The 56032-nt window shown below is 60.8% G+C and carries 57 protein-coding genes and 1 pseudogene (1 of these 58 running past the window's edge); 39 read left to right on the top strand and 19 right to left on the bottom strand.

What is annotated here, in order from left to right; translation table 11 throughout:
• Both mtr and HMPREF2935_RS11710 read right to left on the bottom strand, forming a co-directional pair.
• Positions 1–507, bottom strand: the beginning of a protein-coding gene (gene mtr / locus HMPREF2935_RS11715; protein ID WP_070733335.1) for a mycothione reductase. It extends 885 nt beyond the left edge of the window; 507 of the gene's 1392 nt are visible here — the first part of the coding sequence; it begins with the start codon at positions 505–507; its stop codon lies beyond the left edge, outside the window.
• Between the two features lie 55 nt (positions 508–562).
• Positions 563–1597 (bottom strand): alpha/beta hydrolase, encoded by a 1035-nt coding sequence (locus HMPREF2935_RS11710; protein WP_061923164.1) that lies wholly within the window; start codon positions 1595–1597, stop codon positions 563–565.
• A gap of 317 nt (positions 1598–1914) precedes the next feature.
• Between HMPREF2935_RS11710 and mqo the strand changes: the two genes are divergently transcribed.
• On the top strand, positions 1915–3417 hold the full coding sequence (gene mqo, locus HMPREF2935_RS11705) for a malate dehydrogenase (quinone) (protein ID WP_070733333.1): 1503 nt from the start codon (positions 1915–1917) through the stop codon (positions 3415–3417).
• Positions 3418–3426: 9 nt separating this feature from the next.
• On the opposite strand, the gene HMPREF2935_RS11700 is transcribed toward mqo, so the two are convergent.
• Complete coding sequence (locus tag HMPREF2935_RS11700; RefSeq protein ID WP_070733331.1) at positions 3427–4761, bottom strand: protein adenylyltransferase SelO family protein; 1335 nt, start codon at positions 4759–4761, stop codon at positions 3427–3429.
• 2 nt (positions 4762–4763) lie between these two features.
• Complete coding sequence (locus HMPREF2935_RS11695) at positions 4764–5579, bottom strand: PhzF family phenazine biosynthesis protein (RefSeq protein WP_070433308.1); 816 nt, start codon at positions 5577–5579, stop codon at positions 4764–4766.
• A gap of 56 nt (positions 5580–5635) precedes the next feature.
• Between HMPREF2935_RS11695 and HMPREF2935_RS11690 the strand changes: the two genes are divergently transcribed.
• Entirely contained in the window at positions 5636–6943 is a 1308-nt protein-coding gene (locus tag HMPREF2935_RS11690; protein ID WP_179294359.1) for a DUF4921 family protein, read from the top strand.
• A gap of 17 nt (positions 6944–6960) precedes the next feature.
• Here the strand turns inward: HMPREF2935_RS11690 and yaaA are convergent, their stop codons facing one another.
• Positions 6961–7701, bottom strand: coding sequence for a peroxide stress protein YaaA (gene yaaA / locus HMPREF2935_RS11685; protein ID WP_070733328.1), 741 nt, complete (start codon positions 7699–7701; stop codon positions 6961–6963).
• A 31-nt stretch (positions 7702–7732) separates the two neighbouring features.
• Here yaaA and HMPREF2935_RS11680 point away from each other — a divergent pair, with 31 nt between their 5' ends.
• Positions 7733–9502 (top strand): proline--tRNA ligase, encoded by a 1770-nt coding sequence (locus HMPREF2935_RS11680; protein ID WP_070733325.1) that lies wholly within the window; start codon positions 7733–7735, stop codon positions 9500–9502.
• A gap of 450 nt (positions 9503–9952) precedes the next feature.
• Here HMPREF2935_RS11680 and HMPREF2935_RS11675 read toward each other — a convergent pair whose 3' ends face one another.
• Positions 9953–10288 (bottom strand): transglycosylase family protein, encoded by a 336-nt coding sequence (locus HMPREF2935_RS11675; RefSeq protein ID WP_061923146.1) that lies wholly within the window; start codon positions 10286–10288, stop codon positions 9953–9955.
• A 208-nt stretch (positions 10289–10496) separates the two neighbouring features.
• Here HMPREF2935_RS11675 and HMPREF2935_RS11670 point away from each other — a divergent pair, with 208 nt between their 5' ends.
• Positions 10497–10874 (top strand): DoxX family protein, encoded by a 378-nt coding sequence (locus tag HMPREF2935_RS11670; RefSeq protein WP_062044078.1) that lies wholly within the window; start codon positions 10497–10499, stop codon positions 10872–10874.
• Here the strand turns inward: HMPREF2935_RS11670 and HMPREF2935_RS13730 are convergent.
• Together HMPREF2935_RS13730 and HMPREF2935_RS11665 are read right to left on the bottom strand one after the other, a co-directional pair.
• On the bottom strand, positions 10843–11037 hold the full coding sequence (locus tag HMPREF2935_RS13730; RefSeq protein WP_201054749.1) for an MMPL family transporter: 195 nt from the start codon (positions 11035–11037) through the stop codon (positions 10843–10845). The two genes, HMPREF2935_RS11670 and HMPREF2935_RS13730, sit on opposite strands and share 32 nt — an antisense overlap.
• Positions 11038–11319: 282 nt before the next feature.
• Positions 11320–12207 (bottom strand): hypothetical protein, encoded by an 888-nt coding sequence (locus HMPREF2935_RS11665; RefSeq protein WP_070733323.1) that lies wholly within the window; start codon positions 12205–12207, stop codon positions 11320–11322.
• A gap of 37 nt (positions 12208–12244) precedes the next feature.
• Between HMPREF2935_RS11665 and rimP the strand changes: the two genes are divergently transcribed.
• The 9 genes from rimP to HMPREF2935_RS11625 all read left to right on the top strand — a co-directional run bounded on the left by rimP (position 12245) and on the right by HMPREF2935_RS11625 (position 21762).
• Positions 12245–12811, top strand: a complete 567-nt coding sequence (rimP, locus tag HMPREF2935_RS11660; RefSeq protein ID WP_061923141.1) for a ribosome maturation factor RimP — start codon at positions 12245–12247, stop codon at positions 12809–12811.
• Positions 12808–13824 (top strand): transcription termination factor NusA, encoded by a 1017-nt coding sequence (gene nusA, locus HMPREF2935_RS11655; protein WP_061923138.1) that lies wholly within the window; start codon positions 12808–12810, stop codon positions 13822–13824. Before rimP ends, nusA begins: the two co-directional genes overlap by 4 nt.
• Positions 13825–13953: 129 nt before the next feature.
• The gene (locus tag HMPREF2935_RS12885; RefSeq protein ID WP_082778614.1) at positions 13954–14265 is read left to right on the top strand and encodes a YlxR family protein; all 312 of its coding nucleotides are present in this window, start codon (positions 13954–13956) and stop codon (positions 14263–14265) included.
• Between the two features lie 164 nt (positions 14266–14429).
• A complete protein-coding gene (infB, locus tag HMPREF2935_RS11650; RefSeq protein ID WP_070733321.1) occupies positions 14430–17279 on the top strand; it encodes a translation initiation factor IF-2 in 2850 nt (949 codons plus the stop codon).
• 168 nt (positions 17280–17447) lie between these two features.
• Positions 17448–17891 carry a 30S ribosome-binding factor RbfA gene (rbfA, locus tag HMPREF2935_RS11645; RefSeq protein WP_070733318.1) on the top strand — a complete coding sequence of 148 codons (444 nt, stop codon included), beginning with the start codon at positions 17448–17450 and terminating at the stop codon, positions 17889–17891.
• 1 nt (position 17892) lies between these two features.
• Positions 17893–18885 (top strand): DHH family phosphoesterase, encoded by a 993-nt coding sequence (locus tag HMPREF2935_RS11640; RefSeq protein ID WP_070733315.1) that lies wholly within the window; start codon positions 17893–17895, stop codon positions 18883–18885.
• Between the two features lie 5 nt (positions 18886–18890).
• The gene (locus HMPREF2935_RS11635) at positions 18891–20237 is read left to right on the top strand and encodes an MATE family efflux transporter (RefSeq protein ID WP_179294358.1); all 1347 of its coding nucleotides are present in this window, start codon (positions 18891–18893) and stop codon (positions 20235–20237) included.
• Positions 20238–20266: 29 nt separating this feature from the next.
• The gene (locus HMPREF2935_RS11630) at positions 20267–21094 is read left to right on the top strand and encodes a metallophosphoesterase family protein (protein ID WP_070733313.1); all 828 of its coding nucleotides are present in this window, start codon (positions 20267–20269) and stop codon (positions 21092–21094) included.
• Positions 21094–21762, top strand: a complete 669-nt coding sequence (locus HMPREF2935_RS11625) for a 4'-phosphopantetheinyl transferase family protein (RefSeq protein WP_070733310.1) — start codon at positions 21094–21096, stop codon at positions 21760–21762. The genes HMPREF2935_RS11630 and HMPREF2935_RS11625 overlap by 1 nt, the downstream gene beginning before the upstream one ends.
• A gap of 29 nt (positions 21763–21791) precedes the next feature.
• On the opposite strand, the gene truB is transcribed toward HMPREF2935_RS11625, so the two are convergent.
• Positions 21792–22685 (bottom strand): tRNA pseudouridine(55) synthase TruB, encoded by an 894-nt coding sequence (truB, locus tag HMPREF2935_RS11620; RefSeq protein ID WP_061923122.1) that lies wholly within the window; start codon positions 22683–22685, stop codon positions 21792–21794.
• 37 nt (positions 22686–22722) lie between these two features.
• On the opposite strand from truB, the gene HMPREF2935_RS11615 reads away from it, so the two are divergent.
• The 4 genes and pseudogenes from HMPREF2935_RS11615 to HMPREF2935_RS11600 all read left to right on the top strand — a co-directional run bounded on the left by HMPREF2935_RS11615 (position 22723) and on the right by HMPREF2935_RS11600 (position 25540).
• Positions 22723–23748, top strand: a complete 1026-nt coding sequence (locus HMPREF2935_RS11615; RefSeq protein ID WP_070733308.1) for a bifunctional riboflavin kinase/FAD synthetase — start codon at positions 22723–22725, stop codon at positions 23746–23748.
• Complete coding sequence (locus HMPREF2935_RS11610) at positions 23749–24681, top strand: nucleoside hydrolase (protein ID WP_070733306.1); 933 nt, start codon at positions 23749–23751, stop codon at positions 24679–24681.
• A 167-nt stretch (positions 24682–24848) separates the two neighbouring features.
• Positions 24849–25118, top strand: a complete 270-nt coding sequence (rpsO, locus tag HMPREF2935_RS11605) for a 30S ribosomal protein S15 (protein ID WP_070733304.1) — start codon at positions 24849–24851, stop codon at positions 25116–25118.
• A 108-nt stretch (positions 25119–25226) separates the two neighbouring features.
• Positions 25227–25540 (top strand): annotated as a pseudogene (locus tag HMPREF2935_RS11600) (DUF4288 domain-containing protein).
• 13 nt (positions 25541–25553) lie between these two features.
• Here HMPREF2935_RS11600 and HMPREF2935_RS11595 read toward each other — a convergent pair.
• Positions 25554–26066: a CPBP family intramembrane glutamic endopeptidase gene (locus HMPREF2935_RS11595; protein WP_061923112.1), complete on the bottom strand. Its 513-nt coding sequence runs from the start codon at positions 26064–26066 to the stop codon at positions 25554–25556.
• A 156-nt stretch (positions 26067–26222) separates the two neighbouring features.
• On the opposite strand from HMPREF2935_RS11595, the gene HMPREF2935_RS11590 reads away from it, so the two are divergent.
• Entirely contained in the window at positions 26223–28463 is a 2241-nt protein-coding gene (locus HMPREF2935_RS11590; RefSeq protein WP_070733302.1) for a polyribonucleotide nucleotidyltransferase, read from the top strand.
• A 157-nt stretch (positions 28464–28620) separates the two neighbouring features.
• Here HMPREF2935_RS11590 and HMPREF2935_RS11585 read toward each other — a convergent pair whose 3' ends face one another.
• Positions 28621–29019, bottom strand: coding sequence for a VOC family protein (locus HMPREF2935_RS11585; protein ID WP_061923103.1), 399 nt, complete (start codon positions 29017–29019; stop codon positions 28621–28623).
• A 149-nt stretch (positions 29020–29168) separates the two neighbouring features.
• Here HMPREF2935_RS11585 and dapB point away from each other — a divergent pair, with 149 nt between their 5' ends.
• From dapB to HMPREF2935_RS11550, 8 genes are all read left to right on the top strand, one after another.
• Positions 29169–29915 carry a 4-hydroxy-tetrahydrodipicolinate reductase gene (dapB, locus tag HMPREF2935_RS11580; protein WP_070733300.1) on the top strand — a complete coding sequence of 249 codons (747 nt, stop codon included), beginning with the start codon at positions 29169–29171 and terminating at the stop codon, positions 29913–29915.
• A gap of 33 nt (positions 29916–29948) precedes the next feature.
• Positions 29949–30698: an FAD-dependent thymidylate synthase gene (gene thyX / locus HMPREF2935_RS11575; protein ID WP_062044100.1), complete on the top strand. Its 750-nt coding sequence runs from the start codon at positions 29949–29951 to the stop codon at positions 30696–30698.
• Positions 30699–30788: 90 nt separating this feature from the next.
• A complete protein-coding gene (dapA, locus tag HMPREF2935_RS11570) occupies positions 30789–31697 on the top strand; it encodes a 4-hydroxy-tetrahydrodipicolinate synthase (protein WP_070456459.1) in 909 nt (302 codons plus the stop codon).
• 2 nt (positions 31698–31699) lie between these two features.
• Positions 31700–33805 carry a ribonuclease J gene (locus HMPREF2935_RS11565; RefSeq protein WP_083313238.1) on the top strand — a complete coding sequence of 702 codons (2106 nt, stop codon included), beginning with the start codon at positions 31700–31702 and terminating at the stop codon, positions 33803–33805.
• A gap of 80 nt (positions 33806–33885) precedes the next feature.
• Positions 33886–34227 carry a maleylpyruvate isomerase family mycothiol-dependent enzyme gene (locus HMPREF2935_RS13875; protein ID WP_371326246.1) on the top strand — a complete coding sequence of 114 codons (342 nt, stop codon included), beginning with the start codon at positions 33886–33888 and terminating at the stop codon, positions 34225–34227.
• The gene (locus HMPREF2935_RS13870; protein ID WP_371326245.1) at positions 34206–34511 is read left to right on the top strand and encodes a maleylpyruvate isomerase mycothiol-dependent enzyme family protein; all 306 of its coding nucleotides are present in this window, start codon (positions 34206–34208) and stop codon (positions 34509–34511) included. Before HMPREF2935_RS13875 ends, HMPREF2935_RS13870 begins: the two co-directional genes overlap by 22 nt.
• Before the next feature lie 133 nt (positions 34512–34644).
• The gene (locus HMPREF2935_RS11555; protein WP_083313237.1) at positions 34645–38064 is read left to right on the top strand and encodes an FtsK/SpoIIIE family DNA translocase; all 3420 of its coding nucleotides are present in this window, start codon (positions 34645–34647) and stop codon (positions 38062–38064) included.
• Positions 38065–38283: 219 nt separating this feature from the next.
• Entirely contained in the window at positions 38284–39402 is a 1119-nt protein-coding gene (locus tag HMPREF2935_RS11550; RefSeq protein WP_070733298.1) for a TerC family protein, read from the top strand.
• A gap of 3 nt (positions 39403–39405) precedes the next feature.
• On the opposite strand, the gene HMPREF2935_RS11545 is transcribed toward HMPREF2935_RS11550, so the two are convergent.
• Positions 39406–39699, bottom strand: coding sequence for a YciI family protein (locus HMPREF2935_RS11545; RefSeq protein WP_062038595.1), 294 nt, complete (start codon positions 39697–39699; stop codon positions 39406–39408).
• Between the two features lie 67 nt (positions 39700–39766).
• Here HMPREF2935_RS11545 and pgsA point away from each other — a divergent pair, with 67 nt between their 5' ends.
• From pgsA to HMPREF2935_RS11525, 4 genes are all read left to right on the top strand, one after another.
• On the top strand, positions 39767–40348 hold the full coding sequence (pgsA, locus tag HMPREF2935_RS11540) for a CDP-diacylglycerol--glycerol-3-phosphate 3-phosphatidyltransferase (protein WP_070733296.1): 582 nt from the start codon (positions 39767–39769) through the stop codon (positions 40346–40348).
• The gene (locus tag HMPREF2935_RS11535) at positions 40348–40821 is read left to right on the top strand and encodes a CinA family protein (RefSeq protein WP_070733293.1); all 474 of its coding nucleotides are present in this window, start codon (positions 40348–40350) and stop codon (positions 40819–40821) included. The genes pgsA and HMPREF2935_RS11535 overlap by 1 nt, the downstream gene beginning before the upstream one ends.
• 44 nt (positions 40822–40865) lie before the next feature.
• Entirely contained in the window at positions 40866–41225 is a 360-nt protein-coding gene (locus tag HMPREF2935_RS11530) for a helix-turn-helix domain-containing protein (RefSeq protein ID WP_061923073.1), read from the top strand.
• Between the two features lie 134 nt (positions 41226–41359).
• Positions 41360–42223, top strand: a complete 864-nt coding sequence (locus tag HMPREF2935_RS11525) for a PspA/IM30 family protein (protein ID WP_061923070.1) — start codon at positions 41360–41362, stop codon at positions 42221–42223.
• Between the two features lie 74 nt (positions 42224–42297).
• Here the strand turns inward: HMPREF2935_RS11525 and HMPREF2935_RS11520 are convergent, their stop codons facing one another.
• From HMPREF2935_RS11520 to HMPREF2935_RS11510, 3 genes are read right to left on the bottom strand one after another with little or no spacing between them, the layout of a single operon-like run.
• A complete protein-coding gene (locus tag HMPREF2935_RS11520; protein WP_070733291.1) occupies positions 42298–42912 on the bottom strand; it encodes an energy-coupling factor transporter transmembrane component T family protein in 615 nt (204 codons plus the stop codon).
• Positions 42913–42927: 15 nt separating this feature from the next.
• Positions 42928–43620 (bottom strand): energy-coupling factor ABC transporter ATP-binding protein, encoded by a 693-nt coding sequence (locus tag HMPREF2935_RS11515; protein ID WP_062038604.1) that lies wholly within the window; start codon positions 43618–43620, stop codon positions 42928–42930.
• Entirely contained in the window at positions 43621–44193 is a 573-nt protein-coding gene (locus HMPREF2935_RS11510) for a biotin transporter BioY (protein ID WP_070733289.1), read from the bottom strand.
• 117 nt (positions 44194–44310) lie between these two features.
• Here HMPREF2935_RS11510 and HMPREF2935_RS11505 point away from each other — a divergent pair, with 117 nt between their 5' ends.
• The 5 genes from HMPREF2935_RS11505 to HMPREF2935_RS11485 all read left to right on the top strand — a co-directional run bounded on the left by HMPREF2935_RS11505 (position 44311) and on the right by HMPREF2935_RS11485 (position 48634).
• Positions 44311–44526, top strand: a complete 216-nt coding sequence (locus HMPREF2935_RS11505; protein ID WP_070456476.1) for a DUF3046 domain-containing protein — start codon at positions 44311–44313, stop codon at positions 44524–44526.
• A 210-nt stretch (positions 44527–44736) separates the two neighbouring features.
• Positions 44737–45870: a recombinase RecA gene (recA, locus tag HMPREF2935_RS11500; RefSeq protein WP_061923051.1), complete on the top strand. Its 1134-nt coding sequence runs from the start codon at positions 44737–44739 to the stop codon at positions 45868–45870.
• Positions 45871–46467: a recombination regulator RecX gene (recX, locus tag HMPREF2935_RS11495; RefSeq protein ID WP_061923048.1), complete on the top strand. Its 597-nt coding sequence runs from the start codon at positions 45871–45873 to the stop codon at positions 46465–46467.
• A 41-nt stretch (positions 46468–46508) separates the two neighbouring features.
• Positions 46509–48029 (top strand): tRNA (N6-isopentenyl adenosine(37)-C2)-methylthiotransferase MiaB, encoded by a 1521-nt coding sequence (miaB, locus tag HMPREF2935_RS11490; RefSeq protein WP_082785861.1) that lies wholly within the window; start codon positions 46509–46511, stop codon positions 48027–48029.
• A gap of 11 nt (positions 48030–48040) precedes the next feature.
• Entirely contained in the window at positions 48041–48634 is a 594-nt protein-coding gene (locus HMPREF2935_RS11485) for an Rv2732c family membrane protein (RefSeq protein WP_070733287.1), read from the top strand.
• Between the two features lie 9 nt (positions 48635–48643).
• Here HMPREF2935_RS11485 and HMPREF2935_RS11480 read toward each other — a convergent pair whose 3' ends face one another.
• Positions 48644–49744: a GNAT family N-acetyltransferase gene (locus tag HMPREF2935_RS11480; RefSeq protein ID WP_246815632.1), complete on the bottom strand. Its 1101-nt coding sequence runs from the start codon at positions 49742–49744 to the stop codon at positions 48644–48646.
• On the bottom strand, positions 49734–51041 hold the full coding sequence (locus HMPREF2935_RS11475; RefSeq protein WP_061923043.1) for a DUF349 domain-containing protein: 1308 nt from the start codon (positions 51039–51041) through the stop codon (positions 49734–49736). Before HMPREF2935_RS11475 ends, HMPREF2935_RS11480 begins: the two co-directional genes overlap by 11 nt.
• 96 nt (positions 51042–51137) lie before the next feature.
• On the opposite strand from HMPREF2935_RS11475, the gene HMPREF2935_RS11470 reads away from it, so the two are divergent.
• Genes HMPREF2935_RS11470 through dapF form a run of 3 tightly spaced genes read left to right on the top strand, consistent with a single transcriptional unit; the run spans position 51138 to position 53466 of the window.
• On the top strand, positions 51138–51743 hold the full coding sequence (locus HMPREF2935_RS11470) for a hypothetical protein (RefSeq protein ID WP_062044145.1): 606 nt from the start codon (positions 51138–51140) through the stop codon (positions 51741–51743).
• Positions 51737–52639 (top strand): tRNA (adenosine(37)-N6)-dimethylallyltransferase MiaA, encoded by a 903-nt coding sequence (gene miaA / locus HMPREF2935_RS11465; protein ID WP_062044147.1) that lies wholly within the window; start codon positions 51737–51739, stop codon positions 52637–52639. The genes HMPREF2935_RS11470 and miaA overlap by 7 nt, the downstream gene beginning before the upstream one ends.
• Positions 52636–53466, top strand: coding sequence for a diaminopimelate epimerase (gene dapF / locus HMPREF2935_RS11460; protein ID WP_070733284.1), 831 nt, complete (start codon positions 52636–52638; stop codon positions 53464–53466). Before miaA ends, dapF begins: the two co-directional genes overlap by 4 nt.
• On the opposite strand, the gene HMPREF2935_RS11455 is transcribed toward dapF, so the two are convergent.
• Complete coding sequence (locus tag HMPREF2935_RS11455) at positions 53463–53978, bottom strand: hypothetical protein (RefSeq protein WP_070733282.1); 516 nt, start codon at positions 53976–53978, stop codon at positions 53463–53465. The genes dapF and HMPREF2935_RS11455 overlap by 4 nt on opposite strands.
• A 22-nt stretch (positions 53979–54000) precedes the next feature.
• The gene (locus tag HMPREF2935_RS11450) at positions 54001–54777 is read right to left on the bottom strand and encodes a hypothetical protein (RefSeq protein WP_062044150.1); all 777 of its coding nucleotides are present in this window, start codon (positions 54775–54777) and stop codon (positions 54001–54003) included.
• Positions 54778–54856: 79 nt separating this feature from the next.
• Between HMPREF2935_RS11450 and hflX the strand changes: the two genes are divergently transcribed.
• Positions 54857–56032: GTPase HflX (gene hflX, locus HMPREF2935_RS11445; protein WP_083313236.1), on the top strand; the 1176-nt coding region annotated here is incomplete at its 3' end.

Below are 56032 nucleotides of genomic sequence, written 5' to 3'. Positions count from 1 at the left end.
GTTCGTATAGAACTTCACGCCGGAATCCTTGTATACCGCAGGAATAGATGGGCGAGAGCCCGCCGCAATGACGACCTGCTCGCCAGTAATGACTTCATCGCCCACCGCAATTGCCTTGGGGCCTAAGAACGTGGCGTGCTTGTCAAAGACCGTAATATTCGGCGTCTCATCGCCGCGTCGGTAAGCCTCGCCGCCCTCGGCAATCTTGTCGATGCGGTTGACGAAGACGCGCTCAATAATGGATTCCCAGTCCACATTATTTACCTGCGCATCAATTCCCAGGCGCTTTCCCTCTTTCGCTGCGTGCGCCAAGTCGGCTGCGTAGACGTACATCTTCGTCGGAATGCAACCCACGTTCAAGCAAGTGCCGCCAAAGGTTCCTTCCTCGACGATTGCGATCTTCTTATCCTCGAAATCCTCCGAAGGAATCGAGTTGCCGGAACCGGTACCGATAATGATCAGGTCGAAGCGTTCAGCGCCCGGGAAAGTGGAATCTTGCGAAGTCATTTTTCTCCTTATTATTTAGGAAACGTTTAGGGTGCCTTTATTCAGTTTGTTTTAGCTAGGGTTTGAGTATGCCCGGCAACCATTCATCGACTACGTGGAAGGCCTCGTCGCGGATCGGCTCCCGAGACAAGAACACGTCATGGCGCGCGCCCTCAATCGGGTGCAACGTGTAGTGCGTGCCCAGCTCCTTGGCCCAGCGCTGCGTTTGCTTGACATCAATTACCGCGTCCACGTAGTTGATTTCCTCCGAATACGGTGCAGTGAAATTCGACTTGGTAGACGTCAGCGTCAGGATTGGCACACCGACATCGATGCGGCCGGAGTGGATGGCGTCGAATGCCTTAAACACCGCGCGGATCCATCCCATATATTTCTTGTGGCCCGCCAGGGGCTTCTTCTCAAGGTCATAGTTCCACTCGCCATAGCGGCTGGAATGGATGGAATCACCGAATGCCGTGAGATTGCCGCCGTAAAGCGGAAGAGTGGGGGCGAGCTTGCCCAAAGCGAAGATGGCTGGTTTGAGCACCGTGTAAGCCGGCTTCGGCACACCCATCATGTCAAGCCATGGGCTATTGAGGATAAGCCCTGCAATGCGGTTGTGGCGCTGCTCGTCGCAACGGCGCAACTGGTCAAGCCACAGCGGAAGGATGCAACCCGCGGTGGAGTGGCCCAAGAACACGACCTTGTCCTGCGGGAGGGCGTCGAGTGCCGCGTTTAAGTCCAAAAAGTAGTGGTGCATGTTCGTGATGTAATGCCACTTCTGGTTCGGCTTCCGGGAGCGGCCGCACTTGCGAAGATCGAGGGCGTAGAACGCGTAACCCTTCTCGTGGAAGTGCTTTGCCACGTGCGCCTGGAAGAAGTAATCGGTCATGCCGTGAACCCACACGACGGCGACCCGGCTATCTAACCCGGTGTGCTCGGCGTCTTGTCGGTCCGTGGCTTCGTCGGCGTCGTTCGCGGTGCCTGTATAGCGAATCAAGGTGGCCTCGACTTCGCCTTCGCCGTCGGGGTCGGCGCCTAGGGGCAAGGCCGCGGCTTGGAAACCCGTGCCCAAAATGTCTTGTTTCCATTGCAGAGTTGACTCAGTCATATGTACAGTCTAGGCAAAGTGGGGTGATACGGACTGTGAAAAACGGACATTTTCCCGGTTGAAGAATCCCAATTTCTACATTCAGGGCGTATGGTGGTTTGGTAATGCGTGACGCGTCCCTTGTTATGTGCCGTTGTCAGCGACAAAGGATTAGGGCAGTTGCCTGGCCTTTGCGTGACCAAAGCCGCCGCGGGCTTTGTTCTCCTGATAGTGGAATGTAAAAGGTGGGCGAGAACGTAAGATACTAAAGGCTCTTGTTCACCAGCGAGAGCTTTGTCCAGGAGCAATAACTTTCAATCTGAAGAGGTAATAGCAAGGTGTCCTCCGACAAGAAGACAGCACAAGTTGTAGATGAGGTAGATGTAGCCCTCGTAGGCGCCGGTATCATGAGCGCCACCCTGGGCGCTATGCTCCGCGAGCTGGAGCCAAGCTGGACCCAGATGGTCTTCGAGCGCCTCGATGGACCTGCTCTGGAGTCCTCCTCCCCATGGAACAACGCTGGTACCGGCCACTCTGCGCTGTGCGAGCTGAACTACACCCCAGAAAAGAACGGTCGCATCGACATTTCTAAGGCTCTGGGCATTAATGAGAAGTTCCAGGTTTCTCGCCAGTTCTGGTCTCACCAGCTCAACAACGGCATCCTGACCGATCCGAAGGCATTCATCAACCCGGTCCCACACGTGTCCTTCGCACAGGGCTCCATCCAGGTTGATTACCTGAAGCGCCGCTTCGAGGCCCTCAAGGACAACCACATGTTCCCGAACATGCAGTTCTCCGACGACGACGCAGTATTCCAGGAGAAGCTGCCGCTGATGTCCGAAGGCCGCGACTTCAACTCCAAGAAGGTTGCAATTTCTTGGACCGAGGCAGGCACCGACGTAAACTTCGGTGCACTGACCAAGCAGTTCTTTACCGCTGCAAAGGCTTCCGGCACCGAGATCCGTTACGGCCACGAGGTCGTTGACATCAAGCGCGACGGCTCCACCTGGAAGGTTTACGCCAAGAACCTGCACACCGGTGACTACTCCGTGGTCCGCGCGAAGTTCGTCTTCGTTGGTGCTGGCGGATACGCACTCAATCTGCTGCGCAAAGCAGGCGTCCGCGAGGTCTCCGGCTTTGCTGGCTTCCCAGTTTCCGGCCTGTGGCTGCGTTCCAAGAACCCTGAGCTGGTCAAGCAGCACCACGCGAAGGTGTACGGCAAGGCTGCCGTCGGCGCTCCTCCGATGTCTGTTCCGCACCTTGACACCCGCGTCATCGACGGCGAAGAGGGCCTGCTGTTCGGCCCATACGGTGGCTGGTCTCCGAAGTTCCTGAAGAAGGGCTCCTACCTCGACCTCTTCAAGTCCATCCGCCCGGACAACATTCCTTCCTACCTCGGCGTTGCCGTGCAGGAGTTCGGCCTGACCAAGTACCTGGTTTCCGAGGTTCTCAAGGACTTCGACAAGCGCGTCGAGGCGCTGAAGGAATACGTTCCTTCCGCAGACCCAGCAGACTGGGAGACCGTCATCGCCGGCCAGCGCGTTCAGGTCATCAAGTCGGCCGCTGCACCGCACTTCGGCTCCCTCGAGTTCGGCACCACCCTCGTTAACAACCCAGAGGGCAACATCGCCGGCCTACTCGGCGCTTCCCCGGGCGCTTCTATTACCCCGGCCGTCATGATCGAGCTGCTTGAGCGTTGCTTCGGCGAGAACATGATCCAGTGGGGCGACAAGATCCAGGAGATGATTCCTTCCTATGGCATCAAGTTGGCCAAGGATAAGAAGCTCTACGACGAGATGTGGGACTACACTCAGAAGACCCTCAAGCTCGACGAGAAGTAAAAACTTCGCCTAAGTTCCGCAGTACGTCCGGTAGCCCTCAAGGTTGCCGGGCGTTTCGTATTTGGCGTTGGGCGCAAACGGGCGAGTAATGGCGTCCAAGAATTCTTGGAAGGCGTCAATGTCGAGCAGCGCTTCCTCCACGTTGTGCGGGCGCGGGATGATCCGCGGAACAGTACTGTTCTTCTGGCCGCCGGGCGGATTCGTCGGCTGCGTACCGTGCAGCTTCTCCCACAGCTCTAGGTTGGCCAGCGTGAAGTCCGGCTGCTTTTCTACCAGCTCGGTGAAGTACTCACTGCGGAGATTAGCGTGCTTGCTAGCGCTGACTTCAGCATCGGTGCCGATGCCAAAGCGCTTGACGAAGTCGCGCTCAAGTTGAGAAGCGAAGCGCTCGTGGTAGCTGTTGATGGTTTCTTGGGCGAAGTTGATGGCCTCGTTGGGGGAGGCGTCGAAAAGCGGCAACATGCTCTCCGCCAGACGCGCGAAGTTCCAGCTCAGGAAGTCGGGCTGGTGTCCAAAGCGGTAACGACCGCGGGTATCGATGGAGCTAAAGCAAGTATCAGGATCGTAGGTCTCCATGAAGGCGCACGGTCCGTAGTCGATGGTCTCGCCAGACAGGGTGGTGTTGTCCGTGTTCATCACGCCATGGATGAAACCTACGTGCTGCCAGGCTACGACCGTAGCAATCTGGGCGTCGAGGGCGCGGGTAAACAGCTCCTTGTAGCTCGCGCCAGGGTAATGCCGGGCGATCGTGAAATCCGCCAGCTGCTGTAGCTGGCCTGTTTGCGCCGCGTAGTGGAAAGAACCGATGCGGATGTGGCTGGCAGCTACTCGCACCAAGATGCCGGCTTCCTCCTCCACCTGGCGCTGGATGCGCCGGCCAGTAGAAAGGACCGCTAGCGAGCGCGTCGTCGGAATGCCCAGCGCGTGCATCGCCTCCGAGAACAGGTACTCGCGCAACATAGAACGGACTGTTCCGCGCCCGTCAGCCCCAGGGCGCGAGTACGGGGTAGGGCCGGTTCCCTTCGCATGGAGATCGCGCAGGCCTTCCGGAGTCTCGATTTCACCCAGTAGTAAGGCGCGGCCGTCGCCCATGCGCGGATTGAATTGGCCGAATTGGTAACCGGCATAGGCCATCGCGTGTGCCGGGCTATCCTCGCTGCGCCCGCAAAGGAAATCGATTCCAGCGGGGCTGCGCAGCCACTCTGGGTCGAGGCCCAGCTCAGTAGCTAGATCCTCGTTCAAGATGAGCAGGCGGGGCGCAGGTTGCTGCTCGCCGCGGCTTTCCCGCGCCATGCCGGGAAGGTGCTTAGCAAAGGTGTGGTGCAGTTCGAAGGGAAGTGACATGCCTAAACCTCCAAGCTTCCGCGAACTCGTACGTGGACGTTTCCACCGACCCAGACATTAGCGCCGTCGTCAGTAATATGCACCAAGCCGTTCCTGCCAAGCTGGCTGCCCTGCCGTGCGGTGTAACTAGCCGGTACCAGGCCCCGCTCGCGCATGAATTGGGCTGCCGCGCCGTTGAGAGATCCTGTGACTGGGTCTTCGAAACTAGGGGTAAATGCCCGTATCTCGTAGAGCGGTTGACCTGCTTGTTGAGGGGACTCAAGTCCCACGACACCGACCTTGATGTCGCGCGCGTTGTTGGGCTGCAGTGTGCGGACCGCGGCGGCGTCGCGAAGCTGCACCAGGCGCCAGCCGGGGCCGTTGTCTGCCCATGCGGCGTCGTAGATTTCGGCCTCATCGATGCCGAGTGCTGCGGCGGACTCGCTCAGCTCGGCCGCGCTCAATGGCCCAGATTTGTAAAGCGCGGGGGTGGCAAAGGAAAAGACTTCCCTTTCTTCCTTGATGTCTACCAGCCCAACGCCGCATTCCTGAACGAGGTCGCCTGTATGTCCAGTGAGCTCGCAGAACACCCGTGCTGTGCCCAACGTGGGGTGACCTGCGAAAGCGAATTCTTCGTGCGGCGTGAAGATACGCACCCGGTAGTCAGCGTCTGCGGTCGTAGGGCGCAACAGGAACGTCGTCTCCGAGAAGTTGATCCAGTTAGCAATGCGCTGCATCTGCTCGGTCGAAAGCTCATCCGCCCCGGCGATGACAGCTAGTGGATTGCCGCTAAAGGCCGTGGTGGCGAAGACATCGACTTCGAAGTAATCAAGGTGCATGGCCACCAGCTTACGAGCCCGCGCAAGCCGCCATGCCGCGGTCTATCCTATGGAACATGAGCGAAGCACTTTTTAGCCGCATCGAGCCAATTCAAGTAATGGCGGATGGCACCGTCAAACAGGTCAATCCCTTCTCCGGAACCGAGGTATGGACCGTTCCAGGCCGCGGGAATCGTCCGTTTGCGCATACCGCCTCTAGCTCCCAACCGCTGGCTGCCGATGCCGCGCGAAACACCTGTGCTTTTTGTTCTTCGCGCAAGCTGGAAACCCCGCCTGAGAAATCACGCATCTTAGCCTCTGGCGAGATAGTGCGTGGGGTTGCGCCAGATTCGTTGGATGCAACCCAGCCTGCTTTTAGGCGCGTACCGAACCTCTTTGAGATCGTCTCCTTCGACTACTGGAAGGCCAACTACGAGTATGAGATGGACGCGGAGACTAAAGAGAGGATGGAGGGCTACATTGCGAATCCTGTAGGCCGCGAGCACGTTCTAAACATCGTGCGGACGAAGCTCAGGGCGGCCGGTCGAGATGCGGACCTAGGGGAGCAGGAACTGCTTACACACGCCGGCTGCTTTTTCGGTGGCGGTCACGATGTCATCATTGGCGCGCGCCACTTTGTGGACGGTGCTACCGATGATTCGCAGTTGGCCTCGTCTGGCACGCTCAGCCCCGACGAGCATTTCCTCTTTACTTCGTTTACCGCAGACTCCATGCGTGACCTTTATGAGCGCAACCGCTACGCCGACTATGTGGTGGCCTTCCAGAACTGGCTGGCGCCCGCCGGGGCTTCCTTTGACCATCTGCACAAGCAGCTGGTGGCCATAGATGACCTCAGCATGTCGGCCGCGCATGAAAACGACATCCTGCGTGCACACCCCAACATGTACAACGACTGGGCCGTAGGCTACGCGGCGCAGCACAACCTGGTGATTGCAGAAAACGATTATGCGGTACTCTTTGCCGGTTTTGGCCATCGCTATCCCACACTGGAGATCTTCTCCAAGTCCGAGCACTGCGAGCCGTGGAAGCAAACGCCTGGGGAAATCCGCGGAATGTCTGACCTTATCCACGCGGCCCATGCGGCAGTTGGCCCCGATGTGGCCTGTAATGAGGAATGGCACCACAAGGCGCCATCGGTCGACCTCGCGCAGCCGTGGCGAGTGATGATCAAACTGCGCGTGTCCACGCTGGCCGGCTTTGAGGGCGGGACCAAGATTTATATCAACACCATCTCGCCGTGGGGATTGCGCGACCGCATCGTTGATTCGCTGTACCGCCTGCGCGAGCGAGGCAAGCTTGCCTCCGGGATTGCGATTGCCACCGAATGCAGCCTAGAGCGCAATAGCCTGCGCTATAACAGCTAATTTGCCGGTGTTCGGTCCTAGGAGTCAAGCACGAGCACCAATTCTGGGGCGCGCTCGCTGCCGCGGATTTCCGTCTCCCACTCGGGGAAGCTTGCGGCGGCTGCGGAAAACTCCTCGAAGGGGGTTGGAAGCACCGGCTGGCTGAGCACGTGGCGGGCGAGTAGGCCCTTGTAGTGCTTGTTGAAGTGAGAGATGACCTTGCGCGAGCCATCAGGCTGAACCGATTCCACGCGAACCGTGGCCGCCGTCTTGAGCTTGCCCAGCTGCTGGTAGGTGCCAGAGCGCATATCGACCACCAGCTCATGGGCCGCGACTTCCTCCAAGGCCTCAGTGATCGCCTTACCCCACCAAGACTTCATAGTGTTTCCACTCAGCTTCGTTCCGCCGGAGAGACGATAATGCGGAATCAGATCATCGGCGCGGACGATGCCGAACAAGGCGGAGCCGATGGCTAGGTGGGAACGAGCGGCGTCGGAAAGCGTGGCGGCATCCAGCGCGTCATAAAGCACACCCGTATACCGTTCGATGGCCGGCAGGGTAGGAGAGCTATAAATTACCTGGTTGGCCTCGGCCTCCCCGCGGAGCTTTTCCGAGAGCTTTAGCTGAATCATCGCCTCATCCACCTCGAGAGAGGCAAGCGCCTGCGCGATCTCCTGGCGCGCCGGGTTCAGCGAGGGGAAGGACAATGCTCCGAAGTCGAGCGGGGCACCGGTGCCGCCGGGGGCTTTCGTCTCAGAAGGAGGGAGGAGAATGAGCATAGCTAAATACTAGCGGGGTAGAGTGCTAGGCATGATTACTCGCCTTTCGAATCTCTTCCTTCGCACCTTGCGCGAAGATCCGGCAGATGCCGAAGTAACCAGCCACAAGCTCCTCGTTCGTGCAGGCTACGTCCGCCGCGCCGCGCCGGGCGTTTACACCTGGCTGCCACTCGGCCTGCGCACCCTGTCCAAGATTGAAGACATCGTGCGCGAGGAGATGAACGCAATCGGCGGCCAGGAGATGCTCTTCCCGGCCCTTTTGCCGCGTGAGCCGTATGAGCAGACCCAGCGCTGGACCGAGTACGGCGATAACCTCTTCCGCCTGAAGGACCGCAAGGGCGCAGACATGCTGCTCGGCCCGACGCACGAGGAGATGTTCGCCTCGGCGGTAAAAGACATGTACTCCTCTTATAAGGACTTCCCGGTTACCCTGTACCAAATCCAGACCAAGTACCGCGATGAGGAGCGTCCGCGTGCGGGCATCCTCCGCGGCCGCGAGTTTGTGATGAAGGATTCCTACTCCTTCGACATGAGCGACGAGGGCCTGGACGAGTCCTACCAGCGCCACCGCAAGGCTTACCAGAACATCTTCAACCGTCTGAAGATTGATTACGCCATCTGCAAGGCAACCTCTGGTGCCATGGGAGGTTCCGCGTCCGAGGAATTTCTGGCTGTCTCTCCGGCAGGTGAGGACACCTTCGTACGCGCCACGGAGGGCGAGTACGCGGCTAACGTTGAGGCCGTGGTTACCCCTGTGCCGGAAGAAAAGGCAATTGAAGGCCAGGCAGAGGCGAAGGTTTACCAGACGCCTGATGCTGCGACCATTGACTCTTTGGTGCAGTGGGCTAACTCTGAAGGCATCGAGGTTGAAGGCCGTGCGGTGGAAGCCGCTGACACCCTGAAGTGCATGGTTATCAAGGTGGCACAGCCTGCGGCAAGTGAGGAAGAAAAGGAATGGCAGCTAGCTGCTGTTCTGATTCCGGGCGACCGCGAGCTAGACGAAAAGCGCCTTGAGGCCTCCCTTGAGCCTGCCGAGTATGAGCTGGCCGGTGACGAAGACTTCAAGAAGAACCCATTCCTGGTTCGCGGCTACGTGGGCCCGCGTGCGCTCAACGCAAACGACGTGAAGGTTTATGCGGATCCGCGCGTGGTGAAGGGCTCTTCCTGGATCACTGGTGCTGATGAGGCTAATCACCATGTGGTGGGCTGTATTGCTGGCCGCGACTTCGAGGTTGACGAGTTCATCGAGGCCGCCGAGGTCAAGGAAGGCGATCCGGCACCGAACGGCATGGGCACCCTGACCCTGGAGCGCGGTATCGAGCTGGGCCACATCTTCCAGTTGGGCCGCAAGTACACCGAGGCATTCGATGTTCAGATCCTGGATGAGAACGGCAAGCGTGCGGTTCCGACCATGGGCTCCTACGGCATCGGTATCTCCCGCATGATGGCTGTCTTGGCCGAGCAGATGGCTGACGAGAAGGGCCTGCGTTGGCCGGTTGAAGTTGCTCCTTTCCAGGTGCACGTGGCTGTGGCGAACAAGGACGCCGCTGCGCTTGAGGCAGGGCAGAAGCTGGTCGAGGACCTGAATGCTGCTGGCATCGAGGTTCTCTTTGACGACCGTCCGAAGGTATCTCCGGGCGTGAAGTTCAAGGACGCTGAGCTGCTGGGTATGCCGTTCATCGCCATCCTTGGCCGCTCGTTTGCCGATGGCATCATCGAGCTGCGCATCCGTGGTGGCGAAACGCTTGAGGTGCCAGCTGAGCAGATCGTGGACAAGCTCTTGGAGCTCGTGCGCGGTTGAGGCGTGCCGTTAGAGTGCGCTGTTGGCGCGTGCTGTTAAGAGCGCGCTGTTAAGGCGCAGGTACCGCTGTATGTAAATAAGGCTTCCAATCTTGTGATTTGGGGGCCTTATTTGCATATATAAGTACCTGGCAGTTGGGGTCACTCCGGCCGCGCGGGTTCGCGGGGCGTTTCCGTGTGGGGTGGTGCGGTTTGTGGGGTGCGGTGCGCTTTGTGGGGTGCGGTGCGCGGGGGTTGAGGTGAGCCGCTAGAGGGTGAGTACCGCTCTGTGTAAATAGGGCAGCTGTTTGCCGTGTTTTAGGCGGCCTATTTGCACACAGAAGTACGTTGATGGGGGATGCAAAGCGGTCCGTTGATGGGGGATGCAAAGCGGTGGGTTGCTGTGGATACGCGAAGGCCCTGCCCCTTTCGGTTCGAGGGGCAGGGCCTTATGGCACGTATGAGTGTGGCTTTAGTAGCCGCCTACCGGGCCACCACAGTTTGGCCAAGCACCGGCGCCCTGGGTAGTCAGGACCTGCTCGGCAACAGCAATCTGCTGCTCTTTTGTTGCCTGGTCAGCGGTTGGGGCGTACTGCTGGCCGCCGAAGCTGCTCCAGGTCTGTGCATTGAACTGCAGGCCACCGTAGTAGCCGTTGCCCGTGTTGATCTGCCAGTTACCACCGGACTCGCATGCTGCAACCTGTTCCCATGCGGAGGCCGGGGCAGCGTTTGCGGCAGGTTGCGCCAGTGCGGCAACGCCCATTGCAGCGGCAGCGGACAGGGTTGCAAACTTCTTCTTTGAACGCATTGAGAAAGTTCTCCTTCTCTTTGTGTCATTAAAGGAACACCCACGCGGTATCTCCGGTGTGTCCATGGCCAACCAACGTAAAAGCGGTGGGAGGGCCCTCGCAATGAAATGCGTCGTAAAGTTTGCTGCTCATTGTCTGGCCGCTACTCAGTAAGCCTTAAGCGGCTGTGGGCTCGGTGGAGAAAACTCGGCGATGTAGAGTCAGGGCATGGCTATTGATTGGAAGCGTGCCCGTGCCCTTACGTTTGGCTCTGTGATGCTAAGCATGGGCACGCTGCACTTTGTGAAGAAGGAAGAATTTGAATCCATCGTGCCGCCGCGTCTGCCAGGCGGTGCGCGGTTCTATAACTATGCCTCAGGTATCTGGGAGCTGGCCACCGGTGCAGCAGTAATTAATGAGCGCACACGTTCCGTCGGCGGCTGGTCCGCAGTAGCACTGTTGCTCGCGGTATGGCCCGCCAATATGTATCACGCCCGCAAGGATTGGAATCAATCCTCCACGGGCGTAGGTAAGAAGCTCTATCACGCGCTGCGTCAGCCAGCACAGTTGCTGATTATTCGCGAGGCGTTGCAGCTTGTGCGCTAGCGCTGTTCGTAGCAGCCCGCTTTAGGTGTGCGGGCCACCAGAACTTCTCGCCGAGGATCTGGACCAAGGCCGGTACCAAGACGGTGCGCACGATGAGTGTATCGAGTAGAACACTCCGAGCGACCCGGCGGGTATCGGCTCGGGCATCCTCGCGGCCGCGGATTCTTCGTCAGCTAGCTGGGAGTCGGGGTCGCCTACCAGTACAGAGCCCTCGCTGCGGGTGCCGGCGTGCTCACCGAAGTACTCGCGCAGCTGGGTGACCTTGTCGGCGCTTTCGGTAGAGGTCCCGGCCGTTACCTGGACTGGCACGATGGCTGAGTTGCCGTCCTTGCTAGGGATGAGCGAGCCATCTAAAGTGGCGTATTTTCTGGTGAGACACCCTGGCCATTGTAAAAGCCCAGCCTTAAGGCGGGGCCCGAAGATTTGTTTAGGGATTCACGCTTTTCTATAAACCGCGGGATTGGGCAGCAACGGCGATGAGCCAGTTGCGCCAGGCCACGCGTTCCTCGCCCTCGGCAGTGGGGGCGGCGGCTTGTGACGCGGCAGAAGACCACTCGAGGGAGTCATTCCACCCCAGGTGGTCGACGAAAGCTTGGGCGGAAGCAGCGTCGCTAGGCAGCGGCATTTCCTCAGGCGTTGGCTCGTAAGCGGGGGCCGGTTGGGGGACTTCGCCAAGCGGGGCGAGTGCCTTTTGCAGCGCTGCGATGCGCTTTTCGTGCATCTCGAGGCGGTCATCGATGTTTTCTTCCATCGACGGCGCGGCGTAGGAGCGGGCGAAGTCCAGGCCGTAGACCTGCTCGTATTCCCATTCCAGAAGCTCTCGGGCGCGGGCGGCTTCGCTGGGATCAAGCTCCGGGGACTCCGGCAGCTGGGAAGGCTCCCACGCGTCCAAGATGATGGCCTGGTTGGTCACCAGCGCGCGGGACTCCGCGCTGACCTCGCTCAGGGCGTCGCGGGTATGCACCGCGGCTTGGTCCATGACTTCGATGACATCAATATTTTCTGCGGCCGGCTCTTGGTCGGCGGCCTGCGGGTCGCGCTGGACCTCGCAGGAGCGCGGGGCAGCGCCTTTCTCGTTGCGGCCGCAAAGCCGCTCGACCTCGGCATAAAGGGCGTCGGCCTGCTCGGAGCGCAACTGCGAAGCGTGGGGATCGACCGCAGCGAGCTGCTGCGCGTCCGCGTCGGCGCTGCGGCCTAAGCCCACGAGTGCCTCATCGGGACGGGGGCCAAAGTAGTCGACGATGGAGTCGACGGCTTGGCATCCGCTCAGCGCGGGCGCGAGTGCGCCAAGGGCGGTAAGCGTTGCGATGGGGGCTAGGGCACGGCGGTTCACGCAAAAGACCTTACACGTAACAGTTAGGCTAGAGCGCATGGCTTTTCCAGATGCAGAACAATTAACTGAACTACTCCAACCATTGCTGGAGCCCCGCGGACTCGACGTGGAGGACGTAAAGACCACCAAGGCGGGAAAGAAATCCCAGGTCATCATCCGCATCGATGGTGATACGCGCCCGAGCTCCGATGTCCTGGAAGAAGTCTCCAATCAGATCTCCCAATTCTTCGATGCCAAGGAAGAATCAGGCGAGTTGAACTTTGGCGCAGGCTACACCCTGGAGGTCTCTACCCCGGGCGTCGATCTGCCATTTACCGCCCCGCGCCACTGGCGCCGCAACCGTGGCCGCCTCGTCGCATTTGAAACCACTCCGGGCCAGACCGAAGTGGCTCGTATTGGTGCGCTTTCCGCGGATGAGGCTGCGGTAGCGCTTATCACTACGGTGAAGAAGGACGTCCAATTCCGCATCGAGCGATTGGAAAATATCCACCGCGCGGTGGTAGAAATTGAATTTGCTAAACCTTCTGCGGACGAGCAGGAGGCAGCGCAGCAGACGTTTGAATACGCCGAGCAGAACTCGGCAACCCGAGAGGATGAAAAGTGAATATTGATCTAGAGGCACTCCGTACGATCCAGAACGAGCGCGGCGTCCACGTCAAGGACCTGCTCGAAGCGATCGCGAGTGCCTTGTTGTATTCGTACCTGGATTATCGCAAGCAGTCGGCAGAAACCAAGGCGGAGGGCACCAAGTCCCGCGTAGACATAGACGCCGACACCGGTGCAGTTTCCGTCATCGTCACGGAGACCGACCTGGAAACTGGCGAGACTTTGAGCGAATACGACGATACGCCAGAAAACTTTGGTCGCTTCGGTGCGCAGGCAGTGCGCGAGGCCATCATCCGCAAGCTGCGCGAGGCAGAAGCCGAGCAAACCTATGAGTCCTATTCGGAACTGACTGGGCGCGTCGTATCCGGCGTCGTCCAGCGCGATGTGCGCGCCAACGAGCGCGGCGTCGTTGTGGTCCAGCTCGGTACTGAACTGGATTCCCAGGACGCTATCTTGCTGCCCGCTGAGCAGCTGCCGGGTGAGAAACTCGAGCACGGTGACCGTATCAAGGCATATGTTGTGGGAGTTACCCGCAACGGCGCGCAGGTGCAGATCACCCTTTCGCGCACCCACCCGGAGCTGGTGCGCGGCCTGTTCGAGCTGGAAGTCCCTGAGGTGGGCGACGGCACCGTTGAGCTGGTGGCCATCGCGCGTGAGGCCGGACACCGCTCCAAGGTGGCAGTGGTGGGCCACGCCAAGGGGCTTAACGCCAAGGGTGCCTGCATTGGTCCACGCGGCCAGCGCGTCAACAACATCATGCGTGAGCTCGGCGGCGAGAAGATCGACATCATCGACTACAGCGAGGACCCAAGCGTCTACGTGGGCAACTCCCTGGCGCCGTCTAAGGTTGTCCGCGTTGAGGTCATCGACCACGAAGCACAGGTTGCGCGCGTGACCGTTCCGGATTACCAGTTGTCTTTGGCAATTGGTAAGGAAGGCCAGAACGCCCGCCTGGCGGCGCGTCTTACCGGGTGGAAGATCGACATCCACTCCGATGCAAAATCCAACTAGTAGTCGAGCTGCACAGGGATAAAGGTACTAATTAAGGTTCTGCCAGGTTTTCGCGTAAGCTAGATAACGGCCCACATGCAGAAAAGCTGTGGCGTTTTTCAGGTAAGCGCGAAAACGTAAGGGAGTTGGATGTCACTGAGACAACCACAGTCAGACCCTCACGTACGTATTCGTACCTGTATTGCTACGCGCCGCCGCTTTCCCGATACGCAGCTATTGCGTGTTGTCGTTGACCGCGATGACCCAAGCGGCCGACGTGTCGTGGCGGATCCGCGGCGCCGCCTTCCCGGAAGGGGAGCCTGGATTAGCCCGGAACTTTCTGCATTAGAGCTGGCGGAGCGCACCCGAGCATTTCGGCGCGCGCTTCGGTTATCCACTGACGTGGATACAGGTCACGTACGTGAGTACCTGGAGAAGTTGGCGAAAGCCGGCGAATCATAGGTGCATTCGTGAAGGCACCGCGCCTTCACGAGCCAGAGTTAAAGGAAGACCGAACACTGATGAGCGCACAACGATGAAGCATCAGCGATGAAAGTCCATAGCCATTAACTAGGGGTCAGGCCACTTCCAGGCCTTGGCTCCTAGTAACGATCACAAGGAGACAAGTGCCCGGAAAGCTACGTGTTCACGAGCTCGCAAAGCAGCTCGGAGTAACCAGCAAGGAACTACTCGCTACGCTCAAGGAGCAGGGCGAATTCGTCAAGACTGCTTCTTCTACCATTGAACCTCCAGTGGTAAAGAAGATGCGCGCCCACTACGAGGCGCAGTCCGGCGGCGAGAAGCTGGCCGGTGAGAAGTCGGCAGAGAAAAAGCCTGCCGCAAACAAGGCTGCCAAGGACGCTAAGTCAGCTAAGGCTGCAGGCGCTGCCAAGGCAGAAAAGCCTGCAGCTAACGCGCCAAAGCCAGGCGCACCGAAGCCAGGCGCCCCGAAGCCGGGAGCTGCCAAGCCAGGTGCAAAGCCTGCCGCAAAGGATTCCGCTTCCGCACAGGCAGAGCAGAAGTCCGCTGCCAAGCCAGGCGCCCCGAAGCCAGGTGCTGCTAAGCCGGGCCCGAAGGGTGGCCAGAAGCCACAGGCAAACGGCGCGGACAAGTCCGCTTCTAAGTCTGCCCCGAAGCCGGGCGCAGAACGTCCAAACCCAGGCAACGCTATGCCTCGCCCCATGCCGAAGCCGGGCGGCACCCGCCGCGTGGCCAACAACCCGTTCTCCACGGGTGGTGGCGAGGGCGGCCGTCCAGGACCACGTCCGGGCGGCTCCAAGGGCCAGCGTCCTGGCGGTAAGCCAGGCGATAACCGCGGCGGCAAGGGCGGCGGACGCTCGGGCCAGGGCGAGGGCAACCAGCGTCAGGGGCAGGGCGGCGGTCGTCGTCCATCGCCGGCCATGATGCCTTCGCGTCCAAACCCGGCAGCCATGCCGTCTAGGTCCTCCAACGGTGGCGGCGGTGGCCGCGGCCGCGGTGGGCGTGGCCAGGGTGGACCAGGCGGTCCAGGTGGCCCAGGCGGCTTCCGCGGTGGCGGACGCGGCGGACGTCGCGGCGGTACCGCAGGTGCATTCGGCCGTCCAGGTGGCGCACCGCGTCGCGGCAAGAAGTCGAAGCGTCAGAAGCGCCATGAGTTTGAAGAGCAGCAGAAGCATGAGGTAGGCGGCGTACGCCTGCCTGACGGCAAGGGCAAGACCATTCGTCTGCGCCGCGGTGCTTCCTTGGCTGACTTCGCAGAGAAGATTGGCGCAGATCCGGCAGCACTGGTGCAGGCACTGTTCAACTTGGGCGAGATGGTTACCGCAACCGCCTCCGTTTCCGAGGAAACCCTGCAGCTGCTCGGCGCTGAGATTCACTACGACGTCCAGGTCGTCTCCCCAGAGGACGAGGACCGTGAGCTGCTCGAGTCCTTCGACCTGAAGTTCGGTGAGGACGAAGGCGGCGAAGAGGCGCTGGAGAACCGTCCTCCAGTTGTTACCGTCATGGGTCACGTCGACCACGGTAAGACCCGCCTTTTGGACTCCATCCGTAAGACCAACGAGCGCGAGGGCGAGGCCGGCGGCATCACCCAGGGCATCGGTGCATACCAGACCACCGTTGAACTGGAAGATGGCGAGCGCACCATCACCTTCCTAGATACCCCGGGTCACGAGGCGTTTACCGCTATGCGTGCACGCGGTGCGAAGTCCACTGACTTGGCAATCCTGGTTGTCGCAGCAGATGACGGCGTCATGCCGCAGACCGTTGAGGCAATCAACCACGCCAAGGCTGCGGACATCCCAGTCGTGGTTGCAGTCAACAAGATCGATAAGCCAGAGGCTTCCCCGGACAAGATCCGTGGCCAGCTCACCGAGTACGGCCTGGTGCCGGAGGAGTACGGCGGCGACACCATGTTCGTCGATATCTCTGCAAAGCAGGATCTGCACATCGACAGCCTGCTTGAGGCAGTCATCCTGACTGCTGATGCAGCGCTTGAACTGACTGCGAACCCAGAGATGGACGCACAGGGCGTTGCCATCGAGTCTCACCTCGACCGTGGCCGCGGCCCGGTTGCCACCGTCATCGTCCAGCGCGGTACCCTCCGCGTTGGTGACTCCATCGTCGTTGGCGATGCGCACGGCCGTGTCCGCCGCATGCTTGACGAGTTCGGTAACGACGTCGAAGAGGCTGGTCCGTCCCGACCGGTTCAGGTCCAGGGCCTCAACGGTGTTCCGGGTGCCGGCGACAACCTGCTCGTGGTGGAAGATGACCGCGTGGCACGCCAGATTGCTGCACAGCGTGATGCTCGTAAGCGTTCCGCTCTGCAGGCAAAGGCTCGCAAGCGCGTTTCTCTCGAGGATCTGGATGCAGTTCTCAAGGAGACCTCGACCCTCAACCTCATCCTCAAGGGCGACAACGCCGGTTCGGTGGAAGCCCTGGAAGATGCGTTGTTGGACATCGAGATCGACGACGAGGTACAGCTCAACATCATCGACCGTGGCGTTGGTGCTGTAACCCAGACCAACGTCTCCCTGGCAGCGGCTTCCGACGCAATCATCATCGCCTTCAACGTTCGCGCTGAGGGTAAGGCAACTGAGGAAGCTAACGCCGAGGGCGTGGATATCCGCTACTACACGATTATCTACCGCGCCATCGAAGAGGTCGAGGCTGCTCTCAAGGGTATGCTTAAGCCAATCTACGAGGAGCGCGACACCGGTGCTGCGGAAATCCGCGCGCTGTTCAAGTCCTCCGCTGTCGGCACCATCGCGGGCTGCATGGTTACCGAGGGCAAGGTCAAGCGCAACGGCAAGGTCCGTCTCGTTCGCGATGGCAACGTCATTACTTCCGACGCCAAGATCGAGTCCCTGCGCCACGAAAAGGACGACGCAAACGAGATCAACGCCGGCTACGAGTGCGGTATGGTCCTGTCTTACCCGGACATCCAGGTGGGCGACCAGATCCAGGCCTACGAAGAGGTCGAGGTTCCGCGTACCTAGTCCGCAAGCGGCATAAATAGAATCGCCAGGTGTTTCCCCGATGGGGGAAGCCCTGGCGATTTTATTTGCAGCTTCTGCTGCAGGGCATGCATGCGGAGTAATGTAAGATGAACACGATTTTATAGATCTTGGTAGAGATCGCTAGTTCGACGGAGAAGGAGTTGCACCATGGTTGACCACGCGCGTGCTGCACGAATGGCCAAGCGTATTCAGGAAATCGTGGCGAGTGCTATCGAACGCGATATCAAGGATCGTCGCCTCGAGATGGTGACCATCACCGATACTCGCGTCACGGGCGATCTCCACGATGCCACCGTTTACTACACCGTGCGCGGCAAGGACATCGACTCCGAGCCGGACTTCGACAAGGCAGCAGAGGCACTCAACCGCGCGAAGGGCCAACTGCGCAAGATTGTGGGCGATCAGCTCTCCGTGCGCTTTACCCCGACGCTCGCCTTCGAGGTCGATACCGTTCCGGAGGCTTCCGCCCACATGGAGGATTTGCTGGAGCGCGCCCGCGCCCGCGATGCCGAACTTGCCAAGCTGAAGGCCAACGCGAAGCCGGCTGGAGACGCGAACCCATACAAGGATTCCGATCGGGAAGAGGCCTAGGGTGCGCCGCGCCGATTATCAAGGCGCCGCCGACGCCTTGATAGAAGCGAGCAGCATCTGCATCATTACGCACCTGCGCCCCGATGCGGATGCTATCGGCTCTGCCGCCGCGTTGAACCTGGCGTTGCGCCAGCGGGGCAAGCAGACCCGCACCGTCATCGGCCAGGAACGCCCGATTTCGAACGATCTTTTCACCATCCCTGCCGCCGACGAGATTGAGCTCGTCAACACCCTGCCAAAAGGCTATGACCTTTATGTCACGGTGGACTGTGGTTCCATCGACCGCACCGGCGCTCTCATGGGGGAGTTGGAGAAGATGGCGGGCACCGGCCGGGTACTGTGCATCGACCACCACGCATCGAACCGCGGTTTCGGTTCCATCAATCTGATTGATCCGGAGTGCGAGTCCACCACTGTGGTGCTTCTCGACGTCCTCGATATGCTCTCCGTGCAGATCGATCGCGGGATTGCGCATTGCCTTTATGCCGGTCTGGTTACCGACACCGGCAGCTTCCGCTGGGGCCGGCCAGCCATGCACGACATCGCTGCCCGCCTGATGTTCTATGGGCTCGATACCAAACAGATCGCAGTGGAACTGATGGACTCCAACACCGCCGACGACGTGCAGATGGTCGGCCGCGTGCTGTCTGGTCTGCGCATCATCGAAGCTGGCGAGCACCGCCTCGGCACGCTTATCGTGCCCGTTGAGGAAGTACAGTCGCATTCCGATTCCGCCGTGGAATCCATGGTGGACTTCGTTCGCGCGCTCAAAGGCACCGACATGGGCGTGGTGTTCAAAGAGCAACGCGCGGGAGTCTGGGCGGTGTCGCTGCGTTCTTCCACCGTTAACTGCGCGCAGGTGGCGCTCATGTTCGACGGCGGCGGGCACATCCCGGCGGCCGGCTATACGGCCCTGGGTAAGCCAGAAGAAATCATTGCTCATCTCGTCGACGCACTTGCCGCTTACGACGAAGAAAATGCTGTAGGGGAGTAACCGTCATGCGGTGCGAACAGGACAATGCTTCGGCAGAAGCAGAAGATACTTCGAAGCCAGGTAAGGCAGTCACCCGCGTGAGCGCTGGTGAGGTATTTCGCCTCGCATTTCCGGCGCTCGGCGTGCTCGCTGCCATGCCGCTCTACCTATTGTTGGATACGGCAGTGGTGGGCCGCTTGGGCGCGCATCAGCTGGCCGCACTCGGTGCAGCGGCGACCATCCACACGGTTGTCACCACCCAGCTGACTTTTCTTTCCTATGGCACAACCGCGCGCGCCTCGCGGCTTTTCGGCGCCGGTAAAAAGGACGAGGCCGTAGCCGAAGGCGTACAGGCCACCTACGTGGCCATCGGCGTGGGCATGACTCTGGCGGTCATCATGTGGTTGGGCGCAGGGCACTTTGCGCGTTGGCTAACCGGCAATCCAGAAACTGCCCAGTACACCGCGCTGTGGCTGCGCATCGCCGCCTTCGCTATCCCGCTCAATCTCACCGTGATGGCAGGCAACGGTTGGATGCGCGGCGTTCAAAACACTGTAAAACCGCTGCTTTTTACCCTGGCCGGCCTCATTCCTGGCGCTATCGCTGTGCCAGTATTCGTCCACCAGTGGGGCCTTGCCGGCTCCGCCCTGGCCACCGTGCTGGGCATGGCTATCATGGCCGCGCTATTTCTGCGCGAGCTTCGCCGTGAGCACGTGGGCTCCTGGCGGCTGCAGTGGGGCGTCGTCAAGCGCCAGCTCGTGTTGGGCCGCGATCTCATCGTGCGCTCTGCCAGCTTCCAGGTGGCCTTCCTTTCGGCCGCCGCCGTGGCTTCCCGCTTCGGAACGGCCCAGCTCGCCGCGCACCAGATCATGATTCAGCTGTGGAATTTCCTAACCCTCGTGCTGGATTCTCTGGCCATCGCCGCCCAGGCGCTGACCGGCGCGGCGCTCGGCGCGGGCTCGGCCAAGCACGCGCGCAGCGTCGGCACCAAGGTCACTTTCTACTCCACGGCCTTTGCGCTCGGGCTCGGCGCAGTCCTAGCCCTGGGCATCGGCATCATTCCTGCGCTTTTCACCACCGATGCAGTGGTGCGCGAGGTCATCCGGCTGCCGTGGCTCATCATGATTGCCATGGTGGTTCTGGGAGGCGTGGTCTTTGCACTCGACGGCGTCCTGCTCGGCGCCAGCGATGCCGCCTTCCTGCGTACGCTGACCATTGTTTCGGTGCTCTGCGGATTCCTACCCGGCGTGTGGACGGCCTACGCCTTGGGCGCGGGCCTGCCCGGCGTGTGGTGCGGCCTTGCGCTGTTTGTTTTCATCCGTTTCCTTGGCGTGGTCTATCGCTTCCGCTCGATGCGCTGGGCCGTGGTCTAACCTGAAAGGGAAGAAGAAAGGAGCACGCCATGGCCACCTTATGGGCGGTGTCAGATCTTCACGCGGCAGTGCGTGCTAATTCCAGCCGCATCGATGAGCTCGACCCGCAAGATCCTGCCGATTGGCTCATCGTGGCCGGTGACGTGGCCGAGCGCACCGAACTCGTACTGCGCATCCTCACCAAGCTTTCGCGGCGCTACGCCAAGGTGATCTGGGTGCCGGGAAACCACGAGCTCTTCTCGCGTTCCCAAGATAGGTGCCAGGGCCGCGCCAAGTATGACGAGCTGGTGGAGGGCTGCCGCGAAATCGGCGTGGTGACTCCGGAAGACCCATATCCCGTCTTCGGCGGGGTGACCATCGTGCCGCTGTTTACCCTTTATGATTACAGCTTCCGCCCACCCGGCACCACCGTCGAGGGCGCCCTAGAGCGTGCCCGTGAACGCCAGATTGTCATGACCGATGACTTCGCCATCGCTCCCTTCGTCGATGTTCGCGCCTGGTGCTGGGATCGCCTTGCCTATTCCATCAAGCGCCTTTCCCGGGTAAGTGGGCCTACGGTGTTGGTCAATCACTGGCCGCTGGTTCAAGAACCCACGCTGCGCATGGCGTGGCCGGAAATCGCCCTGTGGTGCGGCACTCGCCATACCCGCTCGTGGGCGCGGCGCTATAACGCGCAGGCGGTCATCTACGGTCACCTGCATCTGCCCGGCCGCACCAACGTCGATGGGGTAGACCACATCGAGGTCTCACTGGGCTATCCCCGCGAGTGGGAGGCGCACGGCCATCTCCAGCAGTGGCCCTATCCGGTCCTACACAGTGATGAGCCCGCGTCCTCGGCGCTTGAGGAGGTGCGCTAATGCTGGAACCACACCTGTTCCCAGATACCGCCCGCTACTGCTACGTGCGCACCGACTCTGCGCTTACGGATTTGATGAATTACACGCAGCTGGACCCGCAGGAGCAATCCTTGGTCTCCCAGGCAGTTGACGTGCGCAAGGCGGAATTCGGAGACGCCCGCTGGTGCGCGCATCGCGCTTTGCAGGAGCTGGGCTGTGCAAGTCAGGAGCCCATCATGCGCGGCGAGCGGGGCATGCCGCTGTGGCCGCACGGCTATACCGGTTCCATGACGCATACAGAGGGCCTGCGCGCGGCGGTAGCGGCTCCGAGTAAACATGTGCGCTCCATGGGCCTCGACGCCGAACCCGCCGAGCCACTGCCCGATCACGTGCTGACCATGATTGCGCGCGCAGGGGAGATGGCGCAGTTAACGCAGCTTGCCGACGCCGGGATTGCCTGCCCCGATCGCCTCTTGTTCTGCGCCAAGGAAGCCACGTACAAAGCGTGGTTTCCCATGACACATCGCTGGCTGGACTTCGACCAAGCAGAGATCGACCTGCGCCTCGATGGCACCTTGATCTCCTATATCTTGGCCCGGCCGACCCCCGTGCCGCTGATTGGCGGCCGCTGGATTATCCGCGATGGCTTCGTCATCGTCTCCACGGTGGTGCCCGCGGTGGGCTTTTAGTGGTGGGCCCTCAATAGCCCACCACGGGCTTAAAGCGTCGACGGCCGCGCCACGAATACCGTGGCCAGGCGCTTTCCTTTTTCCTTGATGAGCGCAATCGAGCGACCATCAGGATCTACCGCCGCATAGGTGCCCTTTAGCCCGCGCGGCTCGAGCCATTTGCCCATGGCTAGCGCCTTTGCCTCGTCTTCGGTGACCTGAAGGACAGGGTAGGAGCGGGCGAGCGCCTCGTCGAGGCTAAGCGATAAGGCCGGAGCCTCTGCAAGCTCGTCGAGAGTGCGGGCGTCGCCAAGCTTAAAAGGCCCTACCTCCGTGCGGCGCAGGGCGGTGAGGTGACCGCCCACGCCGAGCGCCTCACCTAGGTCGCGGGCGAGGGAGCGAATATAGGTGCCAGACGAGCAATCAACGGTGACGTCGAGGTCCAGGTACTCACCTTCGATACGGTGGGCGAGGATGTCGAAGCGGCTGACCGTAACCGGGCGGGCGGGGATTTCCACCTCTTCGCCCTCGCGCACGCGCTCGTGGGCGCGCTTGCCGTCGATCTTGATTGCAGAGACCGCGGCGGGGCGCTGCATGATGTCACCGGTGAGAGCTGTGACCTCTTTATTGACCTGCTCCATATCGAGTTCGCTTGCAGGCTCGCCCCAGGTGCGCTCGCCCTCGGCGTCGTCAGTATGCGTCGCCATGCCAAGGCGAATAGTGGTGTCGTAGGACTTGGTTGACGCGACCATGTGCGCGAGGAACTTGGTGCCGCGTTCCAAACCGACCACCAAAACGCCGGTGGCCATCGGGTCGAGGGTGCCTGCGTGGCCCACCTTGCGGGTGTGAAATATGCGGCGGAGGCGGCCCACCACATCGTGTGAGGTCATGCCTTGCGGCTTGTCCACTACCACCAGGCCAGAATTTGCGAGCGCATCAGTCATGCCCTGCAGTCTATTCCACGCCTCGCCGTGCATTAGCATGGTGGCCGTGGATATTTGGTACGGAATCGACAGCATCCCCGGTGACTTTGGCCCGACTGCGGTGACCATCGGTGTCTTTGACGGCGTACACCGCGGCCATCAGCAGCTGATCAATAATGCGGTGAGCTATGCGCGCGCAAAGGAATTGCGCACGGTGATGGTGACTTTTGATCCGCACCCCGTCGCGGTCTTCCTCCCGGAGCGCGCGCCGCTGTCCGTGGTGACGTTTGAGCGCCGCCTGCAGCTGGCGGAAGAGATGGGCATCGATGCGGTGCTCGTCATCGACTTCACCAAGGAGCTTGTGGGCACGACTCCGCAGCACTACGTCGAAGACCTGATTGTGGGAAAGCTGCATGCGCGTCACGTGGTCGTGGGGGAGAATTTCACGTTCGGTGCGGGCGCGAGCGGCACGGCGGACGCGATGGTGGAGTTCGGTAAAACCCATGGCTTTAGCGTCGACGTGGTGCCGTTGCTTGACGACGCCGGGGTGCGAATCTGCTCCACAAATATCCGCGCCAACCTGGCGAAAGGTGAGATTTCCAAGGCTAACTGGGCTCTTGGCCGCCACTTCTCAGTGACTGGCCCGGTGGTGCGCGGTGCCGGGCGCGGCGGCAAGGAGCTCGGTTTTCCCACCGCCAATCAGTACTTCCCGGATAGCGTGGCTATTCCGGCCGATGGCGTCTATGCGGGCTGGTTCATCCTGGAGCCGGCTGAGGCGCCCGTCGAGGGCAACATGGACCACGGCGTGGCTTATGCGGCGGCGATCTCCGTGGGCACGAACCCGACCTTCGGCGACGAAGAACGTTCCATCGAGTCCTTCGTGCTGGATCGCGATGCCGATCTCTATGGGCACGTGGCCACGGTAAAGTTCGTGGATCATCTGCGCGACATGGTGAAGTTCAACTCGGTAGAAGAGTTGCTGGACGCGATGGCAGCAGATGTGGCCAAGGCACGTGAGGTCCTCGCCGAGGATGCTAAGGCCCGCGGTTGGGAGAAGGACGAGTACTTCCTGCAGGAGGGCTAAATGAAGGTCATTTTGGATCTCGATACCGGGATCGACGATGCCCTGGCGCTGGCCTATGCGCTGGCGCACCCAGGCCTCGAGCTCATCGGCGTGACGGTGACTTATGGCAACGTGCCTGTGGAACTGGGCGTGCGCAATACCTTGGTGCTGCTGGAGCTGCTCGGCGCGGGCGACGTCCCGGTCTTTGCCGGTGAGCAGCCGGCGGGATTCCAGGTCAAGCCAATTTCCGCCTTCATCCATGGCCGAAACGGTATTGGCGACGTCCTGCTTCCGCCGCCGCGCGGGCAGGTACAGGAAGAATCCGCGGTGGAGTTTCTGTGCCGGGCGGCGCGTGAACATGGCGAAGACCTGGTGATTATCCCGACTGGGCCGTCCACCACGATTGCGGCGGCGCTGAAAGCTGAACCGGCACTCGCGGATACTCGCATCGTCATGATGGGCGGCGCCCTGACCGTGCCGGGCAACGTCACCACCTGGTCTGAGGCCAATGTGGCGCAGGACCCCGCTGCCACGGACTTCCTCTTCCGCACTGCACGCGATGTCACGATGGTGGGCTTGGATGTTACGCTGCAAACGCTTCTGACCACTGCGGAGACACGGCAGTGGCGTGGGCTCGGTACGCGGGCCGGACGCGTTTATGCGGACATGCTCGACTATTACATCCGCGCCTACGCCGCCATCGAACCGGACCTGGGCGGTTGTGGCCTGCATGATCCGCTCGCGGTGGCCGTGGCGGCAGACCCTAGCCTGGTCACCTGCTTCGATACCAACCTGGCCTGCGAAACTACTGGCACGACCCCTGGCCGCACCATCGGCGACGTTGCCAGGATGCAAGAACTACACAAGGCTGCCCACGTGGCAGTAGATGTGGATGCCCCGCGTTTTGTGGCCGAGCTGATGGACAAGCTCGATTCGCTTCTGCAACAGCATTAACGTGCAGAAAGTGGCGTGCCTTCCTGCGGATTGTGCCAAGAAGCCGCAGTTTGGGTTTGGGGCAGAAAAGCTGTTAGAGTTATCCCTTGGCTTTGTGACTGCGGTCCGCAGCAGTTAAAGGCGCTAAGAATTTCATGCGGACTGAAATACAATAGGAGAAATCCAACATGGCTTTGAGCACTGAGAAGAAGGCAGAGATCCTCAAGGAGTACGGCCTGCACGAGACCGACACCGGCTCCCCAGAGGCACAGATCGCTCTGCTGACCTCCCGTATCAACACCCTGACCGAGCACCTGAAGTCCCACAAGCACGATCACCACTCCCGTCGTGGTCTGCTGCTGATGGTCGGTCGTCGCCGCGGCCTGCTGAAGTACCTCGCAGCTAACGACATCGATCGTTACCGTGACCTCATCTCCCGCCTGGGCCTGCGCCGCTAAGCCTTTCGGTAGCTTTCAGACCCCGTCTTCGGACGGGGTTTGTTGCGTTTTAGGGCCGCCTCGATCACGAAGCAGGTATCGCGGCCCCAGAGGCGGTAGCTTGGCACCATGGAACCTTATATCGGCATTGTCGTTTTGAACTTGAATCGGTAGAGCCTAGCGAGCCGTCGTATTTCCGGGAAGATTTTGTCCTCGTCCGCGCCACAGACGACGATGAGGCGCGCGCGAAGGTCGAGGCGCTGGCGCGTAGCCAAGAATCGGCAGAGCATCCCACGAGCGTGATGCGCCACATCGTGGATGTCGCGCCCGCACTCGACGGCACGGTCGAGGGAGACGTGGACCTCTACGCGCGCCACTTTGCGTCGCTTGAGGACTATGCGCGCTTTGAAATGATGCTGGGAGGGCGCGACCCGTTCGCCTAGTCCCGAGCGTGGGCTACACGAGGAGCACTGCCGTGAGGATGTTGATGGTAGCGTGCACGGCGGCGCCGGGCCATAGAGAAGCACTTTTCTCGCGCAGCCAACCCATGGCGAAGCCGGTGGCAATCTGCAAAACAAAGAGCGGGATGAGGCTGATATCCAGCATGGCCAGCGGTAGGTGGATGAGGCCGAAGAGGAGGCCCTGCACTGTAATTCCCGCGCCGGCATTCCAGCGCTGGGTGATAATTCCTTGTAGAAAACCGCGGAAGAAGATTTCTTCGCCCACCGCGCGCAGCGCCATCGCAAGGAATCCCATTGCCGTTGTTGCAGTCGTGGTCTGCGCGACAACCTCCGCCGGCGCAGGCAACAAAGCGAGGTAGCTCAGCACCAGCAATACGAGCAGCATCACCGCTGCCCACGCCCACCCGCGCGCCCATGGACGTCCCAGTCCGCAGACGGCGACTGCCGGCTGGCGGCGCAGGAGAAGGTAGATGAGTGTGGGAAGCGACCACAGCAACAACATGACCATGGTTTAAGTCTAAGTCTGTACCGCGAGTCGGGGAGCGTGATGTTCGACATAATCCCAGGAAAGCTGCTAAAATCGCTACTCGTTGTAGAAACCTAACCATTTTTAACCGGCGGCACCGATGATCGCCAAAGAAACCTCCAAAGGAGAACGACTTTAATGAGCGCTAAGAACGCCGTTGAGTTCAACATTGATGAAGAATTCGGTATCACCGAAGCAATCGCCACCCTTGACAATGGCGATTTTGGCACCCGCACCATCCGTTTCGAGACTGGCCAGCTGGCTCGTCAGGCGGGCGGCTCTGTGACCACTTACCTGGACGAGGACACCATGCTCCTGTCCACCACCACCGCCTCCAACCAGCCGCGTGAGGGCTTCGACTTCTTCCCTCTGACCGTGGACGTCGAGGAGCGCATGTACGCAGCCGGCAAAATTCCGGGCTCCTTCTTCCGTCGCGAAGGCCGTCCTTCCACCGAGGCCATCCTGGCCTGCCGTCTGATTGACCGTCCACTGCGTCCGACCTTTGTCAAGGGCCTGCGCAACGAGGTGCAGGTCGTTGTCACGGTGCTTTCCATGGCGCCGGAGGAGTACTACGACGTCATCGCCATCAACGGCGCATCTGCTTCCACCCAGCTTTCCGGCCTGCCGGTATCCGGCGCCGTCGGCGGCGTGCGCATGGCGCTTATCGCTGATGACAAGCATCCAGAAGGCCAGTGGGTTGCGTTCCCGAACCACGAGCAGCACGAGCGTGCGCTGTTCGAGATGGTCGTCGCCGGCCGCATTGTGAAGAAGGGCCGCAAGGAAGACGTTGCCATCATGATGGTCGAGGCAGGCGCCGGCATCAATGTTGCAGAGCGCATCAAGGAAGGCGCACCGGCACCGCAGGAATCCACCGTTGCCGCAGGCCTTGAAGCAGCAAAGCCATTCATCAAGACCCTCTGCGAGGCGCAGGCAGGTCTGGCTGAGCGCGCAGCGAAAGAAACCCAGGAGTTCCCACTCTTCCCGCCGTACACCGATGACGTATTTGCCGCCGTGGAAAAGGCAGCCTCCAAGAAGCTGGAGAAGCTGATGACCATCCCCGGCAAGCAGGACCGTGACGACGCTACCAACGAGTACATGGAGCAGGTCGAGGCGGATCTCCTCGAGAAGTTTGAGGATGAGGATGCCTCCAAGCAGATCCGCGCTGCGTATAACGCTGTCATGAAGGCCATCGTGCGCAAGAAGATCCTCACCGAGGGCTTCCGTATCGACGGCCGTGGCGTCACCGACATCCGTGACTTGGGCGTTGAGGTTGACCTCATCCCACGCGCACACGGTTCCTCCCTTTTCGAGCGCGGTGAGACCCAGATCCTGGGCGTTACCACCCTGGACATGCTCAAGATGGAGCAGCAGATCGATTCCCTGACCCCGGTCACGGGCAAGCGCTACATGCACCACTACAACTTCCCGCCGTACTCCACCGGTGAGACCGGCCGCGTTGGCTCCCCGAAGCGCCGCGAGATTGGCCACGGTGCTCTTGCCGAGCGCGCGCTGCTGCCGGTCATCCCTTCCCGCGAGGACTTCCCGTACGCCATCCGTCAGGTCTCTGAGGCCCTCGGCTCCAACGGTTCTACTTCCATGGGCTCCGTTTGTGCTTCCACGCTGTCCCTGTACAACGCTGGTGTTCCGCTGAAGGCTCCGGTTGCAGGTATCGCAATGGGCCTGGTTTCCGGTGAGGTAGACAGCAAGGAGAAGTTCGTCGCTCTGACTGACATCCTGGGCGCCGAGGATGCATTCGGTGACATGGACTTCAAGGTCGCAGGTACCTCCGAGTTCATCACCGCGCTGCAGCTGGACACCAAGCTCGATGGCATCCCGTCCAAGGTCCTGGCTAAGGCACTGGAGCAGGCTCGCGACGCCCGCGCCACCATCCTGGAGACCATGGCTGAGGTCATCGAAGGACCAGACGAGATGTCTGGTCTGGCTCCGAAGATCACTTCCGTGAAGATTCCGATCAACAAGATCGGCGAGCTCATCGGTCCGAAGGGCAAGACCATCAACTCGATTACTGAGGAGACCGGTGCTGAGGTCTCCATTGAGGAAGACGGCACCGTCTACATCTCCGCCGCAACTGGTGAGGCCGCCGACGCCGCGATCGAGAAGGTTAACTCCATCGCTAACCCGCAGCTGCCGAAGGTCGGCGAGCGCTTCTTGGGCACCGTCGTTAAGACCGTAGCCTTCGGCGCGTTTGTCTCCCTGACCCCAGGCCGCGATGGCCTCATCCACATCTCGAAGCTCGGCGGCGACGAGCGCATCGAGAAGGTCGAGGACGTCGTCAACGTCGGCGATAAGATTCAGGTCGAAATCGCAGACATCGACAACCGCGGAAAGATCTCCTTGGTTCCAGTCGAAGAGGCTTAAGGCTTCAGGCTTTAGGCCTTATGACCTAAAGCCTTGAGCATTCCAAAATAGAAAATCTCCTCCGCTCAACATCTGCTTAAAGTTTAAGCTGGCGCTGCTATTGCGGCGTGAAATGTTGAGGGAGGAGATTTTTGTGTCTTGTTAGTTTTGAAAGGCTTTAATGCTTGAGCTGGACTAGCTGAATCAGGTTGCCCACTGTGTCGTCGAAGACGGCGATGATGGAAGGGCCGACGTCGGTTGGCTCCATGGTGAAATTAACGCCCTTTGCGCTGAGCTTTTCGTACTCGGCCTGCACGTCCTCAGACAGGAACTGGGTAAACGGAATGCCGTCTTTTTTGAGTGCCTCGGTAAAAGGAGCTGCTGCTGGAGGGCCATTGGGCTCTAGCAGGAGTTCGATGCCGCTTCCGTCGGCTGGACCGGAGGCGTTGGTGACAGTGAGCCAACGGAAGTCGCCGTGCGTGACATCGTCTTTGACCTTGAATCCCAAGGTGTTGACGTAGAAATCGTGGGCGCGAGCGACGTCGTCGACAAGCACGGAAGCAATATAGATACGCATGGCACAAAGTCTGCGTTGCCAACTGGCGCGTTAGACTGGTCGGCGTTGGGGCAGGCAATAAAGCCTGCGCTAGATGTAGCGTGCTTATACGTATTTAAATTTAGATTGAACATCGAACATTGAATATTGAACAGGGCAAAGGAGCATTTATGGCTATCAAAGTTGGCGTTTTGGGTGCGAAGGGCCGCGTGGGTCAGGCGATTGTAGAAGGCGTTAATGCGGCAGATGACCTCGAGCTGGTCGCTGAGGTTGACCGCGATACCGACCTGCAGGTGCTGGTGGATAGCCACGCCGAGGTTATCGTTGACTTCACCCAGCCATCTTCGGTGATGGCAAACCTTGAGTTCTGCATTGGCAACGGCATTCACTGCGTCGTGGGCACCACCGGTTTCGACGCAGACCGCCTGGCACAGGTCGAGGAGTGGACCAAGCAAGATGGCGCAGGCAACGTCCTGATTGCACCAAACTTTGCCATCTCCGCCGTGCTGACCATGGTTTTCGCAGCACAGGCTGCGAAGTATTTCGAGACCGCCGAGGTTGTGGAGTACCACCACCCAACCAAGCTGGATGCGCCTTCTGGCACCGCCATCCACACCGCGCAGGGCATTGCGGCCGCCCGCAAGGAAGCAGGCCTAGGTCAGATGCCGGACGCTACCGAGCAAGCTCTCGAAGGCGCACGCGGCGCCGACGTCGACGGTGTCCCAGTCCACGCCGTGCGTACCCGCGGCATGGTTGCCCACGAGGAGGTCATCTTTGGCGCCCAGGGGCAGTCCTTGACCATCCGCCAGGATTCCTATGATCGTTCTTCCTTCACCCCGGGCGTGCTGGTTGGCGTTCGCCAGATTGCAGAGCACCCAGGGCTGACCGTGGGTCTTGAGAAGTACTTGGGCCTATAAGTCGGACTATCAGGGAGACATAAGGCACTAGATATGGCACGCATTAGCGAACTGGACGTCCAGCTCATCGCGGCAACGCAGTTCCACCCGCCGCAGGGCATCGAGTGGGAGAGGGAACAGGCAGCCTCCGATGGCGAGGCTCTCGTCGAATTTGCCGGCCGGGCTTGCTACGAGTCCTTCGATAAGCCGAACCCGCGCACCGCGACAAACTCGGCCTACCTGCGCCACATTCTGGAGGTCGGCCACGACGCATTGCTGGAGCACGCCACGGCTACGTTGTATATCCGCGGCCTGTCGCGCTCTGCCAGTCATGAGCTGGTGCGCCACCGCCACTTTTCCTTCTCCCAGCTCTCGCAGCGCTATGTCCACCCGGAGGAAACTCAGGTGGTGCTGCCCAAGCTCATTGCTGAAGACGAGCAGCTGACGCGGCTTACTATGCAGGCCGTTGATGAAACTCGCTTTGTCTATAACGAGCTGCTCAGCGCGCTGGAGAGCAAGTTAGAAGATGAGCCCAACGCACTGCTGCGCAAGAAGCAGGCTCGGCAGGCGGCACGTGCGGTGTTGCCCAATCTCACGGAAAGCCGCATCGTGGTTACCGGAAACTACCGCGCTTGGCGTCACTTCATCGGCGCGCGTGCCACAGAGCAGGCGGATACCGAGATGCGCGAGTTAGCTATTGCCTGCCTAAAGCTGTTGCGGGAGCAGTCGCCGGTGGTATTCGATGACTTCCACATCACCCAGCTTGCCGACGGCACCGAAATGGCAGCGAGCCCATACGCCTAGCTCAAGTCCGTGGCGGTGGACATAGCTTGTTCCGCCACGCGACCACCCCGATGAACAAAATTTCGCGGGAAGCGGGTAATCTTGACGGCTATGAGCACAGGTATGACAGCAAAGACAGGCGTAGAAACCTTCGGACGCGTCGGAGTAGCCATGGTCACCCCGTTTGACGGGGATGGCAAACTTGATGTCGCCGCGGGACGCCGGCTGGCAGCTCACCTCGTTGACAACGGTATCGACTCTTTGATTCTGGGCGGTACCACCGGTGAATCGCCGACGACAACGCTGGATGAAAAGCTAACGCTGCTCAAGGCCGTCAAGGAAGAAGTAGGGGACCGCGCAAAGATCTGCGCCGGCGCAGGCACCAACAACACCGCCACCTCGATTGAGATGGCAAAGGCTTCCGCAGAAGCGGGAGCAGACAGCCTGCTCGTCGTGACCCCTTACTACTCCAAGCCTTCGCAGGAAGGCGTGTATGCGCACTTCGCAGCGATTGCTCAGGCAACCGATACCCCAATTTGTCTCTATGACATTCCTGGCCGCTCGGGCATTCCGATTGCGACGGATACCATCCGTCGCCTCGCGGAATTGCCGACCATTCAGGCCATCAAGGACGCCAAAGGCAACCTTGGTGCAGCCGCCCCACTTATTCAGGAGACCGGCCTCGCCTGGTACTCCGGCGATGACCCGCTAAACCTGCCGTGGCTTTCCTTGGGCGCATCTGGCGTCATATCCGTGGTTGGCCATGCAGCACCGCGCGGTCTCGCAGATCTTCTGGATGCCTTCGAAGAAGGCGATCTTGCACGCGCAAGGGAGATCAACGCACAAACTTTGACCCCGCTCATCCAAGCTCAAGCACGCTTGGGAGGAGCAACACTCGCAAAGGCTGCCCTGCGCCTGCAGGGCATCGAAGTCGGCGATCCTCGTCTGCCTGTTGTCGCAGCAAGCGAGCAGGAGATTGAGGAACTTCGCCGTGATATGGAAAAGGCTGGAGTCCTTTAAGAATGACTGAACCCCGTAACCGTTCCCGCAAGGTTACCCGCAAGGCGGGCCCACCAGCGGAAACCGAGTCCGCCTCCAACGAGGCGGCTTCGCCGGTTTTTCAGGCACCGAGCAACTCGGAGCCAAAACAGGAATCCGGCGACAAGAAGTCCAATAACAACGGCAATTCCGAGAACTCGAACGGCGGCAACCGCCGCTCGCGTTCCCGTGGCTCCCGCGGTGGTCGCGGTCGCGGCCGCGGCGGCAACAACGCCGAGAACAACGGAAATAACAACAACGGCAATAACGGCAATAACAATGGTGGCCGTGGCAACCGCAACAACAACCGCGGTCGCCGCAACGTTCCGAAGTCCATGCAGGGCGCGGATCTGACCAAGCGCCTGCCGCAGCCGCCGAAGCAGCCGAAGGATGCCCTGCGCATTTACGCTCTGGGCGGTATTTCTGAGATCGGTCGTAACATGACCGTCTTTGAGCACCAGGACGAGCTGCTCATCATTGACTGTGGCGTGCTCTTCCCGTCCTCCGGGGAGCCGGGCGTGGACCTTATCTTGCCGGACTTTGGCCCGATCGAAAAGAAGATCGACAAGGTCAAGGCGGTCGTGGTTACCCACGCTCACGAGGACCACATTGGTGCTATCCCGTGGCTTCTCAAGCTGCGCCCGGATATCCCAATCGTGGCATCGCGCTTTACCATCGCCCTGATTGCGGCGAAGTGTAAGGAGCACCGCCAGAAGCCGAAGTTCGTTGAGGTCAACGAGAAGTCCGACGTGAACTACGGTCCGTTCCGTCTGCGCTTCTGGGCAGTTAATCACTCCGTTCCGGATGCACTGGGCATCATGCTGGGCACCCCGGCTGGCAACATCATCCACACTGGTGACATCAAGCTGGACCAGACCCCGCTGGATAACCGTCCGACCGACCTTCCGGCGCTGTCTCGCTACGGCGACGAGGGCGTCGACCTCATGCTCTGCGATTCCACCAACGCGAACATCCCAGGCGTTTCCGCATCTGAGGGCGATATCCCGGCTACCTTCCGCCGCTTGGTCTCCAATGCCAAGCAGCGCGTCATCATTGCGTCCTTCGCCTCGAACGTCTACCGCGTGCAGGCGGCTATCGACGCCGCCGTTTACGCTGGCCGCAAGGTCGCGTTCAACGGCCGTTCCATGATGCGCAACATGGAAATCGCCGAGAAGATGGGCTTCCTTAAGGTTCCGCGCGGCACTATCGTCCCGATCGATGAGGCTGCCAAGATGGCACCGCACAAGGTCCTTCTGATTACCACCGGTACCCAGGGCGAGCCGATGGCGGCACTGTCGCGCATGGCGCGTCGCGAGCACCGCCAGATCACCGTTCGCGATGGCGATCTGATCATCTTCTCTTCCTCCCTGATTCCGGGTAACGAAGAGGCCGTCTACGGTGTGATGAACATGCTCTCCCAGATTGGTGCCGAGGTTGTCACCAACAAGGAGGCTAAGGTTCACGCTTCCGGCCACGGCTACGGCGGCGAGCTTTTGTTCCTCTACAACGCTGCACGTCCGAAGAACGCTATGCCGGTCCACGGCGAGTGGCGCCATTTGCGTGCGAACAAGGAACTGGCTGTCTCTACTGGCGTCGACCGCGACCGCGTGGTTCTCGCCCAAAACGGCGTCGTTGTAGACCTGCGCAAGGGTCGTGCCGAGGTCGTTGGCCAGATCACGGTGGGCAACCTCTACGTCGATGGTGTTTCCATGGGTGACGTCGATGCCGATACCTTGGCAGACCGCACCAACCTCGGTGCTGGCGGCGTTGTCTCCATCACTTGTGTCATCGACAACCGCACCTCGCGTCTGCTCGAAAAGCCAGCGGTTTCCACCACGGGCTTCTCCGACGACGACCGTGGAATCGTGCCAGAGGTTGCCGAGATCGTGGAAAACACCATGAACGATCTCGCTGCCGAAGGCGAGAACGACACCTACCGCATGGTCCAGAAGGTCCGCCGCAAGGTCACCAAGCTCATGGATTCCAAGTACAAGCGTGAGCCGGTCATCTTGCCGACCATCATTCCGACCAACTCTGGTCCGTTGCTTGCAGACGACGATGAGGTAGAGGCTTCCCGCGAGTCCCTTTAAAAACCTTTAGGCTTGGCAGCGCGTATCGAGCCGCCTTGTTCGTCTGACGGCGTGTGCCCCAGCAGTCTATGCTGGGGCACATGTCGTTTTCTTCTGCTGAGCGCGCCAAGCTGGTGACGCTATTTCATAAGCTCGGACCAGACGCTCCCACCCTCTGCCAGGGCTGGAGCACCCGCGATCTAGCTGCCCACCTGTGGGTGCGTGAGAACCGTCCCGACGCTGCGGCGGGCATGCTGGTCCCACAGCTTGCCGGCCGTCTCGACGCCGCGATGGAGCAGGCGGCTGCCCGCGACTTCACCGAGCTCGTCGATGACTGGGGAGGGGAGCCGGACGCGCCAACCCAATGCGTCTTGTTGACTCCAAGGTCAATCTCACCGAGCACTTTGTCCACCACGAGGACGTGCGCCGCGCCAATGGCATGAATGAGCAACGCGAGTTCTCCGCGGTGGTTTTGGGCGAGCTGCATAAGGCTCTGAAAATGCTCGCGCCACGCATGCTGAAAAAGTCTTCCAAGCCGGTCGTGTTGTATCCGGAGAACTTTGGCCGGATCGTCGTCGCGGACGATAGGAAGGTTGCCGATCGCGGCGATGACGTCGTCCGCGTGATGGGGCCCGTTCCAGAGCTCGTGCTGTGGGTCTTTGGCCGCGATGCTTGCTCGCTGAAAATTGAGGGCGACGTAAGCGCCGTCGTTAGGTCAACTCTCTAGACTAGATATAGCCACGTACGTCTTGCGGGTAGCCCTGCAGGCCCGCAGACGCATCATTAACTAAGGAAAATACTTCCTCGAAACCCGTGTGGCGTATGTGATTAGTGGGGTGTGGGCTACTAGAGTGGCTGGCATGTCTGTCAAAAACGCACCGTCACGCGCCTCGCATCGCGGCCGCTCCGGCAAGGGGGCGGCCCGTCCTGCGAATCGATCGCGCCCCTCGGGGCGGTCTGGAGCGGCCAAGTCCACGTCGCGGAATGCGGCAGAGAATCTGACGCTTACTTCCGCCAACCGCGCTGCTGATCCCTCTTATGAGCGGACCGGCAGCGCATTTCGTGCTGTCGGGCGTGGCCTAAGTGCCGCATTCGGTGCCACCGCGCGTGGCATGGGCGATATGACGCGCGGCGTTAGCCGCGGTTTTGGCAATCTGCGTCCGAGTGACGGCGGGGCAGAAGGCTATGAAGAATTCGCATACGACGATGCAAGGGAGCCAGAGGAAATTTCTACTCGCGGCAAACAAAAGAAAAACAAGGTGACCCGCGCAAAGGCCACAGAAGATCGCGCAGCGCGCGAGCATGAGCTCGATGAGCATTCGCCAACTGCTCCTGATGCAATCGCGCGCGAAGAGCGCACCATCCAGATTTCCAACCCAGATGCCGTTGCCTTAACACTCATCGGCGTAGCCATCGTCTTGGCATGCGCGGTTTGGTTCGACATCGTTGGCGTTATCGGCGCCTATCTCACCGACGCCGTGCGCTATGTCATCGGCGCGGGCGCTTACGTCTTGCCGGTCGCCTTGATCGCGCTCGCCATGGTGCTGATGATGGGAGTTTCCGGCGTAGCTGGTCGTCTGCAGCCCCGCGTAATGGGCGGCATCGGCCTCATTGTTGTCTCGATGCTGGGCCTAATTCACATCTTCGCCGGTCTGCCCAAGCTTTCCTGGCACGATAACGCGGCTGGCGACGCCGGCGGTGCCATCGGCTTTGCCGTAGGCCAGCTTTTGGAGGCAGCATTTTCCGCCTACGTCGCCGTGCCGCTGCTGATCCTGCTCATCATCTACGGCGCTTTGAACGTCACGGGCATCACCTTGCGACAGGCCTTCGACTACCTCTCTGCGCTCTTCAACGACCTGATGGCGGGCCTGCGCGAGAAGAAGGCCGAGCGTTATGACGACTATGACGAGGACATCGTCGACGATGCCTATGGCCACGTCGACGATGACATCGAAGACATTGCCGAAGGCCGCGAGCGCACCCCGCGTGATAAGCGCCAGCATTCGCAGCCACGTCGCGTGCGGCGCCAGGCCCCACGCCGCTTGGCGACGCCGATGGATAACTACCCGGCAGATAACCAATCGGTCAACCAGCCCACCGTGTCCTTCGATTCCGCGAACGCCAAGCCGGCTGCCCAAGAACAAGAGCAAGCATTGCTTGACGAGGCCGGCCAGCCCACCGAAGTCTTTTCTAACGCCGCGCCGGTCCAGCACGGCCGCCCAGACTTCGCTGGCTCCCGCAACATCGAGGACACCGACGAGTTCCCGGCCGTGCGTGATGAAGAGCAGACCACCGTTTTGCCTTCTGCACCGCAGCGTCAAGAATCTGCACAGCCGACTCAGCAGCCAGTCCAGCAGTCGGCCCAGCAGCCGGCCGCAGAACCTGCGGCTCAGCCTGTAGCCAAGAAGGCGTCGCCAAGCGCTGCCGGTGCCGCCGCTGCCGGCGCTGCTGGTGCCGCCGCTGCCGGCGCTGCTGGTGCCGCCGCTGCCGGCGCTGCTGGTGCGGCCGCAATGGACGCTGCTTCCGACGTTGTTTCTTCCGCACACGCGGAGGCAGTGCGCCTGTTCCAGCAGCGCTCCGGCCGCGATGCGGCGACGGGCAAGTCCGTGGAGGCCCCTGCAGCGCAGCAACCGGCCGCCGCACAGGTTGGCGCGATGGGCAACGAGTCCGACTACGACCTGCCTACCACCGCATTGTTGACCGCGGGCAAGCCCACCAAGGCCCGCACCGAGGCCAACGACCGCATCATCGAGGCGATTACCGATGTCTTCGAGGAGTTCAAGGTCAATGCTCAGGTCACCGGCTTTAGCCGTGGCCCGACAGTCACCCGCTACGAAATCGAGCTGGGACCAGGCGTGAAGGTCTCCAAGATTACGAACCTGCAGTCCAACCTGGCCTATGCCGTGGCGACGGACAACCTGCGCCTGCTGACCCCAATCCCGGGCAAGTCTGCGGTGGGTATCGAGGTTCCGAATGCGGACCGTGAGATGGTGCGCCTGCGTGACGTTCTGGATTCCCCGGCCATATCCAGTGATGAGGACCCGATGCTCATCGGCCTGGGCAAAGACATCGAGGGCGAGTACTCGTCCTATTCCGTGCAGAAGATGCCGCACCTGCTTGTCGCCGGTGCCACCGGTTCCGGTAAGTCGGCCTTCGTTAACTCGATGCTGGTTTCCCTCCTGACGCGCGCGACCCCGGAGCAGGTCCGCCTCATCCTTGTTGACCCGAAGATGGTGGAGCTGACTCCTTACGAGGGCATCCCGCACCTTATTACGCCTATTATCACCCAGCCGAAGAAGGCGGCGGCGGCCCTGCAGTGGCTCGTCGAGGAGATGGAGCAGCGCTACATGGACATGAAGGCTGCCCGCGTGCGCAAGATCGAGGACTATAACCGCAAGGTCATCTCTGGCGAGCACCAGGCGCCGCTCGGCTCCGAGCGCGAGATGCGCCCGTACCCGTACATCGTCTGCGTCGTGGACGAGTTGGCCGACCTTATGATGACCGCGCCGAAGGAAATCGAGGAATCCATCGTGCGCATCACCCAGAAGGCGCGTGCGGCCGGCATCCACTTGGTGCTCGCAACCCAGCGACCTTCCGTGGACGTGGTCACCGGTCTTATCAAGACCAACGTTCCTTCCCGCTTGGCATTTGCCACCTCGTCCCTTACGGACTCCCGCGTCATTTTGGACCAAGGCGGTGCAGAAAAGCTCATCGGCATGGGCGACGGTCTCTTCATTCCGCAGGGCGGCCGTCCGGTGCGTATGCAGGGCGCTTTCGTCTCCGACGAAGAGGTACAAGCGGTTGTCGACGCCGCGAAGGCCCAAGGCCAGCCCAACTACACCGAGGGCGTTACCGAGGAAAAGAAGTCCGAGGCCAAGAAGGAAATCGACGACGATATCGGCAAGGACATGGACGATCTGCTCGAGGCAGTCGAGCTGGTTGTCACCTCCCAGCTGGGGTCGACCTCAATGCTCCAGCGCAAGCTGCGCATCGGTTTCGCCAAGGCGGGCCGCCTGATGGATCTCATGGAATCCCGCGGCGTCGTGGGCCCATCCGAGGGCTCCAAGGCCCGTGAGGTGCTGGTCAAGCCGGAAGAACTCGACACCATCATCTGGATGATCAAGGGCGCCGACCCAGCAGAGGCGCCGAAGGAAATCCAGGACGAGATGGCGCAGGCTGAATCGGCGGAAGATTCTTCCGCCGACGATGCCTCCGCCCCAAGTGGCGAGGACACGCGCACTGTCCAAGCGACGTATAACCCGTCCTCCGGCGCCTTCTAGGCAATAAGTTTCTCGCCCCACCGCAGCCATTGCGGTGGGGTATTAACTTTTGTGTAAGATAGTACAAGTCTTGGAGGGGAGTACCCCGTTCCACAGCGATGATCGTCAACACGGCAACTCCGCAGGGAAATGAGTTCCCGGTCTCGCTGGCTCGCAGTAGACGAGTTGGGGGAGACCTCCGGTCAAATCTTTTCTTACTCGACCGGAGGATATTTATATATGCATGTCCCTTTGTGGATTTGGATACTAACCATCGCCGTCATCCTCGGCTTTTTCATCTTTGACTTCTTGAGCCACGTGCGTTCGCCGCACGAGCCCTCCATGAAGGAATCCGGCTTCTGGACCTTGTTCTACATGGGCATGGCCGTCATCTTTGGTGGTATCGTCTGGGTGCTGTGGGATCACGAGCACGCCATTCAGTTCTACACAGGCTGGGTGACTGAGCAAGCCTTGAGCGTGGACAACCTCTTCGTGTTCGCGCTGATTATGGGTTCGTTCAAGATTCCTCGCCGCTTCCAGCAGAAGGTGCTGCTCATCGGCATCGTGTTGGCGCTGCTATTCCGCCTCATCTTCATCATGCTGGGCGCGGCAATCATCCAGGCCTGGTCTGACGTGTTTTACCTCTTCGCCATCTTCCTCATCTACACCGCGGTCAAGCTCATCGTGGACGAGGTCACCGATGCCGAAGAGACTGACCCGAATGACATGCTGATCATCAAGTGGCTGCGCAAGGTCATCCACGTCACCCCGCGCTACCACGGTGACAAGCTGACCCACCGCGAGGAGTCCGGGTCAAAGAAGGGCAAGCTGGCATTGACGCCTTTGTTCGTGGCACTGGTCGCCATCGGGCTTATCGACGTCATGTTCGCATTCGACTCCATCCCAGCCATCTACGGCATTACTTCGGAGCCGTTCCTGGTCTTTAGCACCAACGCCTTCGCGCTGATGGGCCTGCGTCAGATGTTCTTCTTCATCGATGGCCTGCTCGAGCGCTTGGTTTACCTGCCTTATGGCTTGGGTATCATCCTGGGCTTCATCGGCGTGAAGCTGCTCTTCCACGCGCTGCATGAGAACAACCTGTCGTTTATCAACGGCGGTGAAAACGTGGAGGCTATCCCGGAGATTCCGACCTTGGTCTCCCTGCTCGTCATCGTCGGCGTGCTGGGGCTTACCGTCGCGGCTTCTGTCCTTAAGAACAAGCGCGACGAAGCGCAGGGCGGCATCACCGTGTCCCACAACCACTATGACTGGGACGAAGAGGGCAACAAGATCGTCCGCACCAAGTCGGGCGAGTTCGTCGGTAAGGCAGCCGATCTTCCGGAGACCGAACTGCCCTAACCTTTAAGCAAAAGAGTTAATCACCGGGTTCCATTCGCGGAATGCGCGCGCGGTAACAGCGCCGCAGACAAAGAATGGATCTTGGTCCATAATTTTGATGGCTTCGGCAACCTCGGTGGCCTCATCGGCAAATTGTAAAACGATGAGCGCACCGCCCTTGGAATCAGTAAAGGGGCCGGAGCCTAAAATGATGCCTTTTTCATTTAGGCCACCGATGAATTCGCGGTGTGCTGGGCGGTTTTCCGCGATGGCTGGATTTTGTGGGTTGTATTCGTAGCTGACTGCGAAGTATTTCATGAACTTATCCTAAAGAGATGGGAGAGTTTGCCGCAGCGGGTTTAATAGGACAGGTAGGATTAGACACGTGAATCACTCTAGGGCTCGGCAGAAAACGGCGGCGGCGTCGGATGTAAATCCCCACGTTTCCAACTGGAATCTACCCAATATCCTGACGAGCTTGCGCATCTTGTTTATCCCCGTATTCGTCTGGTTGGTGCTGGCCGGCCACGACTGGTGGGCGTTTGGTGTATTCGCCGCGTTAATGATTACGGACAAACTCGATGGCGACATCGCCCGTTCCCGTGGCCTCATCACCGACTTCGGCAAAATCGCCGACCCTATCGCAGACAAAGCCTTAATGACTGCGGCCTTCGTCTGCCTCAACATCATCGGCGCTTTGCCGGTATGGGTTACCGTGGTCATTCTTGTCCGCGAATTCGGCATCACCTTCTGGCGCATGGCTCTTCTGCGCCAGGGCAAGGTCGTCCCGGCGTCTAAAGGTGGCAAGCTCAAGACCGTCCTGCAGTCCCTTGCCGTGGCGATGTACCTGTGCCCGCTGCCGAGCTGGATGGACATTCCTTCCTTCGTGGTCATGCTCATCGCCGTCGTGGTCACTGTGGTCACGGGCGTGCAGTACCTCATCGACGGTAGGAAGCAGAACTCCTGATGTCTGCGCCTGCGCTTGTCGATGCCCTGCGCAACCGCCACCAGACCGTATCCTTCTGCGAGTCCTTGACTGCGGGCCTAGCGGCGGCCACGCTCGCTGCGGTGCCGGGGGCGTCGGCAGTCTTGCGCGGTGGATTAGTAACTTATGCCACTGAGGTGAAGTCTCACTTCTTGTCGGTTCCGGTAGAGGAGTTGGAAGCCCAGGGAGTGGTCTCAGCCGAAACCGCGCAGGCGATGGCCGAGGCTGCGGTGCGTGAGACCGGCGCGGACTGGGGGCTATCGCTGACAGGCGTGGCAGGACCTGACCCGCAAGAGGGCAAATCCGCGGGAACGGTCTTCGTGGGCATCGTTGGCCCCGGGGTTCCTGCCCGTGGCATACAACTGCAGCAGCTATCGGGCAACCGTAACGCGATTCGTGAAGCCGCCGTGGAAGAGGTCTTGAGCCTGCTTCTATCAACTTTGAAAGAAAAATAGGATTTTCGGGAACAAAGCCGGCCGCAGCGCCGTTGTACAGATTGATGAACACTACTACTGCACTTCTTGAAAAGCCTTTCAACGCCTCGGCAGGTGCTGTTGAGGCTCCTAAACGCGCGCCGGAGCCGCTGCTGCGTGAGGCTCTGGGGCTGACCCTTCGCGCATTCCGCGCCGACAAGGGCGTGACCCTGCGCGAACTTGCTAGCGTCGCGCGTGTTTCCCCAGGCTACCTTTCGGAGCTCGAGCGCGGCCGCAAGGAAGTTTCCTCCGAGCTTTTGGCCTCCGTCTGCCACGCTCTAGAGGTCAGCGTTTCTGACGTCTTGATTGAGGCTGCAGGTTTCATGGCGCTGCCGTCCATGGACGAGGAACTGGCAACCACCGCACCTGCTGCTTCGGAGCTTTAAAACTCTCCGCGTCTCACAGTGAACTTTATGCCTTCGGGCACCACAGTGGAGCGCGGATTTCGTTAGTATTGGTGGGGTAACGAAACACTTTTAGTCACGCGTTAAACGCAACTTAGGAAGGCTTAAACACACTAATGGCGAATCCATTTTCCAAGGCATGGAAGTACCTGATGGCACTCTTCGATTCCAAGATCGAAGAAAACGCTGATCCCAAGGTACAGATCGAGCAGGCCATCGAGGACGCACAGCGCCAGCACCAGGAGCTTTCGCAGCAGGCAGCCGCTGTCATCGGTAACCAGCGTCAGCTGGAGATGCAGCTCAACCGCCGCCTGAATGAGATTGAGAAGCTGCAGGGCAATACCCGCCAGGCGCTGGAGCTTGCTGATAAGGCTCGCGCTGCAGGTGATAACACCAAGGCCACCGAGTACGAGAACGCCGCAGAGGCCTTCGCCGCGCAGCTGGTTACCGCAGAGCAGTCTGTGGAAGACACCAAGAAGCTTCACGATCAAGCCCTTCAGCAGGCAGAGCAGGCCAAGAAGGCCGTCGAGCGCAATGGCATGGCCCTGCGTGAAAAGGTCAACGAGCGTTCCAAGCTGCTTTCCCAGCTCGAGCAGGCGAAGATGCAGGAGAAGGTCTCCGAGTCTCTCAACTCCATGAACGAGATGACTGCTAACGGCAACACTCCGTCTTTGGATTCCGTCCGTGACAAGATTGAGCGCCGCTACACCAAGGCCCTGGGCCAGGCGGAGCTGGCGGAGAACTCCGTGGCTAACCGCATGCACGAGGTGGAGCAGGCAGGCGTGCAGCTGGCTGGCCACTCCCGTCTGGAGCAGATCCGTGCAGAGATGGGTTCCTCCAAGGCTGTTGAGGGCAACTCCCAGCAGGCAATCGAGGGCAACCGCACCGCTGGTTCTGCAGCGGACCAGGCGGCGCAGCCAAACGCCGCTGCTGATGACGCCGTCCAGGCCCGCCTGCGCGAACTGCGCGGCGAGCAGTAGCCTCTAGTTTTAAGAAGACCCTCGAGAACTTCTTTCGAGGGTCTTTGTGGATCTAGACGGTATCTAGTCTGTATCTAGTCGCCCACGCCGCGGGCTTGGAGTGCCTCGCCCATGGCTCGGGCGCGGCGTATCGAACGGATGACCACCGGAGTACCGAAAGCCAGCAGGGAAGTGCCCGCACCGCGGGCCTTGCGGGCGTCCATGACCTCTTGAACCGTGCCGAGCATCAGCGGCAGGAGGCGGATCGTAAGTGACATCGCCAGGCTGATGTTTTCCACCGGCAGCCCCAGCTTGCCAAGAGGCGCGAGCGCCTTCTCAAAAGACTCCATCATCTCCGAGACCTTAGTAGTCAGCGTGAGGAGCACTGCCGCGACGATGGCGGCATAAATGCTAAAGAAAGTAGTCACCGCCGTTTCAAGGTCTTGCTGCCACCATTGCAGCGCCGCCAGCGCTACGAGCAAATAGAGCGGGGGATAAAGCTGGTTCCAGGCCACGCGCGCAGGGATACGCGCGAGCGGGTAGACCGCAAGCGCGACTACCGCGCAACCCACGGCTACGGGAATGGTCTTTGCAAAAATCGTGGTGCTGATGATGAAAGCGATGAGCACCACAAATTTCACCCACGCCGGCAAGCGGTGGATGAAGGAATCGGCATCGACATAAAACCCAAGCGGAATATTCTGTGGCACGAATGTCTCCCTTTTCTACAGCGGGCGGGAGGCCATCAGGGAGCGATAGAACTCGATGACCTCAGCGGGCGCGCCGTCGGCAGCAATGCGGTGCTCATCGATGCAAATGACTCGGTCGAAATCGTGGATGAAATCCAAGTCGTGCGTGACCACGATAAGCTGCTGCTCCAGGCGCGCAAACTCGCGGCGGATGCGGTCGCGGTTGCGCAGGTCCAAAAGAGTGGTGGGTTCGTCGGCGATGATAAGCACCGGCTCCATCACGAGGACCGCGGCCAAAGCCAGCAGCTGCTTTTGCCCGCCAGAAAGCGTATGCGGCGACTGGTCTGCCAGCTCGCGTAGCCCAAAGCGCTCCAGCGCAGCATCCACGCGCGCGTTCCGCTCGGCCTTGCTGAGCTTTAGCCGACGCAGCGAAAAGGCGACGTCGTCACGCACGTTCGGCATCACAATTTGGTTCTCCGCATCGGAGAATACAAAACCGACCTTGCGGCGGATTTCTTTTCCGTGGCGGGCGACATCCGCGCCGTCGACAAGCACGGTGCCCGAGGTGGGCTCGCCTAGGCCATTGATGAGGCGGGTGAGCGTGGATTTACCGCCGCCGTTCGCGCCGATGATGGCAATGCGCTGCTCAGAAAGCGTGAGGTTTATATCGCTTAAAACCTCTTCCTCGTCGAAAGCGACGCTGACGTTCTGGAACTCGATGGTGGACATTTATGCCTTCTTGGGCTTGCGTCCCATCAGATCCGGAAACGCCGCGTGCACGCCAATCGCGATAGCGACCATGACCGCCAGCTTTAGAGCGTCAGGGCCTAGGAAAGGAATCTGCGCGAGTGCGGCCTCGCCCCAGCCCATGCCCGCGCGCAAGGCCATGCCGATGGTGCCGCAGGTGTATTGCACGAGCAAGCTGACGATGCCCGCGAGCGCAATGACGATGCACATGCCGGCCTTGTTGCGCGGGGCGCGGTAAGCAATCGCGCCGCCGATGGCAGGGGAGATGACATAGCCCGCGATGTAGCCCACAGTAGGCCCGGCCAGTGCGCTCAAAACGCTGCGGCCGCCAGCCAGGATCGGTAGGCCAACGAGACCTAGAACGATGAAAATTAGGCCTACGTAGAAGCCACGGCGCCCGCCCAAAATCAGGCCAGCAAGGGTGATGACGGCGTTCTGCAAAACGATCGGAACGCCGGAGACCGGGCTGGGGATCGAAACGAACGCGAAGACAATAATGAGAGCAGTAAAGACGGCAACGTAAGCGATGTCGCCCGCGACAGAGTTCTTCTTCATGTTGGGCAGATTACACGCCTAGCATTGCGGCTGGGAAACTCGCCTTTTGAACGGCGTTCAGGCGGGTGTGTTGAGCAGGGACTGGGGCTTGGAAGTTCGGCCTGTAGGATAGCGGGCATGCGATTGACGGAGTATCACCAACTGATAGTCGATGAATTCGGTGAATCCGAAGGCAAGTGGATAAGCCACTCCCACGTGCTGGCTAAATACGGTGAAACCGCCGACGAGCTCATCGAACGCGGGGTAGACCCAGGCGAGGTGTGGGAAGGCCTGTGTGATGATTTTGATGTTCCGGAAAACCGCCGCCTGGGCGTGGACTATCCCACGCTTTAGTTGTTCGAACGCATTCGAAGACTTGTGAGTTAAAAACTGGTCGGACACGCGGGGTTTGTATTTTAGTTTCGAACACTTGTGTGTAAGGTGGTTTGGGGTGTCGGGCGTCGGCGCTAGCTTAGCTTTTGCTGCGGAACCGCAGGTGCGGTTGGGCAGTCTAAATCAATGAGCCTGTGGGATGCGCAGGTAAATCAACGTTAGGAATTAAAAATGGCAACGAAGAAGAAGTCCACCGCTGCGGCGGGCAAGGGAGATGACCGCCAGAAGGCGCTCGACGCCGCGATGGCGATGATTGAGAAGGATTTTGGTAAGGGTGCTGTCATGCGCCTTGGCGACGACGAGCGTCCCCCAATCCGCGCGATTTCCTCCGGCAACACCGCCATCGACATCGCACTGGGCATCGGCGGATTCCCGCGCGGGCGCATCGTGGAGATTTACGGCCCAGAATCCTCGGGTAAGACCACCGTTGCGCTGCACGCGATTGCGTCTGCGCAGAAGGAAGGTGGCATCGCTGCGTTTATCGACGCCGAGCACGCCCTCGACCCTGAGTACGCTCGCCTTTTGGGCGTGGATACGGATAACCTGCTGGTTTCTCAGCCGGATACCGGTGAGCAGGCGCTGGAAATCGCCGACATGCTCGTGCGTTCCGGCGCTATCGACATCATCGTTATCGACTCCGTCGCGGCCCTTACCCCGAAGGCGGAAATCGAAGGCGAGATGGGTGATTCCCACGTCGGCCTGCAGGCCCGCCTGATGTCCCAGGCGCTGCGCAAGATGACCGGCGCGCTGTACAACTCCGGCACCACCGCCATCTTCATTAACCAGCTGCGCGAGAAGATCGGCGTCATGTTCGGCTCCCCGGAGACCACCACCGGTGGTAAGGCGCTGAAGTTCTACGCTTCCGTGCGCTGCGATATCCGCCGCATCCAGACGCTTAAGGATGGCCAGGATGCGATTGGTAACCGCACCAAGATCAAGATTGTGAAGAACAAGGTTTCCCCGCCTTTCAAGATCGCCGAGTTCGACATCATGTATGGCGAGGGTATTTCGCGTGAGTCCTCCATCATCGACCTTGGCGTGGAGCATGGCTTTATCAAGAAGTCCGGTTCCTGGTTTACTTACGAGGGTGACCAGCTGGGGCAGGGTAAAGAGAAGGCCCGTAACTTCCTGAAGGAAAATAAGGACCTGGCTGATGAGATCGAGAAGAAGATCTTCACCAAGCTGGGCATCGGCGCCGCGGCCGCGACGGGGGAGGAAGTCCACATGGACGTGCCCGGTGCGGACGATTCCTTGACGGATGACGCCGTCGATTTGGTTCCGAACGTCGACTTCGACGACGACTAAATGTCAAAGCCCGCCCCAGAAAAGCTCGAAAAGCTTCGCCAGGCGCTTGCCGAATATGAATCCGGCGCCGCTGGAGGCGGGCTTTTTGATGCCGAAGCAGAAGAAGCCAAAGCCAAGGTGCGCTCGCGCGCGCTGTTGTTGCTGGATCAGCGCGCGCGTTCGCGCAAGGAATTAGGCGACCGCCTCCTTGCCCTCGAATTCGACGCTGAGGTGGTGGAGATGGTCCTCGATGACCTAACGCACGTGGGTCTGCTTGACGACGCCACCTTTGCCAAAGAGTGGGTGCGCCAGCGCCATGCCCGCAGGGGTAAATCCGCGCGCGTGCTAGACCGCGAGCTGCAGGAAAAGGGCGTGTCCCAAGCCCTGCGGAGTGAGGCCTTGGAGCAGGTGACGGAGGAATCTGAGGAGTCCATTGCCCAGGCCTTGGCGGTAAAGAAGGCGCGTTCTGTGAAAACGGTGCCGGAGGATAGGGCAGAGCGTGATAAGTACTTGCGCCGCATCGTAGGCGTGCTGGCGCGGCGCGGTTTCAACCAAGGCATGTCCATGCGGATTGCCATTGCGGCGCTGGATGCGCGCATCGCGGAGCTGGAATCCTAGGGTTTATGAGTTGGCTGCTTTGGCCGATAGAATGACCCGACGTGAGTAATCCCCAGACTGAGGCGCCCCGCACCTACGAAGTGCGTACTTTTGGCTGCCAGATGAACGTGCACGATTCCGAGCGTATCTCCGGCTTGCTGGAGGAGGCAGGCTACTGCGCAGTCGACTCCGGCGACGAGCCCGACCTCATCGTCTTTAATACCTGCGCGGTGCGTGAGAACGCAGATAAGCGCCTATACGGCACCCTGGGCGCATTGAAGAAGACCAAGGAGAACCACCCCGGCATGCAGATTGCCGTGGGCGGCTGCTTGGCGCAAAAGGACAAAGACACCGTCCTCGATAACGCGCCGTGGGTCGATGCGGTCTTTGGTACCCACAACATGGGTGCCCTTCCTACGCTGCTCGAACGCGCGCGCCACAATGACGAGGCCCAGGTGGAAATCGTTGATTCCCTTGAGGCTTTCCCTTCCGTGCTCCCTGCAAAGCGCGAGTCTGCCTACGCCGGTTGGGTCTCGGTCTCGGTGGGCTGCAACAACACCTGTACTTTCTGCATCGTTCCTTCCCTGCGCGGTAAGGAAGAGGACCGCCGCCCAGGCGACATCCTGGCCGAGGTCAAGGCGCTGGTAGACCAAGGCGTCTCCGAGGTCACCCTGCTGGGCCAAAACGTCAACGCTTATGGCGTGAACTTTGCAGACCCTGACCTGCCGCGCGATAAGTTCGCGTTCTCGAAGCTGCTGCGCGAGGTGGGAAAGATCGAGGGCTTGGAGCGTCTGCGCTTTACCTCGCCGCACCCGGCAGAATTTACTTCCGACGTCATCGACGCCATGGCCGAGACCCCAGCCGTGTGCCCGCAGCTGCACATGCCGCTGCAGTCTGGCTCTGACCGCATCTTGAAGGAGATGCGCCGGTCTTATCGTTCGAAGAAGTTCCTCGCCATCCTGGATGAAGTCCGCGAGAAGATGCCGCATGCGGCCATCACCACCGACATCATCGTCGGCTTCCCAGGCGAGACCGAAGAGGACTTCGAGGCCACCATGGAAGTGGTAAAGCGCGCCCGTTTTGCCTCCGCTTTTACCTTCCAGTATTCGCCGCGCCCGGGTACCCCGGCGGCGGAGATGGAAAAGCAGGTCCCGAAGCACATCGTGCAGGAGCGCTTCGAGCGCCTCGTCGCGCTGCAAGACTCCATCCAGGCCGAGGAGAATGCGAAGCTGGTTGGCACCGACGTCGAGCTGCTGGTGCAGGCCGAGGGCGGCCGCAAGGCTGACAAGACTCACCGCCTGACCGGCCGTTCCCGCGATGGCCGCCTCGTGCACTTTGCGCCTATCGACGCCGCCGGCACTTCCATCAGCGCAGATATCCGCCCAGGCGACGTCGTGCATACCACCGTTACCGATTCCGGTTCCTTCTTCCTCGTGGCTGACTCCGGCGTTACCGAGCATCGCCGCACTAAGGCCGGCGACATGTCCGCAGCGGGGCAGACCCCAACCACCGCGCCTATCGGCGTAGGTTTGGGGCTACCGCAGGTTGGCGCCCCCGCCACCCAAGATTCCTGCGGCTGCTAAAGGAGTATTTCATGAGCAATCAGTACGACACCGCCCACGCCGCCGAGCGCGCTGCCGCCCAGAAGATGGAACTGGGAGGCTACAAAACCGCGCTCATCGTAGCGATTGTCGTGTGGGTGGCGTACCTGGTTCTGCCTTATGCCGGCTCCGCCCACGGCTGGGAGGTTCTTGGTCTGGGCAGCACGAGTGTGAAGATTTCCATCATGGAGAACATCTCGGGGTGGTGTGCTCTGCTGGGCATCGGCGTGCTGACCAGCCTCACCGTCATCACCCGCCGCTTAAACTTCGGTCTTGCTGCATGGATGCTGGTGGCAATCTCGCTGTTTCTTAACCTCTGGGGCTTCTGGTACCGCGGCTCGACCGCCGATGGCGCCTCCATCGGCATGTGGGTCGGCGTGCTCGCTAGCCTGATTGCATTCTTGGCGTACTGCCGCGTGGCCTTTAGGCGCAGCCCTGAGCAGATTGCAGCGGCCGAAAAGGCACGCGCCGCAGCCAGCTCCCTCGATCAAGTCGGTGTCCTGCAGACGGAAGCGGCGACCACACTTCCTCCGGAGGAGAATCCACTGCTTATCGACGACCGGCGCCGCCGAGCACACAAGCGTTAAGCCCCGAATTTAACTCCGGAGATGCAGCTCCCAGGCTGAGGACGTGGAAATAACCTTCGCGCCTAGGTGCTTATAGATGCGGTTCATCGCCGGGTCCGCATCCGCGACCGAGCAATATGCCCGGCGCGCGTCCGGCCACCAGTGTGCGACCTCGTGCAGTGCATGCAGTTTCGCAGCCGTGGCCAGTCCGCGTCGACGCCTATCGCGGGCGGTGACCGTCAGCGTCCACTCACAGACCTCCGGGTCCGCATCCGCGTGCCGGGAAAGCTCCGTCAGCGCCACGATACGCCCGGCTTCCTCGATCGCAACCAGAAGAGTATGCGAGCGCCGTGCCCGCAGCCTGCGATGCGCCTCCTCCAAACGCTGCGCGGTCCAATAAATAGGCTCGGTGCTCAAATCGCCGTAGACCGCATCCGTGGAGGCCACGGTCAAAAGCTCCAGGATGTCATCCAGATACTCAGCGGGGATGTCATAGTCGGCAAAGACGTGAAATTTACGCGAGGCCACCGGGAAAGGCCGCGCCGGCGTATCCGGAAACTCCACGAACATCTGGTGCTCGGCGTGCTTTTGTGCAAAGCCCCGCGCGATATACGGGCCCGAGAACGGGTCATAAGAGTAGTCCGCATCGGCAGGGTAGAGCATGCCTACCTGTGCGACGCTGCGGCCGAGCTTATGGGCCAGGTCGAGGGCGGCGTCGACAAGCTGCTCGGCTACCCCGTACGCTTCCGCGGACAGCTCCTCGCCGGGCATGGGCAGCAGGCCCGCCGCGAGAACGCACTCGATTTCCGCATTCTGTGTTTCTTCAAGAAGAGGCAGCGAGATATGGATGAAGCCGTCGAAATCCAACTCCGGGCTGGGCTCCACCGCGGAAATAGTGGGCAAGCCCAGCGCGCCCACCTCCAGTGGGGTAGGAGAAGTTAGCCCAAAGAGATAGGTCTGCGACTCGTTCGAGCCCTGCAGGCGCTGGACCACCCGCGAAGGCGCAGAAGATGCGGCTGGGTCACCGCTGGCCTCCTGCGCATACAGGTTCGCGTCGAAGACGAAGCTACGGACGCAATCTGCTGGCTCTCCGCGGCCGGGGACAATCTGGACGAGCAAATTATTTGTCATTTACAGCAGCTGCCGCTGCGTCCGCGAACTCCTGCCACTGCGCGGCCTGGGCGCGCAGGTCCTGCTCCTTCTTGGCGTTGCCCTTGGCAGCGGCGGCGTCGGCTTGCGCGTTTAGATCGTCGACCTTGGACTGGAACTGCGCCACGCGTGCCTGAGCTTCGGGGTCGGTACGACGCCACTCGGAATCCTCCGCGGCGGAAACGCGCTTTTCCAGGGCCTCAATCTTGGCCTCGTATTCACGGACCTGGTTGCGTGGGACGAACCCAATTTCCTCCCACTTTTCTTGCAGATCGCGCAGCTTCGCCTTAGCGGCCTCGATGGACTTGGAAGGATCGATCTGCGAGTCGTATTCCGCAATCAGGGCGTCCTTCGCCTGCGCGTTGGCGGCGAATTCCTTATCGCGCTCGTCGTTGACGGCGTTGCGAGCGGAGAAGAAGTGGTCCTGCGCAGCGCGGAACTGCGCCCACAGCTTGTCATCGGCCTCGCGCGGGGCGCGGCCGGCGGCTTTCCATTCGGTCATCAGGTCACGGTAGGCGCGCGCGGTGGCTGCCCAGTCGGTGGAATCCTGCAGCGCTACGGCGCGCTCGACGAGCTCTTCCTTGCGCTTGCGGGCCGCCGCGCGGTTGCGGTCTAGCTCCGCGAAGTGCGCTCCACGACGCCTATTAAAGGAGTCGCGTGCTCGCGAGTAGCGCTTCCAGAGGGCGTCGTCAGTCTTGCGGTCGATTCCGCGAATCTGCTTCCACTCCTCGAGGATGGCGCGGATGCGATCTCCCGCGGCCTTCCACTCGGTGGAGTTCGCTGCGATGTCCTCGGCCTCTGCCGCGAGCTTCTCCTTGGCCGCGATGCCTTCCGTGCGGCGGCGCGCTTTATCGGCCTGCGCCTGCTCGCCGGCGCTTACGGAGTGCTCGATGACAGCGCCCAAACGCTTGTCCAAGGCCGCAATATCGCCGATAACGGCAGCGGTAGGCAAAGACTCCCGCAGCTCCGCGGCGGTGGCCTTGATGGTTTCCGCCTCGCCCGGGTGCGCCTTCAAACGTGTTTCCAGCAGCTCAATCTCGGTGGAAAGGTCATCGTAGCGGGCACCATAGTGCGCCAAGCCCTCAGCCGGGGTGCCGGCTTTCCACTCGCCAATCTTGCGCTCGCCTTCGGGAGCATTGACGAAGACGGAACCGTCTTCCTCCACGCGGCCCCATTTGGCCGGATCATTCTTTGCGACCTTAGCCGCCGGCTGTGCGCCCGGGCGAGGGCCTGGACGAGCACCCTTCTTGGGCATTGCACCTGGGGTTGGGATAGACATGGTTGAAACCGCCTTTATGAAAGTCGCGCCGCGCGTCACGGCTGCCTAGAGTGTTCTCCCTAACAGTACCTTCTCCTGCATTAGGATGAGTGAGCAATGTTAAATCTTTTGATTATGCCTTCCTCGCCGGCCTTGGCGGAGGAATTATCTCCCGCAGATGCCCCTAGCCGCGCGCTATTAGGCGCAGCTCGGCAGCTGGTCCGCGAATACGCGTCGGCCAATGAGGAGCTGGTGTTAGACATCGTTGGCTCCAGGGATGCACGCTGGCATACGGCACATACAGGTTCCCTGCGCGCGTGGGGCGCCCCGAGCGTGCAGCTGGGCGAGGGCAATTACCTGCCGGAGCTTATGGCGCGCTACATGCTTGCAGGCGGTCCGGATTATCGCGTGGGTGAGGTCCGCGAGCACCTTGGCACCCCGCGCGCGGGCGTTCTCACCATCGTGTGCATAGACGGCAGTGCCGGGCTTACCCAACGCGCGCCGCTCGCGCTTATCGACGCCGCCCCTGCGGCCGCCCGGTGGTGCGAATCCCTGCTAGCGGGCGCGGACGAAAGCTGCGATGAAGAAAAGCTGCGTGCCGCCGGCGTCGAAGAGACTGCTCTGTGGGCAGAGCTCGCGGCGCTGCGGCCGGTAAAAGCGGAACTGCGCGCGGCGGATTCGACGCTGGGCGTTGGACGATACGTGGCGGGGTGGCAATGCTAAGACCAATCGCAGTCGTAGGGCCTACGGGTTCGGGTAAAAGTGACTTGGGCGTGCAGCTCGCGCATGAGCTAGACGGCGAGGTTGTCAACGTCGATTCCATGCAGCTCTACCGCGGCATGGACATCGGCACGGCGAAGCTCACGATGGAAGAACGCGAGGGCATCCCGCACCACCAGCTTGATGTCTGGGAGGTCACGGAGAAGGCCTCCGTCGCGCGCTATCAGGCAGACGCCATTGCCGACGTCGAGGCGATCATGGCTCGCGGCAAAACGCCCATCCTCGTGGGTGGCTCGATGCTCTATGTCCAAGCGCTCGTCGACGACTGGCAGTTTCCACCCACCGACCCTGCAGTTCGCGCGAAGTATGAGCAGCGGAGGGTGGAAATCGGCGTCGATAAGCTGCACGCGGAGCTTGCAGAAGTAGATCCGGCCGCGGCCGCCATCATCGAGGACAAGGACCCGCGGCGCACCGTCCGTGCGCTGGAGGTCATCGAGCTGACCGGCAAACCCTTCAAGGCCAGCCAGCCGCCGAAGGACGCGCCGCCGCGCTGGAACACGCTGCTGCTGGGCCTGCGCACGCAAGCAGATTGGCTCAACCCGCGCATCGAGCTGCGCAGCCGACGCATGTTCGAACGCGGGCTCGTAACGGAGGTCGAGCGCCTGCAAACACAAGGCCTCGTAGAAGACTCCACTGCCGGCCGCGCCATCGGCTACGCGCAGGTATTCCAAGCTCAGCGAGGAGAGCTGACCTGGGATGAAGCCATAGAGCGCACGATTACCGGAACGCGGCGCTACGTGCGCCGCCAACGATCCTGGTTTAACCGCGACAAGCGCATCAACTGGCTGGATGCGGCCGCCGATACGCGCGGGCAGGCGCTGCGTATTATTGAGGCATGAAATTTGCCAAGGGACACGGTACGGAAAACGATTTCGTCATTATCGAAGACCATGACGGCCAGCTAGAGCTTAGCCCCGAGCGTGTGCAGAGCCTGTGCGATCGCCGCGCCGGAATCGGCGGGGATGGCCTGCTGCGCGTGGTCCGCGCGGGCGCGCTGGGGGAGCCGCTCGCAGACGGCATCGCGGACGAGGATTGGTTCATGGACTACCGCAACGCCGATGGTTCCGTCGCCGAAATGTGTGGCAACGGCACTCGCGTCTTTGCCCACTGGGTGCGCTCCCGCGGCTTGGTGAAGGCCGATACCTTCACCGTCGGCACCCGTGCCGGTGCGAAAACGGTAACGGTGCATTCCTTCGATGAGTTCGAGGCGCAGGTTAGCGTGGACATGGGTGCTGCGCGGGTAACCGGAGTTTCCACCGCGTCGATGGCAGGCGAGAGCTTTGCGGGCCTCGGTGTCGACGTGGGCAATCCACACCTGGCAGCGGTCATCCCGGGGCTCTCGGCTGAGGGGCTGGCCGAGATGACCTTCGAGCAGCCGACTTTCGATGAGTCCTTCTTTCCCGAGGGAGTCAACGTTGAGGTGCTGACTCAGCTTGCTGAAGGCGCCGTTTCCATGCGTGTCTTTGAACGCGGCGTCGGAGAGACCCGCTCCTGCGGCACCGGCACCGTGGCGGCCGCATGCGCCGCGCTTGCCGACGCCGGCTACGGCACCGGCACCGTCAGCGTCCATGTTCCCGGCGGCACGGTGGAAGTGGAGATCTTTGACGAAGACTCGCGTCTTACCGGCCCTTCGCGCATCGTGGCAACTGGCGAGACCGCGCTTTAGTCTTTGTAGTGCGTGCCGAGGGAAAGGGCCGCGCGGCGGGCGGCGAGCCAGGTCTCGCGCAGCTCGGTGGCGCGGTCATCGGTAACCCTTAAGAGGGATTCCAGCTCGTCGGTTTCGATGTCTGTGCGGTATACGCGGATGTCCAAGCGGCTTAAAAATCGCTTGGCGCCGTTTAATTCGTAGCGGAAGGCCTCGATGGTGGAATCCGTGCAATCCAGATCCAGCAGCGCGGGGCGGTGCAAAGTGCGGTCTGCAATGGCATCGGTATTTTGCGAATTGCAGAAGGCGTCGAATTCAGCGATCACGTCGCGGATATCGTCCGCGGAAAGATCGATGGAGGTGCGCAGGGCGGCGTGCTCGGAGGCGTCGGGACGTGCAGAGGCGAAAAGCCATATGGCGCCTGCCACCAAGAGCGAAATGAAAAGGCCAGGCAGTTTCAGGGTCACGATGAGCGCAACGGCTGCCACCACAGCGAGGGTGACGGCGAGCACATGACGCCCTGTCGAGTCCATACCTGGCCCTTCTTCGTTTTACTTAGTGGCATCCGCCAGAACCGCAGGAGCAGCCGCCGTCGGAGCCGCAGCCGCCGGTGGGCATTTCGATTGAAGCTGTCAGCATACCAGTTCCAGCCAGAACTTCATCCTTGGCGGGAAGCTCGCCGAAGCTGGCCGGTAAGCAGAGGTCGAACGGGAAGACGCCGTCCATGACCAGGTGCATGAACTTTTCGCCGGTGAGTTGGTTTTCGCGCCACTCGGATTCCATCACGCGGGCGGCGAATCGGCAGCCCGGGGTAGGCGCCGCTGCGCCGGAACCCTGCGCGACAATCTCTGCGCCCTCAGACTCGAAGGCCGCCGGGTAAGTATCAAACTCCGCCTCGTAGTCTGCGGCGGAGGCATAGCGTTGCACGCCGAAGCCCATGACGCTAAGGCCTACCTGCTGCCACGGCTGGGTTTCTTCGTCTGCCAGCAGCGGACCCTGCGCGAGGTTAGCGGTGGCCTGTGCGAGAACGGTGCCGAATGGGTCCAGGATTTCCATGAAAGCCAGCACGTCGTTGACCATGGACACATGCGCAAAGCCCTGCGTCACGGAATCGAAACCGATGTAGGTGGCAAAAGGCTCGACCGCGAGGATATTGATCTGTGCACCGGACGGGTCCGCGAATTGGATGAGCTGACCGTCGCGGATCTCGCCGGTGACGGTGAGCTGGTTGGTGGAAATGGCTGCCTCAACGGCGTCTTGCCAACGCACAAAGTTCAGGCCAATTGCCTGCATCTCAGTATTGGCAGTGGAGGCGGGGGAAGTTTCGGTCATAGTGGCTATTGTATCTCCGCGGGCTTTAGCTACTAAAAATTGGGGTTTTAAGCCTGCGACGTGCAAGAATAAAAGCAACATGAACGAAAATCACGAAGAACTTCTCGCGCAGGCTTTTGGTGAGGAATTCCAGCCCACCACGGGCGACCTCGACCTAGCCGAGCGCAATGCCTTTCGCCGCGTTTCCACCACCATCCGCGCTGAGGACACCACCGACGGCTATGAGGTGGAGTACCGCAAGCTGCGCCTCGAGCAGGTCGTACTCGTGGGCGTATGGACCGAAGGCACCGTCGCCGAAGTGGAGGCCACCATGGCCGAGCTTGCCGCGCTGACCGAGACCGCCGGCGCCGAAGTCGTAGAAGCGATTTACCAAAAGCGCGAAAAGCCCGACCCTGGCACCTACATCGGCCGTGGCAAGGTCCAGGAACTCAAAGAAATCGTCGAAGCCACCGGCGCCGACACCGTCATCTGCGACGGCGAACTGCAGCCCGGCCAGCTTTCCGCCCTAGAGCGCGAGCTAAACACCAAGGTCATTGACCGCACCATGCTGATTCTGGATATCTTCGCCCAACACGCGAAGTCCAAAGAGGGCAAGGCGCAGGTCTCGCTTGCACAGCTGGAATACCTCTATACCCATACCCGCGGTTGGGGCGGCAACCTCTCGCGCCAGGCGGGTGGCCGCGCGGGCTCTAACGGCGGCGTCGGCTTGCGCGGCCCCGGCGAGACCAAGATTGAGTCCGACCGGCGCCGCATCCGCTCCGAGATGGCGCGCCTGCGTAAAGAGCTGCGCGGAATGAAAACCGCACGTGATATCAAACGCTCAAAGCGTCAGGCGTCGACAATCGCGCAAATTGCTATCGCCGGCTACACCAACGCGGGCAAATCTTCCCTCATCAACGCGATGACCGGCGCAGGCGTGCTGGTGGAAAACGCGCTTTTCGCCACCCTTGACCCAACCACCCGCCGCGCAGAGCTTGCCGACGGCCGCCAAGTCGTCTTCACCGACACCGTCGGCTTCGTGCGCCACCTGCCCACGCAGCTGGTGGAGGCCTTCAAGTCCACCCTCGAGGAAGTCTTGGCTGCCGATATCATGATGCACGTGGTCGATGGCTCCGACCCATTCCCGTTGAAACAGATCGAAGCTGTCAACAAGGTCATCTACGACATCGTGCAGGAAACAGGCGAGCAGGCGCCGCCGGAGATTATCGTCATCAACAAGATCGATAAGGCCGATCCGCTTGTGCTTGCTGAGATT

The sequence above is a fragment of the Corynebacterium sp. HMSC076D02 genome (assembly GCF_001813815.1).
GTDB lineage: Bacteria > Actinomycetota > Actinomycetes > Mycobacteriales > Mycobacteriaceae > Corynebacterium > Corynebacterium simulans.
This window is presented reverse-complemented; position numbering and strand designations above follow the sequence as displayed.

Coding starts and splice junctions, on each gene's coding strand:
- HMPREF2935_RS11585 (WP_061923103.1), bottom strand. CDS start 29,019: ATGCGTATCTATATTGCTTCCGTGCTTGTCGACGACGTCGCTCGCGCC.
- HMPREF2935_RS11510 (WP_070733289.1), bottom strand. CDS start 44,193: ATGAAGAAGAACTCTGTCGCGGGCGACATCGCTTACGTTGCCGTCTTT.
- HMPREF2935_RS11550 (WP_070733298.1), top strand. CDS start 38,284: ATGCATGTCCCTTTGTGGATTTGGATACTAACCATCGCCGTCATCCTC.
- recA (WP_061923051.1), top strand. CDS start 44,737: ATGGCAACGAAGAAGAAGTCCACCGCTGCGGCGGGCAAGGGAGATGAC.
- HMPREF2935_RS11630 (WP_070733313.1), top strand. CDS start 20,267: ATGGCCACCTTATGGGCGGTGTCAGATCTTCACGCGGCAGTGCGTGCT.
- HMPREF2935_RS13875 (WP_371326246.1), top strand. CDS start 33,886: ATGTCGTTTTCTTCTGCTGAGCGCGCCAAGCTGGTGACGCTATTTCAT.
- recX (WP_061923048.1), top strand. CDS start 45,871: ATGTCAAAGCCCGCCCCAGAAAAGCTCGAAAAGCTTCGCCAGGCGCTT.
- HMPREF2935_RS11505 (WP_070456476.1), top strand. CDS start 44,311: ATGCGATTGACGGAGTATCACCAACTGATAGTCGATGAATTCGGTGAA.
- thyX (WP_062044100.1), top strand. CDS start 29,949: ATGGCACGCATTAGCGAACTGGACGTCCAGCTCATCGCGGCAACGCAG.
- HMPREF2935_RS11615 (WP_070733308.1), top strand. CDS start 22,723: ATGGTGGCCGTGGATATTTGGTACGGAATCGACAGCATCCCCGGTGAC.
- HMPREF2935_RS11595 (WP_061923112.1), bottom strand. CDS start 26,066: ATGGTCATGTTGTTGCTGTGGTCGCTTCCCACACTCATCTACCTTCTC.
- HMPREF2935_RS11700 (WP_070733331.1), bottom strand. CDS start 4,761: ATGTCACTTCCCTTCGAACTGCACCACACCTTTGCTAAGCACCTTCCC.
- HMPREF2935_RS11475 (WP_061923043.1), bottom strand. CDS start 51,041: ATGTCTATCCCAACCCCAGGTGCAATGCCCAAGAAGGGTGCTCGTCCA.
- HMPREF2935_RS11530 (WP_061923073.1), top strand. CDS start 40,866: ATGAACACTACTACTGCACTTCTTGAAAAGCCTTTCAACGCCTCGGCA.
- HMPREF2935_RS11515 (WP_062038604.1), bottom strand. CDS start 43,620: ATGTCCACCATCGAGTTCCAGAACGTCAGCGTCGCTTTCGACGAGGAA.
- HMPREF2935_RS11535 (WP_070733293.1), top strand. CDS start 40,348: ATGTCTGCGCCTGCGCTTGTCGATGCCCTGCGCAACCGCCACCAGACC.
- HMPREF2935_RS11450 (WP_062044150.1), bottom strand. CDS start 54,777: ATGACCGAAACTTCCCCCGCCTCCACTGCCAATACTGAGATGCAGGCA.
- dapA (WP_070456459.1), top strand. CDS start 30,789: ATGAGCACAGGTATGACAGCAAAGACAGGCGTAGAAACCTTCGGACGC.
- HMPREF2935_RS12885 (WP_082778614.1), top strand. CDS start 13,954: ATGTCACTGAGACAACCACAGTCAGACCCTCACGTACGTATTCGTACC.
- HMPREF2935_RS11470 (WP_062044145.1), top strand. CDS start 51,138: ATGTTAAATCTTTTGATTATGCCTTCCTCGCCGGCCTTGGCGGAGGAA.
- HMPREF2935_RS11480 (WP_246815632.1), bottom strand. CDS start 49,744: ATGACAAATAATTTGCTCGTCCAGATTGTCCCCGGCCGCGGAGAGCCA.
- HMPREF2935_RS11485 (WP_070733287.1), top strand. CDS start 48,041: ATGAGCAATCAGTACGACACCGCCCACGCCGCCGAGCGCGCTGCCGCC.
- HMPREF2935_RS11555 (WP_083313237.1), top strand. CDS start 34,645: ATGTCTGTCAAAAACGCACCGTCACGCGCCTCGCATCGCGGCCGCTCC.
- HMPREF2935_RS11590 (WP_070733302.1), top strand. CDS start 26,223: ATGAGCGCTAAGAACGCCGTTGAGTTCAACATTGATGAAGAATTCGGT.
- rpsO (WP_070733304.1), top strand. CDS start 24,849: ATGGCTTTGAGCACTGAGAAGAAGGCAGAGATCCTCAAGGAGTACGGC.
- HMPREF2935_RS11545 (WP_062038595.1), bottom strand. CDS start 39,699: ATGAAATACTTCGCAGTCAGCTACGAATACAACCCACAAAATCCAGCC.
- HMPREF2935_RS11625 (WP_070733310.1), top strand. CDS start 21,094: ATGCTGGAACCACACCTGTTCCCAGATACCGCCCGCTACTGCTACGTG.
- miaA (WP_062044147.1), top strand. CDS start 51,737: ATGCTAAGACCAATCGCAGTCGTAGGGCCTACGGGTTCGGGTAAAAGT.
- HMPREF2935_RS11675 (WP_061923146.1), bottom strand. CDS start 10,288: ATGCGTTCAAAGAAGAAGTTTGCAACCCTGTCCGCTGCCGCTGCAATG.
- dapB (WP_070733300.1), top strand. CDS start 29,169: ATGGCTATCAAAGTTGGCGTTTTGGGTGCGAAGGGCCGCGTGGGTCAG.
- rbfA (WP_070733318.1), top strand. CDS start 17,448: ATGGTTGACCACGCGCGTGCTGCACGAATGGCCAAGCGTATTCAGGAA.
- HMPREF2935_RS11610 (WP_070733306.1), top strand. CDS start 23,749: ATGAAGGTCATTTTGGATCTCGATACCGGGATCGACGATGCCCTGGCG.
- HMPREF2935_RS11670 (WP_062044078.1), top strand. CDS start 10,497: ATGGCTATTGATTGGAAGCGTGCCCGTGCCCTTACGTTTGGCTCTGTG.
- HMPREF2935_RS11565 (WP_083313238.1), top strand. CDS start 31,700: ATGACTGAACCCCGTAACCGTTCCCGCAAGGTTACCCGCAAGGCGGGC.
- HMPREF2935_RS11695 (WP_070433308.1), bottom strand. CDS start 5,579: ATGCACCTTGATTACTTCGAAGTCGATGTCTTCGCCACCACGGCCTTT.
- HMPREF2935_RS11455 (WP_070733282.1), bottom strand. CDS start 53,978: ATGGACTCGACAGGGCGTCATGTGCTCGCCGTCACCCTCGCTGTGGTG.
- rimP (WP_061923141.1), top strand. CDS start 12,245: ATGGCTTTTCCAGATGCAGAACAATTAACTGAACTACTCCAACCATTG.
- HMPREF2935_RS11680 (WP_070733325.1), top strand. CDS start 7,733: ATGATTACTCGCCTTTCGAATCTCTTCCTTCGCACCTTGCGCGAAGAT.
- HMPREF2935_RS11710 (WP_061923164.1), bottom strand. CDS start 1,597: ATGACTGAGTCAACTCTGCAATGGAAACAAGACATTTTGGGCACGGGT.
- HMPREF2935_RS11525 (WP_061923070.1), top strand. CDS start 41,360: ATGGCGAATCCATTTTCCAAGGCATGGAAGTACCTGATGGCACTCTTC.
- yaaA (WP_070733328.1), bottom strand. CDS start 7,701: ATGCTCATTCTCCTCCCTCCTTCTGAGACGAAAGCCCCCGGCGGCACC.
- dapF (WP_070733284.1), top strand. CDS start 52,636: ATGAAATTTGCCAAGGGACACGGTACGGAAAACGATTTCGTCATTATC.
- HMPREF2935_RS11635 (WP_179294358.1), top strand. CDS start 18,891: ATGCGGTGCGAACAGGACAATGCTTCGGCAGAAGCAGAAGATACTTCG.
- truB (WP_061923122.1), bottom strand. CDS start 22,685: ATGACTGATGCGCTCGCAAATTCTGGCCTGGTGGTAGTGGACAAGCCG.
- HMPREF2935_RS11690 (WP_179294359.1), top strand. CDS start 5,636: ATGAGCGAAGCACTTTTTAGCCGCATCGAGCCAATTCAAGTAATGGCG.